Here is a 57671-nt window from a genome sequence, read left to right on the forward strand (position 1 = left end):
ATCGTATGATTAATTTTGTGTATTTCGTAATTTTCGTGGACTGACTGCCGGATTTAGGATTAAACGAAGTAGTGTCCTCCCTTTTTTCCGGAATGTTAAGGCTAAATATCGTGCGAGTTATTTATTCCGCCGTTTTTTATTTATTATTGCCGCTGATTTTTGGGCGATTGCTTTGGCGCAGCATTAAGGCGCCCGAATACCGTAATCGTTACTGGGAGAGACTTGGGCTGTATCGGCGCCGTTTCGAAGGTCCGTTTATCTGGTTTCATGCCGTATCGGTCGGAGAGGTCGAGGCAGCTTTTCCGTTAATCAAGCGCCTTCAGCAAGATTATCCCGCAAAAAAGATTCTGATTACCACGACAACGCCGACCGGTTCCGCGCGTGTTCAGGCTGTATTGGCCGATTCTGTCACTCATGTTTACCTTCCTTACGATACGCCCGGTTCGGTCGCGCGGTTTATTGCCGCATTCAAGCCCGAGCTTGGCGTTGTCATGGAAACCGAAATTTGGCCCAATCTATTTGCAGCCTGTGCGGCAAAGGATATTCCGTTATGCATTGTCAATGCTCGATTGTCCGATAGATCCGCGCGCGGTTACGCCAAAATTCCGAGCCTGATTAAGCCGGCGCTTGCTTGCGTGAGTCAAATTGCCGCTCAAACGCAGGAGGATGCCGAACGATTCGTGTCGATCGGCGCGGAACTAGAGCGTGTTCAAGCGGTTGGCAATTTGAAGTTCGATATCGATATCGATCCGCAATTCCTGGATCGAGGTAAGCAGCTGAAGCAGGAATACTTCGCCGGACGTTTTGTTTGGATTATCGCCAGCACGCATAAAAACGAAGAAGCGATTTTTTTAAGCCTTTATCCGAAGCTCAAAGCCTCTATACCTGAGTTGCTGCTATTGCTTGTGCCTCGTCACCCTGAAAGGTTTTCCGAAGTCGAGCGTCTGGTTGCCGGCAATGATTTAAAACCGATAAGCCGTTCGTCCGGGTTGAAATGTGCGGATGAAACCGATGTATTTTTGTTGGACAGCATGGGCGAATTGAAGCTGTTTTATGCTGCTGCCGATTTGGCTTTTGTCGGCGGCAGTATGGTGCCGGTCGGAGGGCACAATATTTTAGAGCCGGCGGCGCTTGGAGTTCCGGTGATGTTCGGTCCTTACATGGATAATTTCAGAGAAATTCAATCCAATGTCTTAGCCGCTGAAGCAGCGGTTCAATGTTACAACGAAGCGGAAATCCTGTTTAATGTAGGTAATATCTATCAAAATCGAGCGGCGCGTGATGCATTGGCCCAAAAGGGATTGCAATTTGTTGCAGACAACAGAGGGGCTTTGGAGAAAGTTGTGGCCTTGATCGGTTCGTTAAGCGGATGTAATAGAGGTGAAAGGTGAAAGGTGAAAGGTGAAAGGTGAAAGGTGAAAGGTGAAAGGTGAAAGGTGAAAGGTGAAAGGTGAAAGGTGAAAGGTGAAAGGTGAAAGGTGAAAGGTGAAAGGTGAAAGGTGAATCGGCGCTTGACAAGCGATTTAAATACTGCATCATTTTACCGCTTACCGCTTACCGCTTACCGCTTACCGCTTACCGCTTACCGCTTACCGCTTACCGCTTATTCTGTGGTCTAATGATATTAATAATAAATGGAGAACATACATGCTCAAACAAGAATTAGTGGACGAACTCAATATTTTGCTGCATTACAATCTGACGACGACACTCGAGGGAATCAAAATTCATAAGGATGCGGATGCCTCTGTAATTGATGCAGTAGCGCGTTTGTACCAAAAAGGCTTGGTAACGCAAGCGGATGGCGGATATTTGACCGATCTCGGCCGAACGGCAGCCGAGCATGCGCAAGCTTGTCATATTATTCTTACCTCCGGTTGAGGATGTTGCTTACGGGTTTTCGGGAGGCTTAAACGATGAAAGTATTTTTATTATTCTCCGGTAGCGGCACGATGGTCGTGTTGACGGATCGTTCGCAAGTCGACGATCAGTCGTTTTTAGCAGTGCTGGCAGGTAAGGGCGTAGAAAAGTTTGTCGCCTATGAAATTCCTGTGCCGTTGGCCAGAGAGCGCTATGGACATCATTTCGAAAAGGCCGAACAAGAATTAAGTGCGGATCGCCCTTTGCGAGTGCTCGATTATAACGGCGAACGCGCAATGCGTTTGTTTCAATTCGCCGAATTGGGCGCTGTGGTCATGCATGAGCCGGAGGGTTATACCGAACAAAAAAGTTTCTAAGGGTGATTGTGGGGCGGTCTCGCTTTTTCAAGTGCGCTTGTCGCTTATGCATATCCTACAAGGCTAATTTTTCACTCCGATTGACTCGAGGTCTGGTGATTTGATTGCGGTTCTTGTATAGTTCGCCGCTTTTTCCGGATATCAACTATGGTGGAAACCGATGTCGTCGTAATCGGTGCGGGCGCTTCCGGGTTAATATGTGCCATCGAAGCAGGTAAGCGCAAGCGCAATGTGAAAGTGTTGGAATTAGCCGCAAAGCCCGGTAAAAAAATTCTGATGTCTGGAGGCGGGCGCTGTAACTTCACCAATTATTCGGTTGAACCGGACAATTATATTTCCCATAATCCGCATTTTTGTAAATCGGCCTTGAGTCGATTTACACAATGGGATTTTCTGGATTGGGTTCAGCGTTATCGCATTCCTTATCACGAGCGAGAATTCGGTCGTCTGTTTTGTAATGACAGCGCCAAGGATATTCTTAATATGCTTTTGACCGAGTGCGATTCGGTGGGTGTCGACATTAACTTGAATACCCGCATCGAAGCCATTGAGCATCGTTCCGATCGACAATTCCTGATTAAAACCAAGCTGCAAAATTATTTATGCCGCTCGCTGGTGATCGCTACCGGCGGTCTGTCGATTCCTAAAATGGGCGCGTCGCCCTTCGGCTATAAAGTCGCTGAACAATTCGGTATTAAAGTTTGGCCGACTTCGGCGGGCCTGGTTCCATTTACGCTACAACCGGATGACAAGCAGCGATTGTCCGAACTTTCCGGTATCGCACTGTTATGCCGGGTGAGTTGTTACGAGCAAAGTTTTACCGAGAATTTGTTGTTTACCCATCGGGGACTAAGCGGGCCGGCGATGCTGCAGATTTCGAATTACTGGCGTCCCGGACAGTCGTTGACGATCGATTTATTACCCGAGACCGATCTTGCCGAGCATCTTTGGCAGCTTAAAACGACAAAGTCAAAAGCTGCGTTAAAGACCATGCTGGCCGAATTATTGCCGAAACGTTTGCTCGCCTGTCTAATCGAGGAAAAGTTGCTGAATAGTAATATGGCGGATTTATCGGCCGCTCAAATCGATGCTATTACCGACTGTATCAGCCATTGGACGATCAAACCGAACGCGACGGAAGGCTACCGCACCGCCGAAGTGACACTGGGCGGCGTCGATTGTAACGCGATTTCATCGAAAACGATGGGCTGTCATGATGTGCCGGGTTTGTATTTCATCGGCGAAGTGCTCGATGTGACCGGTTGGCTCGGCGGTTATAACTTTCAATGGGCTTGGTCGTCGGGTTGGTGTGCCGGGCAATATGTTTAAACGGCTTGAAACCGATGATATCGTCCCCATACTCCCGGATACTGCGTCCGTTGAAAAGATTATTATTGTTTAAATCATCATGAAAAAGTTATTCAACAAAAGTTTAATCACGAACTTGCTGGCGGTTTTGATCGTTGTTACCGGCTATGTGTGCCCGGTACAACAAGATTTAACGAAGGCGGTCGGTTTTTTTGCATTGTCGGGTGCGATTACCAATTGGTTGGCCGTGCATATGTTGTTTGAAAAAGTGCCGTTGTTATATGGCTCCGGTGTCATACCTAATCGCTTCGAGGAGTTTAAATCGTCGATCAAGTTGCTGATGATGCAACAGTTTTTTACCGTCGAAAATATCGAGCAATTTATCGAAAAAGAAGAGCGGGAGGGCGGCAAGGTATTGAATTTAGAGCCGATACTGAATGCAGTCGATTATGAACGGGTTTACGAGGGTCTTGTTGCTTCGATTATGAACTCTTCGTTCGGCGGCATGCTGATGATGATGGGTGGAGAAGAGGCGCTGAAGCCGCTCAAAGAGCCTTTTACCGAGAAAATGAAGCTCATTTTGACCGAAACGGTCGATTCGGAGCGCTTCAAGGAGGCTTTACATCATAGTTTGGACGCCCATAAGATTGGCGAGGATATTGTCGATAAAATCGAGACAGTTATCGATAAACGCTTGAATCAATTAACGCCTCAGTTAGTCAAGGAGATCGTGCGGACCATTATCCGTCAACACTTGGGCTGGCTTGTGGTTTGGGGAGGCGTTTTCGGCGGCTTGATCGGTGCCGCATTCAGTTTTATATAATCATGAGCGATATTCAGTTACATTACGAAGCATTCGGCGATGAGCGCGCGCCGCCATTGGTCATCTTGCACGGCTTCTTAGCTTCGTCACGCAATTGGAGGCAAATTGCCAAGCGTTTGTCCGAGCGTTTCCGCGTTTATGTGCCGGATCAGCGTAATCATGGCGCATCGCCGCATGCCGAGCAGATGGATTATCCGCTGATGGCCTCCGACCTGGCGGCATTCATGGATTGTTTGGATTTGGAATCGGCTACCTTGCTTGGGCATAGTATGGGCGGCAAGACCGCGATGTGGTTTGCGCTCAACAATCCCGAGCGGGTGTCGCGTTTGTTAGTCGCGGATATTGCGCCGGTCGCTTATAGGCACAATTTCGATCGTATTATCGAGGCGCTTGACCGCTTGCCTTTGGCATCGCTTTCGAATCGTAAGCAGGCTGACGATTTTTTGTCTGAGGCGATTCCCGATATTGGCTTCAGGCAGTTTTTATTGCAAAACTTAATACTGCGGGATGGGCAGTATACTTGGCGAATCAATCTGGATTATTGTCAACAGTCGGCCGATTATATCGTCGGCTTTCCTTCGGTCGAGGGGGTGGCGGGTTTTACCGGAGATGCGTTGTTTATCGCCGGAGAAAATTCCGCTTATTTTCGACCCGAAGCCATTTCGGGACTGTTCCCTAACGCGGCTGTCGCAACGATTGCGAATGCCGGGCATTGGTTGCATGCCGAACAGCCCGAGTGTTTCGTCAAGGTAGTCGAGGATTTTGTCATGGATCAGTTTAAATAATCCGCCTAGTTTGCCGATACCATCCGTATATGGACAAAACGACCGGGTTATGAATATGAAACTTTATAGTGGGTTGATTGTATTATTATTGATTGTTTCGACTGCAAAGGCTTATGCCGAGTATTATGAAGTACCTATGATGGAGGCTAAATGGGATGTGGAAAGCGGTCAATCGGAATGCCGTCTTAAACAAACCATTCCCAATTATGGCTCGGCGGTGTTTAGTCATCGAGCCGGGTCTGAGTTAGCATTCTCATTGCAGGAAAGACGAGTTAAGGCCGATATCATTAAGGCGAATGTCACCGAAGCAACGGCGCCTTGGATACATAACGAGCTAGCGTCACCTAATCATGCGGTTTATTTAGATGGTGCCGCGCATGGCCGAGATTTTGATCGTCTCAGTGTGTATGGCGACGCGGCGGAAGATATGCTCGATGCATTATTGCGAGGCAACGCACCGACCTTTGTCTATGTGCGGGCATCGACGGTCTTAGATATGCGCGAAATTAGGGTATCGGTATCACCGATTAAGTTTTTGGAAAGCTATGATGACTTTGTTAAGTGCCGGGAAAAATTGTTACATAGTCGTTCAAAAGTTGTTTATTGAAAATTTTCCCTATAGGATTATTTTTGATTAAACAATCATCAGTGTTGAATCTAGCCGGCATTTGACAATAAAAAAACTCCAGGCAGGCTTGATTGCTGAGGGCGATCTGTGTGCCATTGGTTAATAATTGTCCAAGAGTATTAAAAACCGGTTAAAATGGTCTATGAATTAAGTTAGACTTACTGAAAAGTATTGGTATAGTGTATTCATAGTTTATTTAGGCTAGCTGAAAATAATAAGGAGAAAGCGGATGTCGAAAGGGCAAAATTTGCAGGATAATTTTTTAAATACACTCAGAAAAGAGCATACCCCTGTATCGATTTTTTTAGTGAACGGAATCAAACTGCAAGGTCGCGTCGATTCGTTCGATCAATATGTCATTATGTTAAAGAACACGGTCAGCCAAATGGTTTATAAGCATGCCATTTCAACGATCGTGCCAGGAAAACCCGTCAAAATCACCCGTGAAAACGAACTCATTGAAGATTAACGATACAAGGAGCGCTTGATTGTTTGAGCGTCCTAATGCCGGTGAACGGGCCGTGCTCGTTCACCTCACTTTACATACTTCACCCGAAGACCTTTCGGAATTGAAAGAGTTGGCTAAGTCGGCCGGAGCCGATCCGGTTTATGTGTTGACCGGTAGCCGGCAAAGTCCCGATTCGAAATATTTTATCGGTACCGGAAAGCTTGAGGAGCTCAAGCAGGCCATTAGCGATTATTCGGCCGATATTGTCTTATTTAATCACCCTTTGTCACCGAGCCAAGAGCGCAACCTCGAAAAAGCGTTGGAAGTTCGTGTGGTCGATCGCAACGGTTTAATCTTGGATATTTTTGCGCAGCGCGCACAAACCTTCGAGGGCAAACTTCAAGTCGAATTGGCTCAATTACGGCACTTATCCACGCGCCTGATTCGCGGTTGGACGCATCTGGAACGGCAAAAAGGGGGCATCGGCTTAAGGGGGCCCGGCGAAACGCAGCTCGAGACCGACCGTAGGCTTTTGGGGATTCGAATCAAGCAAATTCAACGCCGCTTGGAGAAAGTCGCCAAACAGCGTCATCAAGGGCGAAGCAAGCGTAAGAAAGCCGAAATTCCGTCGGTTTCGTTGGTCGGATATACCAATGCGGGAAAGTCGACGCTATTTAATACGATGACCGGTGCGGCAATTTATGCGGCCGATCAGTTATTCGCGACCCTCGATCCAACGTTACGTCAATGCGCATTGCCTAATAACGCTGAAATTGTCTTGGCCGATACCGTCGGATTCATTCGGCATTTGCCTCATGAGTTGGTTGCCGCTTTCAGATCGACGTTACAAGAGGCCAGCGAGGCAAATTTGCTGCTGCATGTGATCGATGCCAATGCCGAAGACCGTGATGAAACCATCGCACAAGTTAACCAGGTTTTAGAGGATATCGAAGCGAATGAAATTAGGCAGCTGCAAGTGTTTAATAAAATTGACCTGTTGCCGGATATTGAGCCGCATGTCGATAGGGATGATGAAGGCAATGCCTTGAGAGTCTGGTTATCGGCCGAAACCGGTGTCGGTGTCGATTTGCTTTACCAGGTGTTAGCCGAAATTTTTGCTTCCAGCAAAGTGCGACGACAGATCAATCTTTCGCCTACTCAAGGCGATGTTCGAGCGAAGCTTTTTCGTTTAGGAACGGTCCTCGAGGAAGAAGTGAGCGCTACCGGAGGATGGGAGCTACTGGTCGAAATCGATAAAAAGCATTTGGGTGTTTTGAAATCGGTTGATAAGTTGGAGGCTTAGAATGAATATTCTAATCTCGATAAGCAGGTTTGTATAATAGTGGTTTTTTTAGGATAATCCCCGAATTAATGATTATCTGTAAACTAAGCGTTTATTGTTCTCTTCGTAATGGCCTTTTTTATCGGAATCGGTCATCAAGAACAAGCTCAAAACGTGAGAATTAAAATAAATTTGTTTAATTTTATAGGTTTATTGAGTAATTAAATCGGTTACGAATGATGATTTTTCGTATCACCGGTTTATTATTTTACTGTGATAGACATCTTTTAATGTTTAATTTAAGAAAATCCAAACGGAGCATAGCTATGTCCTGGAATGAGCCTGGCGGCGGTAAAAAAGATCCTTGGAGCGGTCGTGGAGGAGACGATAAAGGCCCTCCGGATCTGGATGAAGCGATCAGAGCGCTTCAGGAAAAGATCGGCGGAATTTTTGGCGGCGGTGGCGGTGGCGGCGGCAGTTCGCCTGGCGCATCAATGAAAGGCTTCGGGTTTCTCATCGGAGGTGCTGTCGTTCTATGGGGGTTAAGCGGCTTTTATATCGTCGATGAAGGTAATCACGGTGTCGTGACGCGTTTTGGTAAATATACCGAAACGACGCAGGCCGGTTTGAATTGGCACATTCCCGTACCGATCGAAAGCGTTGAATTAGTCAATGTCAGACGGCAACGTTTTATCGAAGTCGGTTATCGTAGCGGAGGTGCTCAGCAAACGTTGGGGTCGGTCCCAAAAGAAGCATTGATGTTGACTAAAGATGAAAACATCGTCGATGTTCGTTTGGCTGTGCAATATCAAGTCAAGGATGCGAAGGATTTCCTGTTCAACGTTGTTAGCCCTGAGATCACATTAAAACAGGTGACCGAAGCGGCTCAGCGTGGTGTGGTCGGCTCAAGTAAAATGGATTTTGTCTTGACCGAAGGACGTACCGAAATCGTGGCGCAAATCCGGGAGGAAATTCAGGACGTCATGGATTCTTATAAGTCCGGCGTGCAAATAACCAGTGTTAACTTGCAGGATGCCCAGCCGCCTGAGCAAGTTCAGGGGGCGTTTGAAGATGCGATCAAGGCTCGTGAAGATCAGCAGCGTTTAATCAATGAAGCGGAAGCTTATTCGAACGATGTGATTCCGAAAGCGCGTGGTGCCGCGGCAAGAAAAATGCAGGAAGCCGAAGGTTATAAACAACAGGTGATAGCTCGAGCGGAAGGTGAGGCGAGTCGTTTCTTGGCTTTGCTAGGCGAGTATAAAAAGGCTCCCGAAGTGACGCGTAAGCGCTTGTACATCGAATCGGTGCAAAGCGTATTGACCCATTCCAATACCGTTTTCCTCGATGTTAAAAGCGGTAATAACTTGATGTATTTACCATTGGATAAAATAATTAAACAATCTCCAACGGATGAAACCGCGCAAAAATCTCAAGCCGGCAGCGTGACGCAAACTAGGCCGATCGATCCGGTTTTTCGAACCACTACTCGCGGACGTGAAGGAAGGGGACGCTAATGACTTTGAATAAAATTTTAATCGGTGTCGCTGCAATCTTGTTCGTTGGGTTGATGTGCGTTTTTACCGTATCGGAAACCGAAAAAGCGATTAAATTCAAATTAGGTGAAATTGTCAGAAACGATTACGAGCCTGGAATTCATTTCAAATGGCCAATCATCAACAATGTCAAAAAGTTCGATAGTCGTATTCAAACGATGGATACATCGCCGGAGCGTTTTTTGACCGCTGAAAAGAAAAACGTAATCGTCGACTCTTTTGTTAAATGGCGAATCGGTGATGTCAAGGCCTTTTATACCGTAGTTGGCGGTGATATCAATCAGGCTAATTTAAGACTGGATCAGATTATCAAGGATGCCTTCCGCAGCGAATTCGGTAGACGGGATATCACGCAGTTAGTTGCGACCGACCGAAAAGCGATACGGCAAATCTTGATTGATAGAACCACGCAGATAGCAGCGGATTTAGGTCTCGAAATCCTTGACGTTCAAGTCAAGCGTATCGATTTACCGCCTGATGTCAGTAGCTCTGTATTTAGAAGGATGGAAGCCGAGCGTGAACGGGTAGCTAGGGAGTTTCGCTCTCAAGGTTCCGAGGCGGCTGAACGCATTCGATCCGACGCCGATAGACAACGCGTCGTAATTCTTGCCGAAGCCTTTAGAGAAGCCGAGAAACTACGAGGCGAAGGCGATGCGATTTCGGCCGATACTTATGCTAAAGCGTTTTCAAGAGATGCTGAATTCTATAGCTTTTACCGTAGTATCAATGCTTATAAAGAGACATTTAGCGATCCTGATCGCTTGATGGTCATTGACCCGGAATCGGAATTCTTTAAGTACTTCAAGTCTCAGAAATAAAGACTGGCTAATATAACGTTCAATCACTTCGATTGGACAATTGACAATGCTAACGCTCCGTCTTTACGGGGCGTTTTGTTTGAGTGGATACGTAAAAAATGCAACAAAAAAATACTTGGCTTTTACCCGACGGTATCGAAGAGGTCTTGCCGGCTGAAGCCAAGCATCTGGAAAACCTCAGACGGAAGTTATTGGATGTTTTTTCGTGTTGGGGTTATTCGCTGGTCATTACGCCAATGATCGATTATTTGGATTCTCTGTTGACCGGGTCCGGCCATGATTTGGATCTCCAAACTTTTAAATTAACCGATCAACTGAGTGGTGAAATGTTGGGTATTCGTGCCGATATGACGCCGCAAGTTGCACGTATCGATGCACACAACCTTAATAATTGTGCGCCGGCCCGCTTATGCTATGTCGGTACTGTATTGCATACGCTCGGCGACCCGTTGGAAAAAACCCGGAGCCCGATGCAGATCGGTGCAGAATTATACGGCCACGAAGGCCGTGAGAGCGATGTCGAAGTGATTTCGTTGATGTTGGAAATGTTGGCGATGTCCGGCTTGAAAAACGTTCATCTCGACTTAGGGCATGTCGGTATTTATCGAGCCTTATCGGAACAGGCTGAATTGACCGATGCCGACGAAGCCGCATTGTTCGACGCGTTGCAGCGAAAAGCGCGGCCGGAAATCCGAGAACTCATCGAAGGATTAGCTCTCGATGAACAACTGAAAACAATGTTGCTCAGGTTGCCGGAACTTAATGGTGGTTACGAAACACTCGAGCAAGCACGAGTCGTGTTTGCCGATGCCGGCGATGCCGTAAAACGGGCCTTGGCAGATTTGCAAGCGATTGCCGATCAATTGGCGGCAGCTTTTCCTGATTTGCCGTTGAGTTTCGATTTGGCCGAACTCCGAGGATATCGCTATCATACCGGCGTTGTGTTTGCGGCCTTCGTGCCGAGCGTAGGGCGCGAGATAGCTAGAGGCGGACGTTATGACAATATCGGTGAAGTATTCGGACGGGCTAGGCCCGCTACCGGATTTAGCGCCGATTTAAAATTATTGTCGGTTTTGAGTAAGGATATTATTCCGCTTGAGCGGCCGGAAATTATTTTTGCTCCTGCTACCGATAACCGCGAGTTGGCCGAAAAAATCCGGGATTTACGCGCCGAGGGCAGGACCGTCATCCGTGAATTGCCCGGACAGACCGGAAACTACAAAGAACTTGGGTACACCTCGATTTTGGAAAAAAAAAATACCGACTGGGTTGTTAAAGCTATCGCTTAATTTGGAATCATCATGGGAAAAAATGTTGTAGTCATCGGCACTCAATGGGGTGACGAAGGAAAGGGTAAACTGGTCGATTTGCTGACCGATCAGGCGGATGCGGTTGTCCGTTTTCAAGGCGGCCACAATGCGGGTCATACCTTGGTCATTCAAGGGCAAAAGACAGTCTTGCATCTGATACCGTCCGGTATTCTGCGAAAAGACGTGCAATGCATGATCGGTAACGGTGTGGTATTGGCCCCGAATGCCTTACTCGAAGAAATTGAGATTCTCGAAAAGGCCGGTATTTCGGTCAAGAATCGACTGCTGATTAGCGAGGCATGCGCATTAATCTTACCGATTCATGTCGCGATCGATCAGGCTCGCGAACTGGCGCGCGGTAACAAAGCCATCGGTACTACCGGGCGCGGCATTGGTCCGGCTTATGAAGACAAAGTCGCACGTAGAGGTTTGCGCGCCGGCGACCTATTCGATGTCGGCAGCTTCAGTGACAAGTTGAACGAATTGCTCGATTATCACAACTTTATGCTGACCAATTATTATAAAGTCGACGCGGTCGATTTCAACCAAGCACTCGACGAAGTTCTGGCTCAAGGCGAGCAAATAAAGCCGATGTTAGCCGATGTCGGCGACGTACTCTCAAAGTATCAAAACGCCGGTAAAAAAATATTGTTCGAAGGCGCACAAGGCGCATTACTCGACATTGATCACGGGACCTATCCTTATGTGACATCATCCAATACGACGGCCGGAGGCGCCTCAACTGGTACCGGTGTGGGTCCGTTGAATCTCGATTATGTGTTGGGTATTACCAAGGCTTATTCGACCCGGGTCGGCAACGGTCCATTTCCGACCGAATTGATGAACGACATCGGCGAGCATCTCGGGGTGAAAGGTCATGAGTTCGGTGCGACGACCGGTCGAAAACGCCGGACCGGCTGGTTCGACGCGGTATCGATGCGCAAATCCGCCCAATTGAACAGCTTAACCGGCATTTGCCTGACCAAACTCGACGTGCTCGACGGTCTCGAAAAAATCGGCATTTGTACTGCTTACAAACTGGATGGCGAAGTCACCGAAACCGCTCCGTTAGGCGCCGATCGTTATCAGGCTTGTGAAGCGATCATCGAAGAAATGCCGGGTTGGAGCGATAGCACCGAAGGTGTGACCGAATACGACAAATTGCCGGAAAACGCGAAAGCCTATATCAAACGTATCGAAGAATTGGTCGGCGTCAAAGTAGCGATCCTATCCACGGGTCCCGACCGTGACGAAACCATCATGCTGGAACATCCGTTCAACTGCGATTGACAAAAGCTCCACACGGAAACGCCCGGTTTATGCCGGGCGGTTTCTGTGATTCCACCGGCACGACTAAGCGCCCGGTTCATTTATTATTTCCCATATACTCAAAATTTAGCTATACCCCTCGTAGATCAAAATTCTGCGCAGGGGTTGCCCGTCAAAGGACGCCGTGAATACGTCCCTGTAGGCTCTAGCCAGCTCCATGCTGGCAAAGCCTTTGCCGAGCACCTCGGCGCCTTCTCAGGGACTGCCGAAGTTTGAAGCACGAAAGGCATAACTTTATCCAAAAAAAGCGTTTTGTCCACGAAATACACAAAAATCACGATAATATTTAAATAGTTATGCTTTCTAAACTGTTCATCCGATGGGTGATTCAAGGGAATAAAGTATGTCGCTGATTACTTTCGTGTATTTCGTGGCTTTAGTGGACTAACTGCTGCAGTTAAGTTAAGGCTTGTCGATAGTAAAAAAATCAAAAAATGACTTGACCGCTACCGGCTTATACACACCAGGCGAAATTAGCGATTTTCGGGCCGAAATTCATAAATCAAGGACTTACGGAAACCGGTGTTGCTTCGTAAGTTATTGATTTAATGAAAATATGAGGCCTGTATAAAAAATGATCAATTTAACAAAACCGTAATAATTACGCGGCATAGAAGCTTTCATTATCAAGATATGCACAGAGTTATCCACAGGTTTTGTGGGTAACTGGAATTAACTAATCAACAGTGAGACTTAGCCGATTTTCGTGAAATGATTTTAAGAATCGCACGTAATTCATCATTATTCGTTTAAGTGATTGTTGGCGGGTTGATTTATATGGATGATTTCGCGGATCAATCGTTCGGCTTCTTCCAGTTCGTTGTCGTAGATCGTGGTGCGATAAAACTCGGTTCGGGTGCCGGCGTTCGAGGTCAAGAGCGGCTCGCCCGTTTCGCTAATGTTGATACGGGTTAGTGTCGATAGTCCCGGTTGCAGCGGGTGTTCTTGTATTTCTTTCGGGTCAAGGCCGATGCGGACCGGCACGCGCTCGGCGATATGAATGAAATTTCCGGTGGCGTTGTTGGTCGGCAGTACCGCGAATACGCTGCCGGTTCCGGGGTTTAGGCCTTGCACGGTGCCATGGTATAGTCTTTCGCCGCCGTGAGCGTCGATCTTGATTTCCGCGGATTGGCCGGGGCGGATAGAAGCGATTTGGGTTTCGAGAAAATTGGCCTCTATCCAGACTTCGTCGAGCGGCACAATGGCCATTAACGGCATACCGGACTTGATATGATCGCCGACATGCGCGCGGCGATTGGAAACATAACCCGACACCGGCGCGAAGATGTTGCTGCGCCGGTAATCCAAGTAGGCTTTTTTGACACGGCTTTTGGCTTTTTCGACGGACGGATGGCTGTCGATGTCGGTTTCGAGCAGTTGTGCTTGAATGCCCGATTTTTCCGCTTCGGCTTCGCTAATTGCCGCTTCCAGTTCGCGTAGCCGGTCGCGGGCGTTTTGCACTTGCTGTTCGGATACTGCGCCTTCGAAGAGGGCGCTTTCGTAACGTTTCAGATCGTGGCGAACTGTTGCCAACGAAGCTTGCCGAGCAATGACGCGATGATTGAGCGTGTCTATTTGGGCTTTCAGCGTGACGATGTTTCTAACCGTTTCGGCCAATTCGGCCTTGGCTTGTTGCAGGGCGACTTCGGCATGGTTGCCGTCGAGGCGAACCAATAAGTCGCCGGCTTGCACGGCCTGGGTGTTTTCGGCCGCGACTTCGACGATGATGCCTTCGGTCAATGCCTTGACCGTGATCAGATGTCCCGCGACGAAGGCGTCGTCGGTGCTAACCCAATCCCGGTTCATATACCACCAATAGGCGAAATAGCTCAAGCCGGCCAGCAATATCGCCAGTGTTACGCCTTTCAATCGGCGGTTACGCTTGCGGAGGATTTCTCTCGGACGGATTTTTTGGGGTACGGCTGTCGTCATAGTTTGTCGTTTTCGGTATAGCCGCCGCCCAGGGCTTTAAAGAGTTGCACGGCGGTTTTGAAGCGTTCGTTTTCGAGCGTCGCCAAGTGGTAGCGTTGATCCAAAACCTGAATTCGAGCTTCCAGCAAATCGCTACGATTGTTGAGTCCGGCTCGATTGAGGGTTTGCGCGAGACTTTCATTGCTTTGTGCCGCCTCCAGCGAACGTTGCTGCTCGGTGAGTCTGGCTTCGGCCTCCTGCCGGCGCGTCAAGGCATCGGCGACTTCTTGTACGGCATGTAGCAAACTGGCGTTATAGCGTTCCACCGCCGCATCGTAGGTGGCTTCTTGATAAGTCAAATTAGCGCGCAGACGGCCGCCTTCGAATATCGGAAACTCGATCGAGGGTCCGACGGCATAGGCCAGACTTGCGCCTTGCAGTATCACGTCGGTCATGCTAACGCTATGCAGGCCGGTAAATGCGATTAGATTGACGTCCGGATAAAATGCGGTTTCGGCGACTTTGATTTCTTCGGCGGCGGCTTCGGCGTGCAGTCTGGCCGCGGCGATATCGGGACGGTGCGCTAGCAGGCTCAACGGCAGGTCGGCCGGTAGGTTCAAGCGTTTCGGAAACAAGCTGGGATCGACCGCGATGCTTTGTCCCCAGTCGGGGCCACGCCCTGCGAGCGCCGCAAGCAAATGGCGCTGTACGTCGACCTTGGCGCGAAGAGCGGCTTCGATTTCCCGGACCGCATTCAATTCGATTCCGGTATTCAGCGGGACGGAGCGTTCGATCAAACCGAGCTCGAGCCGGGTCTGTTCGAGCTTTAACAATGCTTCCTTGTGTTGCACGATTTGTTGTACCAGTTTCAGTTTTTCGGCGCTTTCGCTCAGGTCAAAATAGGCTTGCGCGACGGTGGCCGACAACAATAATTTGGCGTCGGCCAGTTCGTTTTCGACGGCAACGGCGCGGCCGACCGAGGCTTGCAACGCGGCTTTGTCGCGTCCCCAAAAGTCCAGGTGATAACGCAAGATCAACGGGTTGATCAGCATGTGCCGGAAGTTTTCTCCGGCGAATTTGACTTGCACGCTGTTCGCGGAAAATCGTTGGGCATTGAATGTGATGTTCGCATGGACGGTCGGATACAATTCGGCGGCTTGCGCATCGACCATAGACTGAGCCTGGCTTAGCCGAGCCGTGGCGGTTTTCAGATCCGGGTTGTCTTCGAGCGAGGCTTCGATCAGTGTTTGTAATTGCGGATTGTTGAAGATGTCCCACCAAGCCGGGTCCGGCCATCGATCGGTCGCCGGTAGCCTCCGCTGCGCCTCGCTAAGCGTTTGGTCGATCTCGGGTAACGGATTCATCTTGGCGCGTTGGGTGCTTTCGGGAAACCACGCGCAGCCGGCTATCACTAGCGTACAACTCAGTAGACAGGCGCTAGCGGTGCGGTGTTTGACCGGTTTGCCGTTCATGGGCCCTCCGATAAGGCTTCTTGCGCCTTGCGCCTTAGCGCGCGAGCGGTCGTCGGTTTGGCCGGTTGCCGGGTCGGATAGGCGAGCCAAACCAAGATCGACAAGCCGACGAACAGGCAGCCGGCCAGCCAATAAGCGTCATTCATGGCGTTCAGCACCGATTCGCGTTCTGCGATTTTAGCCAATTTAATGAAGGCCTGCCGTTCGGACAGCCCTGTCGCAAGCAAGGGCTCCATGGCTTGATCGTAGCGAGGGGAGAGCGGCGTCAGGACTTCCGCTATTCGGGTCATATGCTGCGGCTTGCGTTGATAGATGATGATGGTTTGCAGCGTGATTCCGAACGCGCCTGCGGCAATCCGCATCAGTCCGGCCAATTCGACGGCTCGCCATTGTCGTTCCGGCGGCAGGCCGTGCAGCATCAGCGCGGTCAATGGCACGAAAAAACTGCCTAGACAAATGCCTTCCAATAGTTTGGGCCAGAATAGCTCAGCATAGGCATCGACCGCATCGAAGCGGCTGAGCCAGAAATAGGTCGCCGCGAAGCCGAGTAAATTAAATGAGGCCAGTAAGCGGGCATCGAAGCGCTTGATGATTTCATGGAACAGGCCGCCCATCGGTTTCGCGAAAATCGCCATCGGCAGAAACACCAGTCCCGCCAACCATGACGAGTAGCCCAGGGTGACTTGCAGTTGCACGATCAGCATCGACAACAGGCCTTGAAAGCACAGAAAGCCCAGAAACAGCGATAGGGCGCCGATCGTGAAGTTGCGATGCGCGAACAGTCCGATATCCAAAAACGGGTAACGCGCACCGAGCTCCCAAACGATCCAATAGGCGAGACTAATCGCCATGACGATGATCAAGACATCGATCAACGGCGAGTTAGTCCAATCCCAGTCGTTTCCGAGATTTAGAATCGTTTGCAGGCAACCCAGAATTACGGCTATTAAGATAAAGCCGGTGAAGTCGAAGCGCCGCCAGATCGGTTTGTAGCCGCGCTGATAGAGCAGCGCGCCGACTATTCCGGCAATCGTGAGCGCGACCGGAATGTTGATCCAAAACAGCCAGCGCCAGCCCAAGGTGTCGGCGATCCAGCCGCCAAAGGGGGGCGCGAAAGTGAATGGCGTCAAGGTAAATAGGCTCCAGACGCCGATGCCCATTGACTTGCGTTTATCCGGAAATTCCTTGATCAGCAACGATTGCCCGAGCGGCAGCGTTAGTCCGCCGGCAAAACCCATGACGATACGCCCCGCCAAATAAACATAGAACGACGTGCTGTAGGCGCAAACGAGTGAGGCCAATGCAAAAACCGTAAAGGCCGCGACAAAGGGGCGGTATTCGCCGATGCGCCGCGACAGCCAGCCGCCGACCGGAAAGGCTAGCGCCAAACCGATCATATAGTCGGTTTGCGTCCAAGTGGCATAGCTCAACGGAATGCCGAGTCCGCCGGCGACGCGGGGCAGCATCGCGATGTAGGCGCCGGCATTGAATAGGACCAATGCATGGCTCAAGCCCAGGCAGCCGTTGAACAAAACAAAGCGCCATCCTTTCAGGCGTTTCGCGTAAATGATGCTCATTGCCGCTTAGGATTTCGTAATAAATAACGTCCTGGAACTATGAGCCTTGTTGAGGGTTCGGTCACTCGCTTGGCAGGACGCCGTGAATACGTCCGTGTAGGCTTGACGGCGGCTTTCCCTGCCGCCGACACCTGCCAATCGAGCAACCGAACCCTCCTTAAAATAGGGAAGTTATTTACGGCCAAATCCTTAAAGCATGGAGGGGGCGAATCTATCAACATATTGAGGCAAGGCTAATAAAATTGTGTATTGACCGGCGGGGCTTCGACGAAGGGTATTTTAGATGGGTTTAGAGCCGTTTTCCGAAGCGGCAACCCGATGTTGCCGAGCCCGCGGTCGACGAGTCGCATGCCCATATCGGTAATCAGTTGTTTGAAACGTTGGCCTTCGTTGCCGAGTAGGGATTGCGACGAGCCGGAAACCGTATAGGTTTCTGCGCTGGTTCTGGCGTAAACCGTGCCGTCGGCCGGATCGACCAAGCGCATGAGAATTTGTAGCGCTGTTTGACCTTCGAAGATTCGGTAATGTCCGATGCCGATTTCGAGAACCGCATCAAAACCGGCCGATTCCTTTAGCGAGCGGTAGTCGATCGAGGATTGCGTTTGTTCGTACCACTGCGCAACCGATTTGCGCCAGTCGGCCGGGTCGCTACTGAACCGAGCTGTGGGGCTAGGTAGCCGGTAATAATGGCTACTCAATTGGGATTTGATATTGTTAAAGGTCAATTGCGTCACTAGGTTTTCAGCCAAAGCCTGGCTCGGTAGCCAATAGTCTTGACCGAGGGGCGAGAGTGACGGGCGATGCGCGTCTTGTTCTATGTCGGGGGCGAACTCGGTAACGACATCTTCGTTGCTGATTAATCCCGAGACTAGCAGCTTGCCCGGATTGAGATAGATCTTTTTGGTCAAGGGTGTTGCGATCTCCATGTTCCGAAAGTGACGCTGCACCGGTAGGCGGTTGTCGATGGGATCGGGAATGACTTCGAGCGGCGGCGTTTCGATTGGGACGACGAGGATCTGGCGTAATTGTGCGGTTTTGTATGCAGGCGCCTTGATCGGCGGCGCTTGGCAACCCGATAATACTAAGGGAAGGAGTAATATGAATATACCGGTCATGATACTGCCGATTCGATTGCGCCGCGGTTTGCCGAAACGAGTAAGGAGCGCGCGGTAATCGAAGTCATGGCTATTGTTTGTGTTGGGGCTTAGCGCCGTGTTCAAAATTGATTTTGACATCGGTGATTTCCTGTCTTGAATTATTCGGTTGCTATAAATATCGGTGCCGGTGAATGATTTCGGTATGGGGAGAACAGTTGATCGCGTCGACTGGGGTATTCCGGCATGACTTGATGGATATGGAAGCAATTACTAGGCCAAATTTCAGGCTATTGAATAATAAGGTATTTTTTGTGGTGTGTTAGTGATTGTTGTCATAATGACACTTGTCGATGGAGTGAGGTTTGACGTATACCAAAAAGATTTACTGAACAGTCTTGCATAGGCTGTAGATGATCGTTGTAGAATAGGGATGTGTCGTATTGACTCGAAACGAGTCTAAATAACACGGTATTTTATCGGATCAGCCTGGGATTATTGAAATGGATAATGCTATACGTGAAGTAGTGCTCACCTTGACCGCTAATTTGTCGATGAATGAGCGTTATACCGAATTTTTGAACGTGTTTGCCAGAATTACCGGTAATCATGCGTGCGCCCTGTTGCGTTATCAAGACGGGCTATTGATCCCTGTCGCGACACGCGGCTTGGTACCCAAGGTCCTCGATATGCAGTTTCAACCGGAGCTTCATCCGCGCTTATCGGTCATCATGCAATCACGGGCCCCGGTTAGGTTCCCGGTCAACGACCCGAGGCCCGATCCTTATGATGGTCTGCTAAGTAACGATGCCAATGGGACGATTGGGGTTCATGCCTGTGTCGGTTGCGCCTTATATAATGAAAACACTCTATTTGGAGTGCTGTCCGCGGATTCGTTGGAGGCCGGTGCCTTCGATCATATCGAAGACAGCGTGTTTCGTATTTTTGCGGCCTTGGCGACGGTGTCGCTGCGATATGAATCGTATATCAATCGCTTGGAACAGTTGGCGAAGCACCGTGAATTGGTCGCTAGCGAGCTGGTCAATGAGAGCTTACAGCGCAGTAATCAAACCTTGGGTGAAAGCCCGGCAATGCGGAAATTGAGCGGCGAGATCGATATCGTCGCCGGTTCCGATTTGACCGTTCTGCTGCTAGGCGAAACGGGGGTCGGTAAGGAAGTCATCGCGCGTATCATTCATGCCCGTTCGCCGCGAGCCGATCAGCCCTTGGTTTATGTCAATTGCGCGGCTTTGCCTGAAGCCTTGGCCGAAAGCGAATTATTCGGCCATGTGAAGGGGGCCTTCAGCGGCGCGAATAATGACCGCGCAGGTAAATTCGAATTAGCTAATGGCGGCACGCTGTTTTTGGACGAAGTCGGCGAATTGCCGTTGACGATACAGGCGAAATTGTTGCGCGCGGTGCAATTCGGCGAAATCCAGCGCATCGGTTCCGACAAGAGTCATCGAGCCGATGTGCGGATCATTGCCGCCACGAACCGAATGTTGGCCGAGGAAGTCAAGGCAGGCCGTTTTCGCGCCGATTTGTATCACAGACTGAGCGTCTATCCACTGCATGTCGCCCCGCTGCGTGAACGTATCGTCGATATTGCTGTGCTGGCCCGGTATTTTCTTAATCAGGCCAGGGTACGTTTAGGTTTGGTTCGCGCAGGACTGGCCGCTGAAACAGTCGAAGTTCTACAAAGTTACCGTTGGCCGGGCAATGTTCGAGAATTGGAGCATGTGATCTTGCGAGCGGTGCTCAGGGCCTCGTCGATAAGGGGGCGTTCGGTGATACTTGAGCCTAACGATTTGGATCTCGCAGAGAAGCATGAGGCAACTATACAAGTCGAGACGGTCATGCCTGATGTCAAAAACGTTTCGTTGTCGCAGGCGGTCGATGATTTTCAACGGCAATTGATAAGGACTGCTTATCTCGAAGAGGGATCGAATTGGGCGAAAACGGCCCGTCGTCTTGGGGTCGATCGAGGCAACTTGCATCGCTTGGCCAAGCGTTTGGAAATTAAATAGATTTCATTTTTACCGAGGAATTTATACAGATCGCACTTCAAATTTCGGCATTGACGCATGGAGGTGCCGGGGTGTTCGGTCGATTTTTGCTCCTGCAAAATCGACATTCACGCCATCCATGGCGCTCGCAAAGGCTTTGACAGCAGGGATGTTGTCGCAGAGCCTACATGGACGTATTCACGGCGTCCTTTGACGGACACTCCGGCGCCGAAATTTGACCAGCAAAGGGTATAAATGGGGATTTGCGGACGCTTGTCTCATGAAAACGGATATTGTCATTGGCAGCGGGCCATTGCTCATTTCGGTGCTAGGCTGTATTTGAAAGACTCGCCAAACTCGAGGCATTCGCTTCCCAGTTTTTACCGTCGAAAGGCTCAACTGTCATTTTAGTGATTGTGCCTTCGTCAAGACATCGAACATTAATGCTGTAGCCGTCCGGATTCGATCTCGGCACGTAAAAGGATTTGATTCCGCAGGTTTTGCAGAACCAATGTTTGGCGATACCGCTGCCGAAGGCATAGCATGCGAGATTGTTTCGATCCGTCAGTAGCCGGAACCGTGAGGCGGGAACGATCAGGTGTAGAAATCCGGATTTTGAACAGATTGAACAATTGCAATCGTGCGCCACAATTTCCGGCGGCGCTTCGATTTCGAATCGTACTTTGCCGCAGTGGCATCCGCCTCTATGAATGACCGACTCTATGATTTCGTGTGATTTCATCGACCCATACCTCGACAAAGCGAACCGGAAAATCTGAAAAACCAGGGATAAATGCTCCGTAGATCGAAAATTCAACCAAACCGCCGAGGAACCAATACAGCGCGATTTTTCCGTGAATCGGATAAAGAATGAATTGATTCAGATCCACGAGTAGTCCCGCCAGCAGCGCAAAGTAGAGCCCGTAAACGACGCCCTCCGATACCGAACCGGTTCGGTTGAAACGGCCGTAGCCGCAGCAATTCCCAGTTTGAGCATTTTCGCCGATCTTAGGGTGTGGGGTATGCCTGTCGAGGAACGCCGTAAACCCATCCATGGGGGCTTGGCGGCAGCTAAGCACCAAGGATGGTGTGAATGCAGATTTTGCAGGAGCAAAAATCTGCCCCTGCTGCCGACATCCTCGCCAAGCACACCCCACACCCTTTTTGATCCCCAAATTGGGAATTGCTGCCGTAGCCGTAGGCGAACAACAATGCCAAGGCCCAAGACTGGATCAGCGACAACACCACGAACCCGGGGCTTTCGGCGCGCCTCAACGGCGCAACCAAGGCGTTTTCCTCGGCCAGAACGACGTGGCAGATCAGGGCGATGATAGAAATTACGAAGGCCGCGCAAATCGTTTGTCCGAAGCGCATTGGCGGTACTCCTTGGGATTCTAAAAACGCGAACCGGTCAGTTTGACATCGGCTTCCGCCCAAACGTGTCGGAACTGAGTATCGATTTCATCGGCTTCCCGGTTTTTTTGCTGATCGCGTAAGCTTTGCGCCAGCCCGAACAATGACCAACCGTTTTGAGGATGATGCCGCAAATCCTCGCGATAAGCGAGTTCGGCCTCTTGCTGCCGGCCCGCTTCGAGTAAAATCGCCCCCAAAACCTGCCTCGGCGGCAAATACCAGTCCTTGGGTTCGGTATAATTGAGGCCGTCTTCGAGTTCAATTGCGTGCTTGAGATGGGCGGCGGCTTTGTCGTAGTCCTGGGTTTCGGCAGCCAGTTCGCCGCTCAGAATATCCGATCCGATTCGCAACAGCGATGCGACCGGATTTAAATCGAACACTTTCAATTCGGCAATAGCTGGATCGTTCGTGATTTTTTCAAGCTGAGCCAGTTCCTGACGGGCCGGTTCGGCTTGACCTGTTCTGAGTAAAGCCAATCCGCGCGCATAATGCCATATGCCTTTCGGATAAAGCAGGTCGGGAGCCGGGGCAGTTTCTTGCAGTATCGCCTCCCAATCACCGAACAAGGCTTGAGTGTAAAGCGGGATCAAGGAAAAATGTTGCAAGGTGCCGTCGAGTCCCGGCTCACGCAGCAATTCCGGTTTGACCTTGGCTGCGGTATCGGCGGCCGCCTGGGTTGCCAATGCCTTGCGTCCGGTTTTGATCGCGGCAGCCCATAAAAAATGATAATTGTGCGGGACATAGGCGAGGGTATAGATGCTTTCGGTATGGTTGTGACTCAGATAGCCGTGATCGGATTTAACAGCCTGCTGATTGGCCAAAATCGCATCGCGGTAGCGCCCGGTGCGGATATAGATATGCGCCGGCATATGTACCAAATGGCCGGAAGCCGGTACCAAGAACGGCAGGCGCTGAGCGCTCGGAAGCGCTTTTTCGGGGAACGGTGAGGCTTCGAGAGCGTGAATATACAGATGATTGGCGAGCGGATTATTGGCATCGATAGCCAGGGCCTGTTCTAAGGTCGATACGATTTCCGCTGTCCACGGTTTGGCCTCGCCTTGTTTGGTCCAGAAGTCCCATGGATGTAAATCCATCAAAGCTTCGGCAAATAGAGAGAGGATGACGGCGTCGTCAGGAAAGCGTTGAGCCACTTCGCGCATAGCCGCCGCATAGGCTTCATCGAGCGATACCCGGTCCGTCGGCGCCTCTTGTACATAACGTTTGGTTAAGGCCTGAATCAGGGCTTTTTCTTTGTCGGAGACCGAATCGGCGAGTGTCATCGCTTTTTGTGCCGAATCATAGGCTTGTGGGGCAGTGCTTGGGTCCATCGGCGTATTAATATTCGGTCCAAGTGCTATCGCTTCGCCCCAATAGCACATGGCGCAGTTCGGGTCCAAGCGATAGGCTTGACGGAATGAGCGTGCCGCTTCGGCATGGTTGAAACCGTAGGTTAGAATCAATCCTTGGTCGAAATAGCGTTGTGCCGCAGTCGATGATGTAATGATCGGATAGCGGTGGTCGCCCAAATCGTCGAACAACGGTACGGTGTCGACTTGCAGGTTATGGCAGCCATGGAGCAGCAGCGCTGAAAACAAGAGCTTTGTTAAATCATGCATACGTTTTTTCTTTAGTTTGTGTTGCGAAAATCGGGCGATGACGATTTGTGGAGTGTCATTGCTCATGAATCATTATGTTAGTTTCGTTGTTTATCATAACGTTTATCCTATAAAAAAAGCATTTCACCATGCAGATTATGAAGAATAAGAAGTTAATTCAATAACTTGTTATGCGTTTGTATGGAATTTTCGCTCACCAAAAAGGTTTGCGAGAATATTTAGATAATTTCTTCAAGTCCTTCACGAGCTTTATGTACTTTATGGTTAAACTGTCGAATTTAAGATAAATGGTTTTAAAAAAAGGTTTGTATATTAGCGTATATCGAATATAATGCCGCGTTCATTTGATGTGCGAATGTGGCGGAACTGGTAGACGCGCTGGATTTAGGTTCCAGTAGGGTAGCCTGTGAGAGTTCGAGTCTCTCCATTCGCACCAATTAAATTCTAAATACATACATTTCAAGTTAGCGTTCTCAACGTTAACTTTTCCAAGTCTTAAGCCTTTGTCAGGCGTCTTAATCCAATCGTATCAAAATAGCTGAGGTAAAAAATGCAGGTTTCTGTCGAAAAAACATCGGAATTAAGCAGAAAAATGACCGTGAGCGTGCCAGAAGAAATTGTTAAGGAGAAAATGGAAAATCGTTTTAAATCCTTGGCGCGTGAAGTCAAATTGGATGGTTTTCGGCCGGGAAAAGTACCTCAGCATGTCGTTAAAAAAATGTTCAAAGATAGAGTTCGAGAAGAAATCGCCGGTGATTTGATTCAGTCGACTTATTTTGAAGCTCTGCAAGAACAAAATTTAAGACCGGCAGGATACCCGCATATTCAACCTATCGATGAGTCGGAAGGTTTTCAATACACGGCGGAGTTCGAGGTGTATCCCGAGATCTCTTTACAAGGAATTGACGGTATCGAAGTGGTCCGGAAGGTTGCGTCTGTCGAGGAAGCCGATCTTGACGCCATGATCGAGCAAATCAAAAATCAAAACAAAACTTGGACCCCTGTAGAGCGTCCAGCTCAAACTAATGATCAAGTTTGGATTAGCTTTTCAGGTGTTTGCGAAGGCGAAAATTTTACCGATGGCAAAGTAGACGACTATCCTGTCGAGATAGGCGCCAACAAAATGATACCCGGATTCGAAGACAATCTGATTGGTTTGAGTGCGGGCGACGTCAAAACTTTTACCGTGACATTCCCCGAACAATACGGCAACGCCAAGTTGGCCGGAAAGCCCGCAGAATTTGAAGTTTCTGTAGCCAAGGTTGAAGAGTCTGTTGTTCCTGAAATAGACGCCGATTTTCTGAAAAATTACGGAGTTCTAGAAGGCGACCTGGCGACCTTCAAAAATGATGTCAAGGCGAACATGGAGCGGGAATTGAGACAATCGCTGCGTAATAATCTTAAGACTGCCGTAATGGATAGTTTGTATGCCAATATTTCGGTTTCATTACCGAAAACGCTTGTCGATCAGGAAGTCGAGGAAATAATCAAGCCTTACGCTGAAAACGCTAAAAAGCAAAACCGCAAGTTAGACGAATCTGAATTACCGAGGGATGTTTTTGAGGAGCAAGCGCGTCGAAGGGTTGCTTTAGGCTTGATTCTGAGCGAGGTTATTCAGGCCAACAATATTAAAGTCGATGAAGCGAAAGTGCGGTCGACGATTGAAGATATGGCGCAAAGTTACGAACGTTCTCAGGATGTTATTAATTGGTATTATTCCGATGAAAATCGTCTGAATGAAATACGACAATTGGTTTTGGAAGACCAAACAGTTGAGTGGATTGTCGAAAGAGCGAAAGTCACCGATGAAAAAGTCAGTTTCGATGCTATCATGGGCAAGAAGTAACAGATCTTAGGAATGCAAATGCACTATCGAAATGAGTTGAATAATAACATGCAGCCACAGGCGGCCGGCGGTTTGGTCCCTATCGTCATTGAACAGACAGCTCGGGGCGAACGTTCGTTCGATATTTATTCCCGATTGCTCAAAGAGCGCGTGATTTTTTTGGTAGGCCAAGTCGAAGATTACATGGCCAATCTAGTTGTTGCGCAGTTATTATTTCTCGAATCGGAAAATCCGGATAAAGATATTCATCTTTATATTAACTCTCCGGGCGGTTCGGTGACCGCGGGTATGTCGATATACGACACGATGCAGTTTATCAAGCCGGATGTCAGCACGATGTGCATTGGTCAAGCCGCCAGTATGGGGGCATTATTGTTAACCGGCGGTGCGAAAGGTAAACGCTTTTGTTTGCCTCACTCGCGAATGATGATTCATCAACCTTTAGGCGGTTTTCAAGGGCAGGCTTCCGATATCGATATTCATGCTCGTGAGATTCTGTCAATCAGGGAGAAGCTCAATAAAGTTTTGGCTTTACATACCGGGCAGCCCATCGAAAAGATTCAGTTGGATACCGATAGAGATAACTTCTTGAGTGCTCACGATGCGGTCGAATATGGGTTGATCGATAAGGTGTTGACCAGTCGTGTCGGCGAAACGATCAAATAACAATTTGCTAATGTTCGGGATATCCTTTTTACTGAATCGATTGATGCGAATACTTCAGTCTTGGGGTATGTGGGAGTCTATTTATGAGTAATGACAAAAGCGGTAAAGATGACGACAAGCTTCTTTATTGTTCTTTTTGCGGTAAAAGTCAGCATGAAGTCAGAAAACTGATTGCAGGCCCTTCGGTATACATTTGCGACGAATGCGTCGAGTTGTGTAACGATATCATTAGGGATGAATTGTTGGATGATTCTTCAGAAGGCGATGGTTCTCTTCCGAAACCGTTAGAAATTAAAACCGTGCTGGATGAATATGTCATCGGTCAGGAACGGGCTAAAAAAACTTTGGCTGTTGCGGTTTATAATCACTATAAGCGTTTACGCAGCAAATCCAGAAAAGATGAAGTTGAATTGGCGAAGAGTAACATTCTGCTAATCGGTCCGACCGGGTCCGGAAAGACACTGCTGGCTGAAACGTTGGCTAGATTGCTGGATGTTCCGTTCACGATTGCCGATGCGACCACATTAACCGAAGCCGGTTATGTCGGCGAAGATGTCGAAAACATCATTCAAAAAATTCTGCAGAAGTGCGATTACGATGTCGAAAAAGCGGAATCGGGTATCGTATATATTGATGAGATCGATAAGATTTCTCGAAAGGCCGATAATCCTTCGATCACTCGTGATGTTTCCGGTGAAGGTGTACAGCAAGCGTTATTGAAACTGATCGAAGGTACCGTAGCTTCAGTGCCTCCGCAAGGCGGTCGCAAGCATCCTCAGCAGGAGTTTTTGCAAGTCAATACTGCGAATATTCTTTTTATCGTAGGCGGAGCATTCGCAGGATTAGATCGCGTGATCAAGGCCCGTTCCGAGAAAGGCGGTATCGGTTTTTCCGCCGAGGTCAAGGCCAAAGATAACGACAAGAATGTCGGTGAAATCTTTGCCCAAGTCGAAGCGGAGGATTTGATCAAGTATGGTTTGATTCCCGAGTTTGTCGGTCGTCTGCCGGTAATTGCAACGCTTGAAGAATTGGATGAGGAAGCGTTAGTCAAGATCTTAACCGAACCGAAGAATGCGCTCATTAAGCAATATCAGCATTTATTTGAAATGGAAGGGGCGGAACTGGAATTTAGAGAAGATTCCCTACATGCCATCGCTCGCAAGTCTATGGAAAGAAAAACCGGTGCAAGAGGGTTGCGAACCATCGTTGAAAACGTTCTGTTGGATACAATGTATGAGCTGCCGTCAGCGGAAAATATCACAAAGGTTGTTGTGGATGAGGGCGTGATATCTGGCGAGTCCAAGCCGATTTTGGTTTATGAATCCGAGATAAAAAAAGCGGCTTCGGATTCCTGATCTCTCTTTTGCTAGTTAAACTTCGGTGCAGGACTTCTATTCATGCCATCCATGGCAATCAGTCGCCGCCGTCAAGCCTACAAGGACGTATTCACGGCGTCTTTTGACGGACCCCCGGCGCCGAAATTTGACCAGCAAAGGGTATAGCATATTTCTCAGAATAAGAAAGGGCTTTATATGTAACATATAAAGCCTTTTTTTTGCTTAATTGCGATGGTTATTCGCTCAGAACTTGCTATTTTAATAAGTGGCCTTATATTAGCTGTATAGAGAAATAATAAATGACCCATTTTGCGGAAGCTTATTGAAATGACAGTTATACATCAAACAAAAATGATCGTACCGGTTTTGCCGTTAAGAGATGTCGTGGTTTATCCGCACATGGTAATTCCATTATTTGTGGGAAGGGAAAAATCGATTGTCGCGCTCGATTCGGCAATGAAGGATAACAAGCAAGTGCTTTTAGTCGCACAAAAGGAAGCCGAAGTCGATGATCCGGATTTCACCGATTTATATCAGGTGGGGACATTGGCGAATATTCTCCAATTGCTTAAATTGCCTGACGGAACCGTAAAAGTGCTAGTGGAGGGAAGTCAGCGCTGCCAAGTGGATAAATACGAATTTTCCGGCGGTTATTTTTCGGCCTCGGTATCCGAGATTAATGACATTATTACGATGTCCGAGCAAGAGCAGGAAGTATTGCAGCGTACTGCAATGGGATCTTTCGATCAATATGTCAAGCTGAACAACAAGATCCCTCCCGAGGTGTTGAATGCGTTGGCCGGTATCGACGATCCGGGGCGTTTCGCCGATACTGTGGCGGCTCACATGACGCTGAAAGTTTCCGATAAACAAACGATCTTGGAATTGTCCGATATTCAGCAGCGTTTGGAAGCATTGATGACGCTGATGGAGGGCGAGGTAGATTTACTCGAAATGGAGAAAAGTATTCGCGGGCGCGTCAAGCAACAAATGGAGAAAAACCAAAGGGAGTACTATCTGAATGAGCAGATGAAGGCGATACAAAAGGAATTGGGCGAAATGGACGATGCGCCTTACGAAATAGAAGAGCTCGAAAAGAAAATCAATGCGGCAGGCATGACGGCGGAAGCGAAAGAGAAGGCGACCGCTGAGCTCAATAAGTTGAAAATGATGTCGCCTATGTCGGCCGAAGCGACTGTGGTGCGTAACTATATCGATTGGATGGTTAATGTGCCATGGAAAAAGAAAACCAAAGTCAGGCATGATTTAAAAATAGCGGAAGAGGTATTGGAAGCCGAGCATTACGGACTTGAAAAAGTTAAAGAAAGGATTCTTGAGTATTTGGCCGTGCAACAAAGAGTTAAACGCTTAAAGGGGCCTATCTTATGCCTAGTGGGCCCTCCAGGCGTCGGTAAGACTTCGTTGGGCGAATCGATTGCGCGCGCAACCAACCGCAAATATGTACGCATGGCCTTGGGCGGGGTCAGGGATGAGGCTGAAATTCGTGGGCACCGGCGTACTTATATCGGTTCCATGCCCGGCAAGATTCTGCAGAATTTGGCTAAGGTGAAGACGCGTAATCCCATGTTTCTGTTGGATGAAATCGACAAAATGGCTGCCGATTTTCGTGGCGATCCGGCATCGGCATTGTTAGAGGTTCTCGATCCCGAGCAAAATCACACTTTTTCGGATCATTATCTGGAAGTGGATTTCGATCTGTCCGATGTGATGTTTGTAGCGACGGCCAATACGATGAATATTCCGGCGGCGTTACTTGATCGCATGGAGGTTATTCGTCTCGCCGGCTACACTGAAGATGAAAAAATCAACATCGCGATGCGTTATTTGATTCCCAAGCAAATCAAAAATAACGGTTTGAAAGAGAAAGAAATCGATATTGCCGAATCGGCAGTTAGGGATATTATTCGTTACTATACACGAGAGGCCGGTGTCAGAAGCTTGGAGCGAGAGATTTCTAAAATTTGCCGTAAGGTTGTTAAGGATTTGTTGCTTCAACAAGAAGATGCTAGGGTATTAGTTGATTCGACTAACCTGGATAAATATTTGGGCGTTAGGCGTTTCAATTACGGATTGGCGGAAGAACATGATCAAATCGGCCAAGTGACCGGTTTGGCGTGGACCGAGGTTGGCGGAGAATTGCTGACGATTGAGACGGCTGTTATTCCGGGTAAAGGCAAGCAAACTGCAACAGGAAAGCTCGGCGATGTGATGAAAGAGTCTATCGAGGCGGCGATGACGGTGGTTCGAAGTCGTGCGGCTGTGCTAGATATCGATAATGAAGTTTTTCAAAAAAACGATATTCATATTCATGTCCCTGAAGGCGCGACTCCGAAGGACGGGCCCAGTGCCGGTATCGGCATGTGTACCGCGATTATTTCCGCGTTGACCAAAATACCTGTCAAGGCTAGTGTAGCAATGACGGGGGAGATCACATTAAGAGGTGAAGTGTTGCCTATCGGCGGCTTGAAAGAAAAGCTGCTGGCTGCTCATCGCGGAGGCATTACTACGGTGTTGATTCCGGCGGAAAATGAAAAAGATTTAGCCGAGATTCCGGCGAATATCAAGGAAAAGCTAGCGATTAAATGTGTACACTGGATCGATGAGGTCTTAGTCGAAGCGTTGCAGTACATGCCGGTTCCGGGCGGTAAGAAAAAGTCGGTTGAACATGCTAAAAAAACCGAAGCAGCCGCTAAAGCAAAAAAACAGAATGTAACTGCGCATTAATAAGCATTTATTTTGTTAAAGTGTGCTTGAAACCAGAAAATACTTGGTCTGTAGAGTTTAAAGCTTGACACTTTATGAGTCGTGTTGATATAAATGTTCGCTTTCTTATGCAGCGGGGGGCTACATAAGAAAATAAGCGCTTTGCTTATGCAATTAACTTTAATAATTTCCTAGGGGGAATAATGAACAAATCTGAACTTATTGATGCTATCGCGGATTCATCAGGATTAACGAAAGCGGATGCCGGTCGTGCCTTAGATGGTTTTTTAAGTGCGGTAACAACAGCTTTAAGCAAAGGCGATTCTTTAGCGTTGGTTGGTTTCGGTACGTTTTCTGTCAAGGAAAGAGCAGAGCGCAAAGGACGTAATCCGCAAACGGGTGAAGAAATTACCATTAGTGCTGCAAAAATTCCTACATTTAAAGCTGGCAAATCTTTAAAAGATGCTGTAAACTAGTGCTTCTTTAGTCGGGTGCTTAGCTCAGCTGGGAGAGCATCGCCCTTACAAGGCGAGGGTCGGGGGTTCGATCCCCTCAGCACCCACCACAGACTTAGGAGCGGTAGTTCAGTTGGTTAGAATACCGGCCTGTCACGCCGGGGGTCGCGGGTTCGAGCCCCGTCCGCTCCGCCAAATATAAAACCCCGGGCCGTTTCACGGTTCGGGGTTTTTTTTTGCTTTGATTGAAGGTAGCTATTACTCCGATCTGATCGAAAAAGCGGCTAATTTCTTGGAGGTGCTGGGTCATGGCGTTCAGACTGCCGCCAAGTTCCTATGAATGGGTTCGCCAGCTCCTAAATTCCAAACGTTTTAGTTGTGGGACCGAATTTCGATAATTTAGGTGCAGGATCCTCGAAAGTCACCCGCATCTTTAAAGAAGTTGAGCGATTTTTCAGTAGATACTTTACGCACTTCAAATTTCGGCAGTACCTGAAGAACATGCGCTCCCTCACCTAACGCTAACTGAGGGAGCATAGGGTCTAAACCCAGTACCTAAATTCAATAGTTCATTGGCTATAGTTAATTTAGGTGCTGGGCCTTTGACGGGGGTATCCGGTGCTGAATTTTGATCTACCATGTGTTTAAGGATTCGGTCGTATACCCATCGTAGATCAAGATTCGGCACCGGAGCGCTCGTCAAAGGACGCAGTAAATACATTCATGTAGGCTCTAGCCAGCTCCATGCTGGCAAAGCCTTTGCCGGACGCCCCGGCGCCTTCTCGGGCGCTGCCGAAATTTGAAGTGCGAAAGGTATAAATAAATTCCCTATTTTAGGGAGGGTTCGGTAACTCGATTGATAGGTGTCGGCGGCAGGGAAAGCCGCCGTCAAGCCTATAAGGACGTATTTACGGCATCCTGCCAAGCGAGTGACCGAACCCTCAACAAAGCTCATAGTTCCAGGACGTTATTAATCACCAAATCCTAAAAGGGGTCGAGTGGGAGTTTGGCGGTAGCCTAAAAATCAATGTACATGAGTGTTCATACAAATCAAGTTACTTTTATTTAAGGATTTAGCATATGCTGACAAAGATAAGAGAAAAAGCGCAGGGCGTGTTCTCGTGGGTCATTCTGATCGCAATCACAGTACCCTTTGCTTTATGGGGAATTCAAAACTATCTCGATGTTGGAAAAGAAACTCCGGTTGCATCGGTCGGCGATAGAGATTTTTTTCAACGCGATGTGTCTAAAGCCTATGCTCAATTCAGTCAAAGTTTGCAAGGTTTGGATATCGACGAGGAAACGCTTAAGCAGCAAGCGCTGCAAAAATTGATTCAAGATGAAGTGCTTTTGCAGCATGTGCAATCGCAAGGCCTGGTGATAACGGATAAAACGGCTAGAGATTTTATTCAATCTTTGGACTACTTTCAGGTTGACGGCAAGTTTGATAAAAACCAATACCAAGCATTGCTGGGTTCCCAGGGCATGTCTTCGATCGAATTTGTAGGCAGAATCAAGAATGCATTGATGATGGAGCAGTTTCAGCATGCGGTCGTTGATAGCAGTTTTGCCACGCCGTACGATGTTGAAAGTTTTTTTAAAATTCAAAATCAACTACGGGATATTGAATATCTGACGGTTTCGGTCAAACCGATTGACGAACAGCCCGGCGAAGAAGAAATTGAAGCTTTTTACCGGCAATATCAAGATAATTATCGTACTCCCGAGCAAGTTTCGGTCGATTATATCGAGTTATCGCTAAATGAGCTTGCCGATGCAGTCGAAGTTGTTGACGATAAATTGCGTGCCTTTTATGAAGAGCAAAAGGAAACTTTCAGCACTAAAGAGCGCCGAAAAATCAGCCATATACTCTTTGCAGTGACTAGCGAAACCGATGATGCAGCAGCGTTGGCAAAGGCTCAGGCAGCGAAACAGCAACTGCAAGCCGAGTCGTTTGCTAAAGTTGCCGAAGCCTTGTCCGATGATAAATTAACGGCAAAATCCGGCGGTGATTTAGGATTGTTCGAAGCCGGCGTGATGGAAAAAGCCTTTGAGGATGCGGCGAGCGCGCTGCAGTTGGGTGAGGTTTCCGAGCCTGTTAGGTCGGCTTTCGGTTATCACCTGATTAAAGTGACTGAACTGATTCCCGGAGAAACTAAGTCTTTCGAGGACGTTAAGGATGAAGTGAAGCAATCCTATCAAAAAACGGAAGCCGAAAATAAATATTATGAGCTCGGGCAAACACTGACGGAGTTCAGCTACGAGCATTCCGAAGATTTACTCGGAGTAGCGGACGCTTTAGGGTTGACGGTTAAAACGACAAAATTGTTTACCCGTGAACAAGGCGAAGGAATCGCCGCGGAACACTTGGTTCGTAATGCAGCATTTTCCGAAGATGTCTTGAAAGGCAATAACAGCGAGCCGCTCGAGCTGGAAGGCGATCGATTGGTCGTATTGCATGTCAAGGATCATCAGCCTGCTACTGTGCGCGAACTCGCTGAAGTAAGGGATGACGTCATCGAAGCGTTGTTGTTGTCGAAGTCTAGGCGGCAGACTGAAGAGCGCGTCTTCGATCTTAAAAACCGTGCAATGGCCGGCGAGAACTTAAAAAAATTAGCCGAAGAAGCAAGCGATGTTAGTCACAAATCGATAACAGGCTTGTCGCGCACCAGTACTGAAGTTCCTGTCGAGCTTTTGCAGGCTGTTTTTAAAGCAGCCAAACCTGTTGCCGATCAGCCGAATCTTTTTGTCGCGCCGTTGAGAAACGGCGATCAAGTGTTGGTGAGTCTGCAGAGTGTTACCGATGGCATGATGACTGAAGAAGACAAAAAACGAATGGAATTGGCAACCAAAAATATTGCTAATGCGTTAGGTCAGTCGTTATTTAGTGCGGTAATGGCTAGTTTGCAAGAAAAGGCCGACGTGACTATCCGGTCAAAATGATTGAAACCGGATATTGAGGCAGCGTTTTAGCAAAAGCGTTGCCTTATCGGATTTTAAAACGGCATAAAAAAAGGGAGCTTAAAGCTCCCTTTTTTGACTGCGTTATCCTTGGAAAGGATTAGGATGCAGCTAAACCGGCTATGTTATAGCCGGCGTCAACGTAGGTGATTTCTCCGGTGATTCCGGAAGCCAAGTCCGAGCATAAAAATGCCGCAGCGTTGCCGACTTCTTCAATGGTGACATTCTTTTTCAATGGCGAGGTATCAGCCGCTTTACTCAGCATCGCCTTAAAATTGTTGATGCCGGAAGCTGCCAGCGTTCTAATGGGGCCGGCTGAAACCGCATTGACACGGGTGCCTTCGGCGCCTAAGGCGACGGCCATATAACGTACATTGGCTTCCAGGCTGGCTTTGGCGACCCCCATGACATTATAATTCGGGATCGCGCGTTCCGCGCCTAGATAGCTTAGCGTCAACAAGGCGCCGTTGCGTCCTTTCATCATCGGCCGCCCTGCTTTAGCCAGTGCGGTAAAGCTGTAAGAGCTGATATCGTGAGCGATTTGGAAATTCTCTCGGGTCGTGGCTTCGACATAATCGCCGTCCAGCGCTTCTCTAGGCGCATAAGCCACCGAGTGCACGATGCAGTCCAGTCCATCCCAGTGCTTGCCTAGTTCCTTGAATACGCCTTCGATATGGTCGTCATTGCTGACATCGCATTCGACAGTAATATTGGAGCCGCACTCGGCGGCCATTTTGACGACACGTTCTTGCAATTTGTCGTTTTGGAACGTAAATGCCAGTTCGGCACCTTCACGGTGCATTGCCTTGGCAATACCCCAAGCGATTGAGCGGTTGCTGGCCAAGCCGACAATCAAGACACGTTTGCCTTGCATGAAACCCATATTATCTCTCCATTGGTTTATTGTTAGAATAACGCAAAGTATCTCTAACCGTTAATTTGATGTCCAGCCTTTTGTGGATGAATACGCTGCTGATGAACATAAAATCTAAAACTATTGGTGTAAAAGCAGTTTTGTCGGCATTTGCCATATTCTCAGCAACTCCCAATTTAGGGATCAAAAAGGGTGTGGGGTGTGCTTGGCGAGGATGTCGGCAGCGGGACAGATTTTTGCTCCTGCAAAATCTGCATTCACGCCATCCTTGGCGCTTAGCTGCCGCCAAGCCCCCATGGATGGGTTTACGGCGTTCCTCGACAGGCATACCCCTCACCCTAAGATCGGCGAAAATGCTCAAACTGGGAATTGCTGCCATATTCTTAAGTGCTTGCGATATCTCGCAATTAAATAATCCTTATTCCAAAAAAGACGCTGATTTGGCGGTGCTTTATTCTGCATTTACCGAGCGGCCGAAGCATCTGGACCCGGCGATTTCCTATAGCGCTAACGAATATACGTTTCTCGGACAGATATATGAGCCGCCATTTCAATATCACTACCTCAAAAGGCCTTATGAATTGGTACCGTTGACCGCGATGCACATGCCGGAAGTAGTCTATCTTGATGTCGAAGGCAATCCATTACCTGAAAATGCTGCGGAAGCGCATATTGCCTTTACCGATTATCTTATTGAAATCAAACCGGGACTTCGCTATCAGCCGCATCCGGCGTTTGCCAAAAACAGTGACGGAACGTATCGATATCATGCATTGAGCGATACGGAGATAGCGCACATCACTGCGTTGGCTGATTTCCATCAGTCAGGGACTAGAGAGTTGGTGGCTGAAGATTATGTTTATCAAATCAAGCGCCTGGCTTATTCGAAAATTCAATCGCCGATCGCTGAATTAATGAAGCAGTATATTGTCGGATTCGATGAGTTTTACGAGGCTACCCGGGATGTCGAAGTCGGTGAATTAATGAAGCGAAAACTTTCCGGCGTGAAAGCGTTGGGCAAGTACCGTTATAAAATTCGAATCAACGGCAAGTATCCGCAATTCAGTTATTGGTTGGCGATGCCGTTTTTCGCGCCGATGCCTTGGGAAGCCGATGTTTTTTATCATCAGGATGGTTTGATCGAAAAAAACATCACGCTCGATTGGTACCCGGTCGGTACCGGACCTTTTCTATTGGCGGAAAACAATCCGAATCGGCGCATGGTACTGGAAAAAAACCCCAATTTTCGTTTCGAAGCCTATCCCGACGAAGGTGAGCCGGAAGACCGCGAGCAAGGTTTGCTCGAAGATGCCGGCAAGGCTTTACCTTTTATCGATAAAGTCGTATTTACGCTGGAAAAGGAAACGATTCCCTACTGGCAAAAATTCTTGCAAGGTTACTATGATGCATCCGGTATCGCCTCCGATAGTTTCGACCAAGCCGTGCAATTTTCCGGCAGCGGCGAAGTGGGTTTGACCCGCTCGATGGAAGAAAAAGGCATTCAATTGAAAACATCGACGGTGACCGCAATTTATTATATGGGCTTCAATATGCTGGATAGCCTAGTCGGTGGGTTGTCCGATGAGGCTAGAAAGTTACGCCAAGCGATCGCTATCGCGGTCGACTATGAGGAATTTATTTCGATATTCATGAATGGTCGCGGCGAAGCCGCGCAGGGCGTTTTGCCGCCGGGTATATTCGGCTATGCCGAAGGGCAGGAAGGGCTCAATCGCTATGTTTACGATTGGGTGGACGGCAGGCCAAAGCGAAAGAATATTGAGGCGGCTCGTCAATTAATGGTTGAGGCCGGATACCCCGGGGGGATCGACCCCAAAACCGGCCAACCCTTGATTATGTATTTCGATACGACCTCGTCGGGTATCGATGATCGGTCCAGATTGAACTGGTTTCGCAAACAATTTAGACAATTAGGAATTAAATTGGTCATACGCGGGACCGATTACAATCGTTTTCAACAAAAAATGCGTGCCGGCAATGCGCAAATTTATATGTGGGGTTGGAATGCCGATTACCCTGACCCGGAAAATTTCTTTTTTCTGCTTTATGGACCAAACGGAAAGGTGCAATTCGGCGGGGAAAATACCGGTAATTACCAAAATCCGGAGTTCGATCGCATATTCGAAAAAATGCGCAATATGGATAACACGGACGAGCGCTTTCGCTTGATTCAGCAATTACAAGAACAAGTTCGTTATGATGTGCCGTGGTTATTCGGCTTTTATCCGAAAGATTTCATTCTTTATCACCAGTGGTATAAAAATGTGAAGCCGAATTTAATGGCGAATAATCGCTTAAAGTACGTTCGCATCGATACAGTTACCCGGACCGAAAAAAGACAGCAATGGAATCAGCCGGTTTTCTGGCCTATTGTGCTGGTTTTATTGTTGTTAGCGGTACTGATTGTACCGGCGGTGATTGCTTATCGCCGTAAAATCAGAGCAACCGCTCATTAGTTTTCAATAATCTACAAGGTTTTGGAGGCCTAGCGATGATTCAATATATCATCCGACGAGTTTTATATGCATTTCCGCTATTGCTGGGCGTTAACATTCTGACGTTTGTGTTGTTTTTCGTCGTGAATAGCCCCGAAGATATGGCGCGTATGCAACTCGGGCACAAACATGTCACCGAGCAAGCCGTCGAAAACTGGAAGCAGCAGCGAGGTTATCATTTACCGCTGTTATGGAACGCTGAGGCCGGAGGGGCAGGCAAGGTCACTGAAACGATTTTTTTTCAAAAATCGGCCGGTTTGTTTTGGTTCGATTTCGGAATTTCCGACAGCGATCGTCGTAATATCGGTGCTGATATCAAACAGCGGATGTGGCCCAGTTTGGCTGTGGCGTTGCCGACTTTAGTGCTGGGTTTGATCACGAATATTTGTGTAGCCTTGTTAATGGTTTTGTTTCGCCGATCTTATCTTGAATTCGGCGGTATTGTGCTTTGTGTCGTACTGATGTCGGTATCGTCATTGTTTTATATCATCGGCGGACAGTTTTTTATCGGCAAGGTGCTGAAGCTGGTGCCGATTTCCGGCTACGATGGAGGCTTGCAAGCGTTGAAATTCATAGTGCTGCCGATAGTCATCGGTGTGCTCTCCGGCATCGGTTCCGGCGCGAGATGGTACAGAACGCTGTTTTTGGAGGAGGTCGAAAAGGACTATGTACGAACCGCCAGAGCCAAAGGCTTGTCCGAGACCCAAGTGTTATTTCGGCATGTGTTAAAAAACGCAATGATACCTATTTTGACCGGCGTGGTCGTGGTGCTGCCGTTGTTATTTATGGGAAGTTTGATCATGGAATCGTTTTTCAGTATTCCTGGCCTGGGTAGTTATACGATCGATGCGATCAACAGTCAGGATTTTGCGATTGTCCGGTCGATGGTCTTTCTTGGCTCGGTGCTTTATATCTTTGGGCTGTTATTGACCGATATTTCTTATACTTTAGTAGACCCTAGAGTCAGGTTGTCATAATGGTTGTTTTATGGACCGATGCGCTTATTTTTGTGTTGCTGATCGGCATGATCGTATTGTCGGTTTATATGCTGCGCAACCCTCGAATGACAAGGCCGTTAAGGCAAATAGGCACGAGTAAGACCGGCATGGTATCGTTGACCGTGCTGCTATTTTTCGTGGCGGTGGGTTTGCTTGACTCGATGCATTTTCATTCGAAAGATTCCAATGAAATCGTCAGTGTTTTGGATCAATGGCTGTCGCCGATTCGTTTGCATGGAGAAAAAACCTACTCGGCACCATTTGCGGCCCATCTTTTCGGCAAAGAGTTAATGGTGCTCGAAGATGGCGGTCCGGTATGGGCCTATCCGCGATTGCAATACGGCGGGGCTCATTTGGATGATCCGGAATCCGAGTTGTTCTACGATGTTTTAATGAAGGCGTCTTTCGGCTTTATTAAAAGTGCAATTCCAGCGGCTATCGTGCTTGTCTTATTGGTGCAAAAGTTTCGGCATCGGCAAAATGCATTAATAAGTCAAGCTTCAGCCAAGGCCGTTGCTTGGACCATTTTTTGGATCGTGACGTTGTGCGCTACATTGCTTGAGTTGTCGTCCTATTATCATGTTTTAGGTACCGATAAGGTCGGTGAGGATGTGTTGTACCAGGCGATTAAAAGCATTAGAACAGGGCTCGTTATTGGGACGCTAACGACGCTGATTATGCTGCCGCTGGCAATCGTGTTCGGTATTCTTGCGGGTTTTTTTCGCGGTTGGGTCGATGATACGATTCAATATTTGTACACGACTCTCAATTCGATTCCGAGTGTGTTGTTGATTGCCGCCTCGATTCTGGTCGTGCAGGTCTATATGGCGAAAAATGAAGAACAGTTCACCAGCTTGATCGTTCGCGCCGATATGAGGCTACTGTTTTTATGCATAATTTTGGGTGTGACCAGTTGGACAGGACTATGCCGTATGCTGCGCGCCGAAACGCTGAAATTACGCGAGATGGAATATGTGCAGGCGGCTTCGGCGCTTGGTGTCAGACGAAGAATTATATTATTTCGGCATATTTTGCCGAACGTGATGCATATCGTATTGATTTCGGTCGTGCTCGACTTTAGTTCTTTGGTGTTGGCCGAAGCGGTGTTGTCATATATCAATATCGGCGTCGATCCGACCACGCATAGTTGGGGGAATATGATTAATGGTGCCCGGCTTGAAATGGCGCGCGAGCCGGTGGTTTGGTGGTCGTTGACGGCATCGTTCTTATTTATGTTTACGCTAGTACTCGCTGCCAATTTATTTGCCGATTCGGTCAGGGATGCATTCGATCCGAGGCGCATGGGATGAACCGAAGCCCCGTTCTTGAAGTTAAAAATCTAACAGTCAAATTCGGCTCCGATAATCCGGTGGTCGATGCTATCGGCTTCGAGGTGCATGCCGGCGAAACGTTTGCAATCGTTGGCGAATCGGGTTCCGGTAAGTCGATTACCGCGTTATCGATATTGCGGTTATTGCCGGTCAATGCAAGCGTCGTGGCGGATGAAGTCAACCTGAATGGCGTCGATCTATTGCGCAAGGCCGAATATGAATTGTGCAAAATTCGCGGTCGGCGGGTTGCATTGATCTTTCAAGATCCGATGTCATCGCTTAACCCGGTGATGACGGTCGGCGAACAAATTGCCGAAGTGCTTAAATTGCATTTCTCGATGACGAAAAAAGCGATTCGGCAACGCGTCATCGAATTATTGACTCGGGTTGAAATTCCGGAACCCGAAAAGCGGGCCGGCGAATATCCGCATCAATTATCGGGTGGGCAGCGGCAACGGGTCATGATCGCGATTGCCTTAGCGGGCGAACCCGATTTATTGATCGCCGACGAACCGACGACCGCACTGGATGTGACGATTCAGGCGCAAATATTGGCGTTGCTTAAGGCGATTCAACATAAGACCGGCATGGCGTTATGGTTGATCAGTCATGATTTGGCATTGGTTTCGACGATGGCCGATCGCATTGCCGTGATGCAAAAAGGCAAAATCGTCGAGACTGGGCGGAGCGCTTCGATATTTCAAAATCCCACGCACCCTTATACGCGAAAATTGCTCGATGCCTTGCCGTCGATGGATAGTTGTCTCGGTCATAAGAGAGAGGAAAAGCCATCGCTACTGAAGATCGATGAATTTAAGGTCTATTATCCCATTAGAAAAGGGATCTTTAAGCGAGTCGTCGGCCATGTTCGGGCCGTCGATGGCGTTAGCTTCGAAATTGAACATGGCAAGACCTTGGCCTTGGTCGGCGAGTCGGGTTGCGGCAAGACGACGCTCGGCAAGTCGCTATTGAATTTGATTCCTGCGTATTCCGGGCAGGTGATCATGGACGGCATAGCATTGAATAAGCTGACCGGTGAGGCTTTGCGGCGCAAGCGGGCCGATATTCAAATCGTGTTTCAAGATCCGTTTTCGTCGATGAACCCTAGAATGTTGGTTAGTGAGATTATCGATGAAGGAATTAGAGCCTTGTATCCCGAGGTTGATGCAGTCGATAGACATGCGAGAGTGATTGACTTGCTCGAGCGGGTTGATTTGCCGCCGGATAGCGCGCATCGCTATCCGCATGAATTTTCAGGCGGTCAACGCCAGCGGATTTGTATTGCCAGAGCACTAGCCGTGCAGCCGAAAATGATTGTTTGCGATGAGCCGACTAGCGCGTTGGATGTTTCGGTTCAGGCGCAAATAATCGAGTTGTTGAAGGATTTACAGAAAGAACAAGGCGTGAGTTATTTATTTATTACGCATGATCTTGGTGTCGTTGCGGAAATTGCCGACGAAGTAGCGGTGATGTATCGCGGCAAGATCGTCGAGCACGGTGAAGTCGAGCAGGTGCTGCTGAATCCAAAAAATGCCTATACCCGCGAATTATTGGCGGCGGTTCCGCGCTTGCAAAACAAGGATGTATAAAAAAGGCAAGGGCAATACCGTTGTTCTTGCCTTTATTCTCTAAATTGGGCCAAATCCTAAGTCGATTTGTCGGCTAATACTTTCAGTTGCTGACCCGGCTTCAAAATCTTGTCGACGCTGGTCGAATTCCATTTCAACAAATCGCTAACCGGGACTTTAAATTTTCGCGAGATTTGCATCAAAGAATCACCGGGTTGGACGGTATAGTTAATCGGTTGTGAAGAGGGATTGGCTTTAGCAACGATTTGTGAGCCTTTATTGATCGTCAATTTTTGCCCGGCTTTTAAATTCGAGTTTGCGTTCAACTTATTCCACTGATAAATTTCTTGAGTGCTAACCGAAAATTGCCGGGAAATTTTCCAGAAAGTATCGCCGGATTTGACCGTGTAAATGACTGGTTTTGCAGTGGTTGGCGCTGACTTGGCGGCAACGGTCGATTTTCCGCTTGTCGGTATGATTAGTGATTTTCCCGACTGGATATGATCGGCTTTGCCAAGACGGTTAGCCGTGCGGATAGCGCCGACTGAGGTCTGGTATTTTCGAGCGATTAAGCCTAATGATTCGCCGGGGCGGATTGTATGCTTAATTTTTTGATTAGTGACGGCTTTGACGCGAGCGTTGTCCGGTACTACCGGTGCGGGTGCTTGAGTATAGCGTTCCGCAACCGGAAGCTTGGCTAGGTTCTCTTTAAAGATCGACACTTGATCGACCGGTATCAATAAACGATGCGGACCGTTTGGTGCGGTAGCGTTGCGTTTGAAGGCCGGGTTCAAGCGCTTAATTTCGTCGACGCTGGTTTGGGCGAGTTCGGCGGCTTTTTGTAAGTCGAGTTGGGTGTCCAGGTCGACGACTTCGAAATAAGGCTGATCGGGAATCTCATACAACGGAATGTTGTATTGATCCGGGTTAGCAAAAATCTTCGCAACAGCCAAAAGTCGCGGCACATAGTTAAATGTTTCATTGGGCATTTTTAGCGACCAGTAATCGGTAGGCAAATCCTGAGCCAGATTTCTGTCTATCGATTTTTGCACGTTGCCTCGGCCCCAGTTATAGGAGGCCAGCGCGAGTAACCAGTCGCCTTCGAAATTATCGCTGAGGTCTTTTAAAAATTTAGTTGCCGCCTGAGTGGAGGCATAAACATCGCGGCGTCCGTCATACCAGTTATTTTGTTTCAGACCATATAAACGACCGGTTTCCGGAATGAATTGCCAAAGTCCGGAGGCGTGTGCCGGAGAGTAAGCGTCGGGCCGGAATGCGCTTTCGACGACCGGTAACAGAGCCAGTTCGCCGGGAATGTTTTTTGATTCGATTTCTTCTAAAATCAAATGCAAGTAAGGTTCGGCGCGTTTTTGTACGCGCATCAAGTATTCCGGATTTTTAAGAAACCAATTAATTTCCTTATCGATCCTTTCATTTTCGACTTCCGGCAATGCGTAAAGCGAGACCAAACGTTCCCAAATACTATGGTTGCCAGATTTAAATAAGGATTCTTTTTTAGACTTGGCGAACTTAAGCTTATTTAGACGTGGTTTGTAATCATCTCGTTTGACGAGCGGCGGTTTTTGGCTAATGCTAAGTGAACTTTTGGTCGGTTGTTGAGTACAACCAGCTGAGAGCGTCAAAATCAAAAACGAAAAAAGCGTCAATGACCTGTTAGAATTAGTCTTAGGCATATCTATATCTTAAATTCATTGCACGAAATGAGTAGTATAGCCCGTTTTTATCATAATTCACTGTAATTAAATTTTTTTGAGCCGATTTTATGAAGCGCGATTTTTTATTCTCTTGGTATGAAACGCCGAGAGGAAAAATGCTGCAAGAGGTTGAAGCCGAATATATTCGGCGTTCGATTACGGTCAGTTGCAAACAAAAAGTGCTGCAAATAGGCGGTTTGGGTTGGGAGGATCAATTTATTGACTGCACGCTTTATAACGGTTTTACGATTTTAGATGCCAATAATCTAGGATGCGATGGTGCGCTTAAAATTAAGGCTAAAGCTTATTGCTTGCCTATACTGAGTGATAGCGTCGATCTGATTTTATTGCCTCACTTGCTGGAATTCGATGCGAACCGTTTTCAAACGATGCGTGAAATCGAACGAGTGCTAAAAGCGGAAGGTCATGTGTTGATTATTAATTTTAATCCGTGGAGCTTTTGGGTTCGCTATCAATATCTTTGGGAAAAGAAAATGGCGGATTCGTGGGCCGGACATTTTATCAGTAAGAGAAGAGTGCTGGATTGGTTAAAGCTGCTTAATTTCGAAGCAAAATCGGTTGCCGATTTAAGTATCGATTCGGTTCGTTCCAATCCTGCAAATGCTAAATCTGAAAGATCCTCGTTGCGGGCCACTGCCTACGCAATCAGGGCCATCAAACGTCGATACACACTTATTCCACTAGATTCCAAAGCCTTAAAGCAGCCTCGCATGGCTATTTTGAACGGGTTTGAATCGTCGCAGCGTTTAACGAAAGATGACTGAGTCCGTTGTAATTTATACCGATGGTGCGTGTCGCGGTAATCCCGGCCCTGGCGGTTGGGGGGTCCTTCTAAGCTATAAAGGGTCGGCCAAGGAATTATTCGGCGGCGAAGCGCAAACGACGAATAATCGAATGGAGCTTATGGCTGCGATTCAAGCGTTTGAAGCGTTAACACGTCCTTGTTCCGTCAAGATATATACCGATTCGAAATATGTACTACAAGGCATCACCGAATGGATGCCGAATTGGAAAATAAGAGGTTGGTTGACGGCTGCCAAAAAACCGGTAAAGAATGACGATTTATGGCGGCGTCTCGATGCATCGATGGCTAAGCATCGGGTCGAGTGGATTTGGGTCAAGGGGCATTCCGGCGATCAAGGCAACGAGACGGCAGACCGGTTGGCTAATCAAGGCATCGATTCTTTAAAGAGAGCATGAATTTGTTTCAGCGTGTCGACTCTTCTCATATCGTTTCCGGTGAAAGTTTTTTTAATGGAAAAAATTTTGTTCTCAATGCGGTTGCCGCGCTCAGTTATATTGCCGGAGGTTGTCTTGGTACCCTGTTGGCGATCCCGCCGAGCGGCGTCAGTCCTGTGTGGCCGGCTTCGGGTATCGCACTAGCATTGATATTGGTCTACCGGGTAAGAGTGCTGGCAGGTGTTTTTTTCGGCGCTTTGTTTGTGCAGGTGTATGCTTTTCTCGATCATTCCTCAGCCGAAATGATTCTTGGCTCCATGGTGATCGGGAGTGTCGTCAGTGTGGCTTGCTGCGTTCAAGCTCTGGTCGGAGCTACGTTAATCGAGCGGTGGGTCGGCATCGGCGATCCGTTAACGGAAGATCGAAGCATCTTGCGCTTCATGCTATTGGGCGGGCCGTTAGCTTGTTTGGTCGCGGCGACTGTCGGCGTTACAGCTCTGTGGGCGCGCGGCGTGATTACCGGTGATGATATTTGGTTGAGCTGGGGAACTTGGTGGATTGGCGATACGATAGGAGTGTTGATTTTTACTCCATTTGTGCTGACTTTGATTGGGGAGCCAAGATCTTCATGGAGGGTGCGTCGCAACTATGTGGCTTATCCGTTGGGGTTGCTGTTTCTGTTGGTCGTTAGCGTTTTTCAATACGCCAATAGGCAGGAGTCTCAAAAAATCAAGTCGTTCTTTGATCGACAGGCGATGTTGTTTCATCATGCTTTCAGTGTCTTGATTCAAGATCATATAGGTACCAATGAGATCCTAAAAGGGTTATTCGATAGCGCCGGTCCCATTTCCAAAGAGAGTTTTAAAATATTTACCGTTCCCCTTTTAGATAAGCACCCAGGTCTAGTAGCGTTGGAGTGGATGGCTCATGTGCCGGCAACGGAGCGGGAACGATTCGAAAATTCGCAAAATGAAGGCTTTGCAATACGCGAACCTGAGGAATCCGGGCAAATGGTTTCGGCAGGTCCCCGCGCCAGCTATTTGCCGGTTACTTTTCTTGAACCGCTAGACGGTAACGAGAAGGCTTTGGGTTATGATATTTTAGTTAACCCCATAGCATTAAGCGCGGTCGAGAGTGCAAGGGATCGCGGGGCGACCGCCGTTACCGGGAAGCTCAAGTTGGTGCAGGACGGTCATGCCGACAAAAGCGGGATTGTAATTTATTCCCCGGTTTATGAGCGCTTTCAACCGGTGGATACCGTAGAATCCAGGCGGCTACATTTTAAGGGCGTTGCCGCGACGGTGTTTCGCATCGACGATCTCGTGTCGATAGTTTTGAGCAACCTTCCGGATATGCAGTTGTTGATTCGAATATCCGATCATAACTCAATGTTGTTTAGCAATTTTCCAGAGAGACCGGTTCATAAAGTCATCGATATTCCTTTAAGGGTTGCGGAGAGAATAACAGTCGGAGACCGCGGTTGGTATATTATTTACGAGCCTTCCGGGCAATTTTTTCATAGACATTTATCGTGGAGTGTCTGGTGGTTATTGCTCGGTGGGTTTTCGTTCACAGGGTTGACCGGTATCGGTTTATTGATGTTGTCCGGACGGACCTTAAGGATGGAGGAAGAAGTTAAAAAGCGGACCTTGGAACTGAAGCGGAGTAATGCCAGTCTCGCGGAGAGCGAAAGCCAGTTAAGGTTGGCGGCGACGACATTTGAAACTCATGAGGGTATTTTAATTACGGATAGTGCCGGCAATATCTTACGCGTCAACCATGCCTTTTCTGAAATTACCGGTTTTAGTTCCGATGAAGTGATCGGGCGGAATCCACGGATTTTACAGTCTGACCGTCATGATAATGATTTTTATGACGAGCTTTGGCGATATTTACTTACAGTTGGCAAATTCGAAGGTGAAATTTGGAATCGGCGCAAGAATGGAGAAAATGTTCCGACATGGCAAACGATCACGGCCGTTAAGAATGAACAAGGCGATACGACGCATTTTGTCGCAATTTTTTATGATATTACCGAGAAAAAGAAAGCGGAAAATGAGATTCATGATCTTGCTTTTTATGACCCGCTGACAGCTCTGGCCAATCGCCGTTTACTGGTCAATCAGCTTTCCAACGAATTGGCTGTGAGTAAACGCCAAGGGACTTTCGGGTCTATTATTTTTCTCGATTTGGATCGATTCAAAGTGTTGAACGATTCGTTGGGGCATCATGTCGGGGATGAATTGTTGATTCAAGTTGCGAACCGTTTGAAGGATTCGCTCAGGGAAGAAGACATACCGTCAAGACTAGGCGGAGACGAATTCGTCATATTGATTCATGCCAATAAACGCAGTCTCGAAGCTGCCAGCGATGAGGCATTACATGTTGCCGAAAAAATAAGGCGCGCATTAAACCGAACATATTTTTTCGACGATTTCGAGCACCATTGCTCGCCGAGTATCGGTATTGCTTTGTTTCCGGATAGCGGTCAAACGGCCAATCAGATTTTGCAACAGGCCGATAAGGCGATGTATCAATCCAAGGCTAAAGGGCGTAATACGATAAGCTTTTTTCATCAAAGCATACAAGAAGCGGCCGATGCCCGAATGTTTTTAGAAAAAGAGTTACGTTCGGCAATCGAAAATCAGGATTTTGTTTTGTATTACCAGCCGCAAACCGATCGTTTAGGACGGCTATCCGGATCGGAAGCCTTGATTCGCTGGGAGCATAAAGAAAAAGGTTTAATCTCCCCCGATCAATTTATTCCGGTTGCCGAAGAAGCGGGCTTGATCGTGCCACTGGGTATCTGGGTTTTTCGCGAGTCTTGCATGCAAATGCGAAAGTGGCTCGATAACGGCTTGGATATTCAACACATCTCGATTAATGTCAGCTCCAAGCAATTTCGTCAGCAAGACTTCGTCGATCAAATTGCCGAAGCGATCAGTCAATATGAGGTTCCGGCTTCACGTTTCGTTATCGAATTAACCGAGGGCGTTGTGATCGATAATATCGATGACACGGTCAAAAAAATGCGTGCCTTGAAACAATTGGGTGTGAAAATTTCGATAGACGATTTTGGGACGGGGTATTCGTCGTTGACCTATCTCAAGCAATTGCCGCTGGACGAATTAAAAATCGACAAGAGTTTTGTCAGAGATATTACTACCGACTTCAACGATGCCGTCATTATCGAGACTATCATCAATATGGCGCATAATCTCGGAATCGATGTTATTGCCGAGGGGGTCGAAACCGAGGCGCAAAGAGACTTTCTGTACAACAAGGGATGTCGAGTGTTTCAAGGTTATTATTTTTCTCGGCCGATGACGAGTGCGGATTTTGAGGTTTGGGTAAGGAAAGGGGAAAGATGAAAGGTGAAAGGGGAAAGGGGAAAGGGGAAAGGGGAAAGGTGAATGGTGAATGGTGAATGGTGAAGGGGATTTGAAAGTATGATGGATGAGATTGATTGGGTCGAAATTGCTCCTAGAGCACCGCATCGGTATACGGTTATTTGGATGCATGGCTTGGGGGCCGATGGGCATGACTTTGAGGGCATTGTTCCGGAATTGGGGCTGCCCGATGATTTGGGGATTCGATTTTGCTTTCCTAATGCGCCGGTGCGCCCGGTTACGATCAATGGAGGAATGGCCATGCGGGCTTGGTATGACATTGTGGATATGTCATTGGAACGGCAAGTTGACAAGGCCGGTATTGCCGAGTCGTCGGCGTCGATCTTGAAATTGATAGACAGGGAAATTGCAGATGGCGTGCCTTCCGAAAATATTTTGCTGGCCGGGTTTTCGCAAGGCGGCGTGATTGCACTTGATGCCGGCTTGAAATGTCTGCATCGGTTGGCGGGTATCTTAGCGCTTTCTTGCTATTTACCGACATGGCCTGAAGTTGTTCCGGCGCTTTTCGAGGTAAATCGATCGCTTCCGATAATGATGGCGCACGGCTCGTTCGATAACGTCGTTGCCCGTGAATCGGGCAGAGCGGCTTTCGAGGCATTGACATCGATCGGCTATTCTGTAGTCTGGAAAGAATATCCGATGGCGCATTCTGTTTGTTTTGAAGAGGTCGGGGATATCGCCGACTTCATCCGGCAATGTTTTCACATCGGGGAGGATGTGTGATGAGTAAGCCGACCATAAGGCAAATCGTGCTGGATACCGAAACGACAGGGCTTAATCCGCAAGAAGGGCATCGTGTTATCGAGATAGGTTGTGTTGAATTATTGAATCGTCGCCTAAGCGGTCGACATTTTCATGTCTACATTAATCCGGAGCGGGAAATCGATGCCGGTGCGGTCGAGGTCCATGGAATCACCAATGAGTTTTTGGCCGATAAGCCGTTGTTTTCCTCGATAGTCGAAGACTTCATCAATTTTATTCGCGATGCCGAATTGATCATTCACAACGCCCCATTCGATGTTGGGTTTTTAAATCATGAATTCGGCTTATTGAATAATGGGACCGGAATTGTCGAGAATTACAGCTCGGTATTCGATACCTTGACGTTTGCCAGAAAAAAACATCCCGGGCAGCGCAACAGTTTGGATGCCTTATGCAAGCGCTACGGCATCGATAACAGTCATCGCGATCTTCACGGCGCGCTTTTGGATGCGGAAATCCTGGCGGATGTCTACCTATTGATGACCGGCGGACAGGCTTCATTGTTGGATGAAGAAAACCCGAGGGAAGAGTCGGCTGGAGGCGCATCGATCATTGTTCGCCTGTCTTCCGATCGCCCCAGGCTAAAAGTGATTCATTGTGATGTTGTCGAAGCTGCCGAGCATCAAAAGCGTTTGGATGCGATTGAAAAAGCGGGCGGGGGGTGTCTGTGGAAAAATTAACTTACTCCCTTTTGATCGAAAAACCGTCTAAGAATAAAAAGTATGGGATGTGTCTATCGAGGCCCGCCGTGAACCCATCCATGGGGGCTTGACGGCAGCAATCCCTGCTGCCGACATCCTCGCTAGCCACACCCCATACCTTCATAAAGTTAGGAATATGCACAAAATAACTGCTACAAGTAGTAGGCTTTGCGGCGGTTCTGTGACTCGCTTGACAGGCCCGGCACCACTGCCATTAAGTTAAGGGAACTCCGTCATTCCGCCATGGACTGGCGAAATCCAGTGCCATGGATGGCAAGCTTTTAAGGTGCCTTAGAACTTGAATGCAAAAATTACTCATTTCTATCACGGCTTAACTTAATGGCAGTGAGGCGCCGACACCTGCCAACCGAACAGCCGAATCCTTAGCTATCGGACTTAGTTTTTTTTCGTTTGCTATCGGAACCGTCTCGTTTTTTGGCCTTGAAAGATTTTTTCAGCGGTTCGCCCATCCTGGAAATATTCAATTGCTGGCCGGCAACTCTGACTTTTTTCAATTCTTGGAAAATATCCTTGGGCATACCTGCAGGTAACTCTACGGTGCTGTAATTTTCCTCGATTTTGATACGCGCGATATGATCCCCATCGAGCCCTGTTTCATTAGCGATAGCGCCGACGATATTGCCCGGCTTTACGCCATGAGCCTTGCCGACTTCGATACGGTAGGTTTGCATTTCAATGTCGGGTGTCGGTTTGCGTTTGCTCTTCCTTTCATTGCCCGAGTCATTTTCTCTATGATCTTTGTGTTCGCGGCGTTCCGATTCTTTCTTGGGTGGGTTTTTCATCAGCAGCGGCGTTTCGCCTTGCACTTGTTTTGCCAAGGCTGCGGCTATTTCGATCGCCGAAACGTTATGTTCGATTTGGTACTGTTCCATCAATTGAATGAAAAAACTCAATTCTTCTGCGGCCAGTGTATCGGTAATGCGTTGTTTGAAACGAGCAATTCTTTTGTTGTTAATAATCTCAGTCGAAGGCAGGCCCATTTCTTCGACTTTTTGTCGGGTAGCTTTCTCGATATTGCTGAGCAACCTTCTTTCGCGCGGCGCGACAAACAATATCGCGTCGCCGGTGCGCCCTGCGCGTCCGGTTCTGCCGATACGGTGAATATAGGCCTCGGTATCGTAAGGGATATCGTAGTTGATGACATGGCTGACCCGTTCGACATCAAGGCCGCGCGCTGCCACGTCGGTTGCGATTAGAATATCCAGTTTACCGTTTTTCAAATGCGCGATTGTTCTTTCGCGCAGTACTTGCGACATATCGCCATTGATTGCCGCGGCCGAATAGCCTCGCGCTTCGAGTTTTTCGGCCAGTTCGACCGTCGCGGTTTTGGTGCGTACAAAGATAATGATGCCGTCAAAGGTTTCCGATTCCAAAATGCGGGTTAGTGCGTCGAGTTTATGAACTCCGCTGACTAGCCAGTAGCGTTGGCGTATCGTTTCGGCGGTCGACGTGCGGACCTTGACCGTGATTTCCTCGGGGTCATGTAAATACGTTTGCGCGATTTTGCGAATGGGTGCCGGCATCGTTGCCGAAAACAGCGCGATTTGGCGTTGTTTAGGGGTTTGTTCCAAAATCCATTCGACATCGTCTATAAAGCCCATGCGTAGCATTTCGTCGGCTTCATCGAGTACCAAACAGCTTAATTCACCCAGTCTTAGCGTGCCTTTACGCATATGATCCATGACCCGTCCCGGAGTCCCGACGATAACATGCGGGCCGCGTTTGAGCTGGCGAAGTTGCGTCGTGTAGTCTTGCCCGCCGTAGATCGGCAATACATGAAAACCTTTTAAATGCGCGGCATAGCGCTGGAATGCCTCGGCAACTTGTATGGCTAATTCGCGGGTGGGAGCTAGAACTAAAACTTGCGGTTCGGTTTTTTTTAGGTCGAGGCGGGATAATATCGGTAAAGCAAAAGCTGCGGTCTTACCGGTGCCGGTTTGTGCCTGGCCTAGAACATCCTTGCCTTGCATTAAGTGAGGAATGGTTTGAGCCTGAATCGGGGAAGGCGATTCGTAGCCGACATCATCCAATGCTTTAAGCACCGGTTCGATTAGAGCTAATTCACGAAAAGTTGGAAAAGAGGAAACATCGTTGGACATGCAAAGCCTGTGGGTAAATTTAAGACGCGTGGTGCGGAGGGGAGTTAAGCTCGCAATTATACCTCATATTAATCAATCTGGTAAAAATAGATTGACAAGAACGGCTTTTTTTTGATTTTGACTATACCGATGAAAACTATCGGTGGCTTTAGCCTTAGCTAAGTATTTCGTGATATACCCATGTATGGACTCCTCGTTTACTGCAAGCCAAGTTTTCAAAAATTGATGTCAAAACAGAGATCAAGATTGCCGTCATATATCCGGTCTCATACAGAGGCATTATTGCCTCAGGACTCCTGATGAATCTATCCGCGCGCTTATTCCTCAATCATCGTAACGGTTTCTTAAGAACCTATGGGTATAACGGGTTGTAAAAACACCGGTCTGACCTGTTGTTGTCATCAATGATTATTTAATTGCCTCCGCAATCTTGTGCACTCGGTTAAATCAATCTCACTTATCAGGGTTATCCACGCTCTGTCCACGGGCTCCGAGCTCTCCTCTCTAGCCATAAGTATCTACACAAGTTTTCCAGAAAAATGGCATGATATCGTATGATTTTAAAAAACACTGACGGGTATAGACCCACGCCTCGCCAATCGCCATCAGTAATTGGTACTTGAACACATAAACTCAAGCGAACGCCTGAGCGCAGGCTTGAAGGCGTTGCCGAATAAGATCAGCAGTTTCGCCAGCACTCAAGCCGCTTGGCGATTTTATCAGAATGAATCGGTTTGCTTGTCGAAATTACAGGAGCCGCTGATTTCAGCAATGCATGAAGGCATCGCCGAGCATTGCAGCCAGTAGGCCTTATGTGAGCATGATTGGTCACACCTGAACTACAAACATACTATACCTATCGCACTTCAAATTTCGGCATTGACGGACACCCCGGCGCCGAAATTTGACCAGCAAAGGGTATAACAAAACCGATACGTATGCTATTACGCATGAGACGGATGTCGACTATGACTTGCAAACCAGTCTGATTGTCAGCGATCAGAACGGGCAACCGCTGGCGCCGGTGGCGCAGCGATTAGTGAGTGCTGACGGGAGTTATGCCACCTACGGCGATCCCGAGCCCGGCTTGCCCGTCAAGCATCATCTGGATGAAGTTAGCGACTGCATCCAGTTTTTGGACGAACAAGGTTTTGCCAAGCCATTAGTACACCTAATTGACCGAGAAGGGGATTCTGTGGGTCATATCCGCCGCTGGGAAGCGGCGGATAGCCACTGGCTAGTACGCGTCAAGGATAATCCTAATGTGGACTACCAGGGCAAGCCCATGGCTTGTAAAGCCGTGGCGCAAGAACTGGCGTTCAGCAAGACTCGGCAAGTCAGTTATCATGGTCAGACTTATTGGCAGTGGGTGGCGGAAACAGACGTGACGCTAACCCGTCCCGCCAAACCGAGTCAGAAGAAAGGCAAAAAGCCGGCTGTGCCTGGCATTCCTGTAGCGGCTAGGCTGGTGGTTAGTCGCGTCTTGTCCGACGAGGGTGATGTGTTGGCGGAATGGTTGCTATTGACCAATGTGAAAGACGTTGATGCTTCGACCCTTGCGCTATGGTACTACTGGCGCTGGCAAATCGAGTGTTTCTTCAAACTGGTCAAGTCGGCAGGCCACCACCTCGAATCGTGGCAACAGGAATCAGCCCTGGCCATTGCCAAACGCCTCTTGGTCGCTAGCATGGCCTGTGTTACGGTTTGGGCCATAGCTGCCGACAAAAGCAAGGAAGCGGCTGAATTAAGACTATTTCTGATCAAACTCAGCGGCAGGCAAATGCGCCACAAAAAGGAGTTTACCAATCCAGCACTGTTGTCGGGGCTGTGGGTCTTCCTCTCCATGCTTGAAATCATGCAAGCGCGCCAAGATTTTTCGCGACAGCTGAAATGGGGTCCGTCCGATTTCAGCAGCGAAAAATGACTTGGCGATTATTGCCTTCGGCGGCCCCGATTCGCCCTGCGTCCGTGCCACTACGCCACATCATCGTATACTCGATGCGGCTCCGTAGCACTCCCACAAATGGCTTTACGCCGTGTCGCGATGCCTTGTATTTTGCCTCCGCCTGCGCTATTCGCGCAGACTCCGGCAAAACACCCGGCGCTACGGCTATCGGGGACTAAAAATCTTCACTTCGCTAACGCTCCGTTTCCAAGATTTTCAGCGGATGCCTACTCTCAAGAAGAATTGGATATACCCATCGTAGATCAAAATTCGGCACCGGGGTGTCCGTCAAAGGACGCCGTGAATACGTCCATGTAGGCTCTATGCCAGCTCCATGCTGGCAAAGCCTTTGTCGGACACCCCGGCGCCTCCTCGGGCACTGCCGAAATTTGAAGTGCGAAAGGTATAGCTTGAAAGCAACCGTTCAGAAATTTTTAGGAAAAGTTGTGTAGATACTTATGATGCAGAGCAGGGAAATTCAAAAATGCTGAGGCTATTGAATAAGCGGCGCTATTCGATGGCCGAAGGGGGTTTAATCGTTACCGACGATTTCAATCCGCTTGAAAATCTGCAAGTCAGCAAGGCCGAAGCGTATCTTAAGGTACTGCTGGAGCGGGTCGGCATGGATGTCTTTTTGCGTTGACGATTTCATTTTCCGTAAACCACATCTGACAAAAGTTCGATCATTTGTAGGGCGCCGCATCGCGCGCCATTTCTCGGTTATTCTGTTTGTTTCAGCGTCTTGAAAAGGTGCGCGATGCGCACCTTTCTTGGCGTCTTTGATCAGTTCCACTCAAGCAATTTCCATTGATTGATTCGCGTGCCGCGATGTAAATCGCTTTCTCTGACGTCCATGGTGCCGTCGCCGTCAGTGTCGATCAAATAATAAGCCGGGCCGATATCGGGAACGATTTTGATCATGTACAACTCTCCGTTGATCCGATATTCCTGTATTTGTTCTTTACCTCGCCGAATGATGGTGATATCGGGTTCCATGGGTTCGCCGCTTTCGACAGGCATCGGTGCATCCGGTATATCGGGAATGGCTTCGGTGGTTTCCGTACTTCTGCGTATTACCGTTTGGTCAGGATCCATCACTTGGCCGCTTTGCACCGGTGCCGGCATATCCGGTACGTCGGGAATATTCATTAAAATGGGCGGCGGAGCCGATAATGCGAGTGCCGGAATAATTAGCAAGCTGTAAGTTAAAGTTAAACGCATCATAATTTCTATATCTAATCGGTTATTGAGCCTATTATGACAGCTTGGGGGCTCTGCGTAATGAAAAAAGTTCTGACAAACCATTAAAGAACTCGCGGCGAGGGAGTTTGTCATCCTAGTCGATTTTGAATCGTGTATCGGCCGTCTAGTAAATATTAGACCACCCCCTCCTCAGGGTAAATTTGTTTTATTAAAAAAACTCATCTAAATAAAAAGGTTACAGCCGATCCTGAACACAGCCGTCGATTTCGGTTATAAAAGCGCCTATGAACTTCCAACTTAAGTATACCTTTCGTACTTCAAAATTCGGCAGGTGACTAAGGAGGCACCGGGGGCCAGTCAAAGGACGCCGTGAATACATCCATGTACAAGGCTCTATGCCAGCATTCATGCTGGCAAAGCCTTTGCCGAGCACCCCGGCGCCTCCTTAGGGATTGCCGAAAATTGAAGTGCGAAAGGTATAATTGTGCAAAAAGTAGCGACCGAGCGCTAAATGGTTGTGTTGTCCGGAAAGGCTATTGGTGTTTGAGCGTTACTGGCTTCGATAGTCGCGACGAAGGTGTCGCTCCCACAGAGAGCGGTGGACGCTCTGTGGGAGCGATCCCCTGATCGCGATTTCGAGGCCGAAAGTGTTAAGTCACAATAAATGGTATCGAGGTCTCATTGGTTAAGGTTGCAAAAGGGTAATTTTTGACTTATGTATACCCTTTGCTGGTCAAATTTCGGCGCAGGGGTGTCCGCCAAAGGACGCCGTGAATACGTCCATGTAGCCTCTATGCCAGCTCCATGCTGGCAAAGCCTTTGCCGCACACCCCGGCGCCACCTCGGGCACAGCCGAAATTTGAAGTGCGAAAGGTATATAACGATGAGAGCTTCAGCCAGGGAAAGAGCGGGATGCGGGTTGGCCGTTTTTAGCTTGATGCGTATGGGTTTGTAACCCCGGTCTAAGCGTTTCGACTTTGGTCAAAGTAAGCCGAAATTTTTAAGGCAAGTCGAAACGTTAAGAGCGGGTTAAATAACCCGTCCCGCAGAAGTGGCTGCGGCTAAGGCTGGCTTGGTTTTTGAGCTTTAGCTGAAGAAACTTGCTAATCAAGCAACAACAAGCTTCAAACCGTTTTAAAGCTTAATTCTATTCAGGCTGAGCTAGAAAGTCGGCTATGGTTTTTTGCAACAACATAGCAGTCGGTGTGTCTTGAAAATCCTGATCAATAGGCGTATGGATATCGGAGACGTAAAATAATGTGATCGGTTTTCTCGGGCTTATCAGCAGTTTCAATGACTCTTGAATCTGATGCAGAATCGGGTTATCGATAAAGCGGTCTTGGTAATGTAATGCATAAGCAACTAGCCCTTTTCCGCTTCTGCTTCGAAGAATCCTAACCGGAATGCGAGGTTCTCCCGGAAGAATGATTACTCCTTGGTTTTCGAAGTCGCCTCCATAGGACAGCGCCAGTTCGGGATGATGATAGAGGCGTTTATGATCGAAGGCTCGTGCGGCAAATAGGCGTACCGGATGGCTTACGCCGTCTTGGTAACTGCGTTCGATCCACTCGCTGGCACCGAAGGTCAGCTCCCCCCAGTTCGGATTTCTTTTGGTCGGATGCGAACTGAACCGGCCTAGCTCCTGTTCTATGGCTTGTACCGAGCGGTTGTCTAGATCCGTTGAGCCAAAATAGTTGTGTATGACAGTCGGTATTAAGGCAATTGAAAGGATCAACGAGACAGGCAATGCATAACGGGCGGATAGCATGTTAATTTTCTGCCAGCGGAGTTTCAGGAGGGTTTTGGCCGATTATGAAAATAATCGGTAGTGCAATCATAAAGGTCATTAAACCGGAAATTTCATGTGCCGAGGTTTTTAATACATCCAAGCCGAACCAGTTGACTAGCAGAGTTAGTACAAGCACTCTAACGATATTAACGCCAACGGCCAGCGGTGCGGCAATGAGTAGCAGTACGATTCGTCGGCGAATGCTGTTGCAGAAATACGCCGTTAAAATCGCGATCGTGATTGCCGCATATAGCGTAGAAAAGCCGCTACAGGCGTCGGCGACTTGCAGTACGCCGTTTTCAACTTGCAGAACAGTTCCGTACGAATAAACCGGAATGCCGAATAATTTGAGTAACCACGCCACACTTTTCGTGGCGATGATTCTCAACGTCATGTGTATCGATTCGGTGAATACCAATGGTATCGGCAGAGTGAGGAAGAGCGTAGCCAATGGAAAAATAATGGCTTTGCTGCGTTCGGTGCCCAGAAACAACAGTGCAAGTCCCGGTAGTGCCAAAAAAAGTGCGGCGGCGGACAATAGTTGGGTATGCATGCCGGTATCCAGCATATGCGCAGCTAGCGCCGGAAGTAGTATCGCAAACCCCCAAGGATTAGCGCTTCTCGGTAAGTTCTTACGTTTTTTTAATTCTCCCCAGACTAGATAAATAACCAGTAAGGCGACCAGGATGCCGTGTCCGTTATGCCATACGCTCATCGTCCAGCGTTCGATAAGCCAAAATATTGTCGGAGCAAAAACCAAAATCAACAAGCCGGCGCATAACCAAAGCATTGATGTTTCTCTCAGCGCGAGGGTCTCGGTTGAATGAGCCGATTTAGATAAATGAGGAGGATAACTGATCATATTTTTTAACCGAGTCGATAGAGGGTTCCGATTATGACGATCCAAGCGTTGCACATGCTAGCAGAATAATCGTAGTGCTACCAAGCTTCGGGTAATTTGATTATCGTTTCTGTTCATAAGTTCGATTTTTTAGTAGACGTTTGTGATTGCGCTGTTAGTATTCTAGCAGTTAGCAGTTAGCAGTTAGCAGTGAAAGGTGAATAGTGAATAGGGCTGCTTTTGGATATGGGCGAAAATGATAGATTGGGCATTGAGTTGAATTGGAGAATTGATTTGAATAGTCGGCGTCGAAATTATGGTTTTTTTGGGGTTGTTGTAGCGGTGTTTTTCGGTGTGATGTGGTCGGCTTTAAGTTTAGCATCCGATTCATTACCTGCCACGATTGAAAAAATTAAGCCCGGCATTGTCGTCGTCGGGACGTTTCAGCGAACGCGTAGTCCTAGAGGGCTTTTTTTAGGTACCGGTTTTGCCGTTGGCGATGGAAGTTTAGTTGTTACCAACGCACATGTGGTAGCAAAGGAATTGGATGAAGGGCATTTGGAGTCCTTAGCGGTTTTTATTCGTCGTGGCGGTAAGGATCAAATGGTTCAAGCAAGACAGGTTGCGATCGCCCCGGAACATGACTTGGCTATACTGAAGCTGTCCGGTAATGCTCGTTTACCCGCGATGAGGCTTGGCGATTCCGGTCGAGTGAAGGAAGGGGAGTTGTATGCCTTTACCGGCTATCCGATAGGTATGGTGCTTGGGCTTTTTCCGGTGACGCATCGAGGAATCGTGTCGGCTATTACGCCGATGGCGATTCCGGTTATCCAGTCCAGGCAATTGAACACAAAAATGCTTAAGCGTTTACGTAATCCTTACAATGTTTTTCAACTCGATGCAACGGCTTATCCGGGGAATAGCGGCAGCCCATTATACGACCCTGAAACCGGCGAAGTGGTCGGTATTATCAACAAGGTTTTCGTCAAGGAAAGCAAAGAGCAGGTCCTTTCCCAGCCTAGCGGTATTACTTATGCGATACCTTCGGTTTATTTGAGGCAATTGTTGAATAAGGTTGAAAAGTAGGGAAAAAGGTGAAAGG

Annotated in this window: 48 protein-coding genes and 3 tRNA genes; 36 read left to right on the top strand and 15 right to left on the bottom strand. The window is 48.3% G+C overall.

Going from position 1 to position 57671, the window contains the following annotated elements; genetic code table 11:
- Positions 1 to 110 precede the first annotated feature (110 nt).
- The 13 genes from waaA to METBU_RS0100070 all read left to right on the top strand — a co-directional run bounded on the left by waaA (position 111) and on the right by METBU_RS0100070 (position 12482).
- Positions 111 to 1391 (top strand): lipid IV(A) 3-deoxy-D-manno-octulosonic acid transferase, encoded by a 1281-nt coding sequence (gene waaA, locus METBU_RS0100005; protein WP_040575383.1) that lies wholly within the window; start codon positions 111 to 113, stop codon positions 1389 to 1391.
- A 256-nt stretch (positions 1392 to 1647) separates the two neighbouring features.
- A complete protein-coding gene (locus METBU_RS0100010; RefSeq protein ID WP_017838678.1) occupies positions 1648 to 1881 on the top strand; it encodes a TIGR02647 family protein in 234 nt (77 codons plus the stop codon).
- Between the two features lie 35 nt (positions 1882 to 1916).
- Complete coding sequence (locus METBU_RS0100015; protein ID WP_017838679.1) at positions 1917 to 2237, top strand: hypothetical protein; 321 nt, start codon at positions 1917 to 1919, stop codon at positions 2235 to 2237.
- Between the two features lie 147 nt (positions 2238 to 2384).
- A complete protein-coding gene (locus tag METBU_RS0100020; protein WP_017838680.1) occupies positions 2385 to 3566 on the top strand; it encodes a BaiN/RdsA family NAD(P)/FAD-dependent oxidoreductase in 1182 nt (393 codons plus the stop codon).
- A 79-nt stretch (positions 3567 to 3645) separates the two neighbouring features.
- A complete protein-coding gene (locus tag METBU_RS0100025) occupies positions 3646 to 4368 on the top strand; it encodes a DUF445 domain-containing protein (RefSeq protein WP_017838681.1) in 723 nt (240 codons plus the stop codon).
- Between the two features lie 2 nt (positions 4369 to 4370).
- Positions 4371 to 5153 (top strand): alpha/beta fold hydrolase, encoded by a 783-nt coding sequence (locus tag METBU_RS0100030; RefSeq protein WP_017838682.1) that lies wholly within the window; start codon positions 4371 to 4373, stop codon positions 5151 to 5153.
- 55 nt (positions 5154 to 5208) lie between these two features.
- Positions 5209 to 5760: a hypothetical protein gene (locus METBU_RS0100035; RefSeq protein ID WP_138767188.1), complete on the top strand. Its 552-nt coding sequence runs from the start codon at positions 5209 to 5211 to the stop codon at positions 5758 to 5760.
- Between the two features lie 250 nt (positions 5761 to 6010).
- The gene (gene hfq / locus METBU_RS0100040) at positions 6011 to 6250 is read left to right on the top strand and encodes an RNA chaperone Hfq (protein ID WP_014149491.1); all 240 of its coding nucleotides are present in this window, start codon (positions 6011 to 6013) and stop codon (positions 6248 to 6250) included.
- Positions 6251 to 6269: 19 nt separating this feature from the next.
- A complete protein-coding gene (hflX, locus tag METBU_RS0100045) occupies positions 6270 to 7532 on the top strand; it encodes a ribosome rescue GTPase HflX (RefSeq protein ID WP_017838684.1) in 1263 nt (420 codons plus the stop codon).
- 305 nt (positions 7533 to 7837) lie between these two features.
- Entirely contained in the window at positions 7838 to 9025 is a 1188-nt protein-coding gene (gene hflK, locus METBU_RS0100055; RefSeq protein ID WP_017838686.1) for an FtsH protease activity modulator HflK, read from the top strand.
- Positions 9025 to 9882 carry a protease modulator HflC gene (hflC, locus tag METBU_RS0100060; RefSeq protein ID WP_017838687.1) on the top strand — a complete coding sequence of 286 codons (858 nt, stop codon included), beginning with the start codon at positions 9025 to 9027 and terminating at the stop codon, positions 9880 to 9882. The genes hflK and hflC overlap by 1 nt, the downstream gene beginning before the upstream one ends.
- Positions 9883 to 9980: 98 nt before the next feature.
- A complete protein-coding gene (locus tag METBU_RS0100065) occupies positions 9981 to 11171 on the top strand; it encodes an ATP phosphoribosyltransferase regulatory subunit (RefSeq protein WP_017838688.1) in 1191 nt (396 codons plus the stop codon).
- Positions 11172 to 11183: 12 nt separating this feature from the next.
- Positions 11184 to 12482, top strand: a complete 1299-nt coding sequence (locus tag METBU_RS0100070) for an adenylosuccinate synthase (RefSeq protein ID WP_017838689.1) — start codon at positions 11184 to 11186, stop codon at positions 12480 to 12482.
- A 780-nt stretch (positions 12483 to 13262) separates the two neighbouring features.
- Here METBU_RS0100070 and METBU_RS0100080 read toward each other — a convergent pair.
- The 4 genes from METBU_RS0100080 to METBU_RS0100095 all read right to left on the bottom strand — a co-directional run bounded on the left by METBU_RS0100080 (position 13263) and on the right by METBU_RS0100095 (position 18716).
- Entirely contained in the window at positions 13263 to 14453 is a 1191-nt protein-coding gene (locus METBU_RS0100080; protein WP_017838690.1) for an HlyD family efflux transporter periplasmic adaptor subunit, read from the bottom strand.
- Positions 14450 to 15904, bottom strand: a complete 1455-nt coding sequence (locus METBU_RS0100085; protein ID WP_017838691.1) for an efflux transporter outer membrane subunit — start codon at positions 15902 to 15904, stop codon at positions 14450 to 14452. Before METBU_RS0100085 ends, METBU_RS0100080 begins: the two co-directional genes overlap by 4 nt.
- Positions 15901 to 17481 (bottom strand): DHA2 family efflux MFS transporter permease subunit, encoded by a 1581-nt coding sequence (locus METBU_RS0100090; RefSeq protein WP_017838692.1) that lies wholly within the window; start codon positions 17479 to 17481, stop codon positions 15901 to 15903. Before METBU_RS0100090 ends, METBU_RS0100085 begins: the two co-directional genes overlap by 4 nt.
- Before the next feature lie 233 nt (positions 17482 to 17714).
- Positions 17715 to 18716 carry a hypothetical protein gene (locus tag METBU_RS0100095; RefSeq protein ID WP_017838693.1) on the bottom strand — a complete coding sequence of 334 codons (1002 nt, stop codon included), beginning with the start codon at positions 18714 to 18716 and terminating at the stop codon, positions 17715 to 17717.
- 362 nt (positions 18717 to 19078) lie between these two features.
- Here METBU_RS0100095 and norR point away from each other — a divergent pair, with 362 nt between their 5' ends.
- Positions 19079 to 20602 (top strand): nitric oxide reductase transcriptional regulator NorR, encoded by a 1524-nt coding sequence (gene norR, locus METBU_RS0100100; protein ID WP_017838694.1) that lies wholly within the window; start codon positions 19079 to 19081, stop codon positions 20600 to 20602.
- A gap of 307 nt (positions 20603 to 20909) precedes the next feature.
- On the opposite strand, the gene METBU_RS0100105 is transcribed toward norR, so the two are convergent.
- Genes METBU_RS0100105 through METBU_RS0100120 form a run of 4 tightly spaced genes read right to left on the bottom strand, consistent with a single transcriptional unit; the run spans position 20910 to position 23676 of the window.
- A complete protein-coding gene (locus tag METBU_RS0100105; RefSeq protein ID WP_017838695.1) occupies positions 20910 to 21323 on the bottom strand; it encodes a GFA family protein in 414 nt (137 codons plus the stop codon).
- Entirely contained in the window at positions 21286 to 21636 is a 351-nt protein-coding gene (locus tag METBU_RS27845; protein WP_017838696.1) for a hypothetical protein, read from the bottom strand. The genes METBU_RS0100105 and METBU_RS27845 overlap by 38 nt, the downstream gene beginning before the upstream one ends.
- A 16-nt stretch (positions 21637 to 21652) precedes the next feature.
- Entirely contained in the window at positions 21653 to 21955 is a 303-nt protein-coding gene (locus METBU_RS27850; protein WP_175421690.1) for a hypothetical protein, read from the bottom strand.
- Positions 21956 to 21975: 20 nt separating this feature from the next.
- Positions 21976 to 23676, bottom strand: a complete 1701-nt coding sequence (locus METBU_RS0100120) for a tetratricopeptide repeat protein (RefSeq protein ID WP_017838698.1) — start codon at positions 23674 to 23676, stop codon at positions 21976 to 21978.
- Between the two features lie 285 nt (positions 23677 to 23961).
- Here METBU_RS0100120 and METBU_RS0100130 point away from each other — a divergent pair.
- The 9 genes from METBU_RS0100130 to METBU_RS0100170 all read left to right on the top strand — a co-directional run bounded on the left by METBU_RS0100130 (position 23962) and on the right by METBU_RS0100170 (position 33581).
- Positions 23962 to 24046: transfer RNA gene (locus METBU_RS0100130), tRNA-Leu, on the top strand.
- Between the two features lie 114 nt (positions 24047 to 24160).
- The gene (tig, locus tag METBU_RS0100135) at positions 24161 to 25456 is read left to right on the top strand and encodes a trigger factor (RefSeq protein WP_017838699.1); all 1296 of its coding nucleotides are present in this window, start codon (positions 24161 to 24163) and stop codon (positions 25454 to 25456) included.
- 18 nt (positions 25457 to 25474) lie between these two features.
- On the top strand, positions 25475 to 26122 hold the full coding sequence (gene clpP, locus METBU_RS0100140; RefSeq protein WP_017838700.1) for an ATP-dependent Clp endopeptidase proteolytic subunit ClpP: 648 nt from the start codon (positions 25475 to 25477) through the stop codon (positions 26120 to 26122).
- Between the two features lie 83 nt (positions 26123 to 26205).
- Complete coding sequence (gene clpX, locus METBU_RS0100145) at positions 26206 to 27477, top strand: ATP-dependent Clp protease ATP-binding subunit ClpX (RefSeq protein ID WP_017838701.1); 1272 nt, start codon at positions 26206 to 26208, stop codon at positions 27475 to 27477.
- Positions 27478 to 27786: 309 nt separating this feature from the next.
- A complete protein-coding gene (lon, locus tag METBU_RS0100150) occupies positions 27787 to 30204 on the top strand; it encodes an endopeptidase La (protein ID WP_017838702.1) in 2418 nt (805 codons plus the stop codon).
- 182 nt (positions 30205 to 30386) lie between these two features.
- Positions 30387 to 30659: an HU family DNA-binding protein gene (locus METBU_RS0100155; protein WP_014149474.1), complete on the top strand. Its 273-nt coding sequence runs from the start codon at positions 30387 to 30389 to the stop codon at positions 30657 to 30659.
- Positions 30660 to 30672: 13 nt separating this feature from the next.
- Positions 30673 to 30748 (top strand) — tRNA-Val (locus tag METBU_RS0100160).
- A gap of 8 nt (positions 30749 to 30756) precedes the next feature.
- Positions 30757 to 30833: transfer RNA gene (locus tag METBU_RS0100165), tRNA-Asp, on the top strand.
- An 885-nt stretch (positions 30834 to 31718) separates the two neighbouring features.
- Entirely contained in the window at positions 31719 to 33581 is a 1863-nt protein-coding gene (locus METBU_RS0100170) for a SurA N-terminal domain-containing protein (RefSeq protein ID WP_017838703.1), read from the top strand.
- A gap of 118 nt (positions 33582 to 33699) precedes the next feature.
- Here METBU_RS0100170 and METBU_RS0100175 read toward each other — a convergent pair whose 3' ends face one another.
- Together METBU_RS0100175 and METBU_RS27855 are read right to left on the bottom strand one after the other, a co-directional pair.
- Positions 33700 to 34482 (bottom strand): enoyl-ACP reductase FabI, encoded by a 783-nt coding sequence (locus METBU_RS0100175; protein WP_014149471.1) that lies wholly within the window; start codon positions 34480 to 34482, stop codon positions 33700 to 33702.
- Position 34483: 1 nt separating this feature from the next.
- Entirely contained in the window at positions 34484 to 34801 is a 318-nt protein-coding gene (locus tag METBU_RS27855; RefSeq protein WP_040575252.1) for a hypothetical protein, read from the bottom strand.
- 25 nt (positions 34802 to 34826) lie between these two features.
- On the opposite strand from METBU_RS27855, the gene METBU_RS0100180 reads away from it, so the two are divergent.
- Genes METBU_RS0100180 through METBU_RS0100195 form a run of 4 tightly spaced genes read left to right on the top strand, consistent with a single transcriptional unit; the run spans position 34827 to position 40904 of the window.
- Positions 34827 to 36947 (top strand): ABC transporter substrate-binding protein, encoded by a 2121-nt coding sequence (locus METBU_RS0100180; RefSeq protein WP_017838704.1) that lies wholly within the window; start codon positions 34827 to 34829, stop codon positions 36945 to 36947.
- Positions 36948 to 36982: 35 nt separating this feature from the next.
- Positions 36983 to 37963 (top strand): ABC transporter permease, encoded by a 981-nt coding sequence (locus METBU_RS0100185; RefSeq protein ID WP_017838705.1) that lies wholly within the window; start codon positions 36983 to 36985, stop codon positions 37961 to 37963.
- Positions 37963 to 39294, top strand: coding sequence for an ABC transporter permease (locus tag METBU_RS0100190; protein ID WP_017838706.1), 1332 nt, complete (start codon positions 37963 to 37965; stop codon positions 39292 to 39294). Before METBU_RS0100185 ends, METBU_RS0100190 begins: the two co-directional genes overlap by 1 nt.
- Positions 39291 to 40904 carry an ABC transporter ATP-binding protein gene (locus METBU_RS0100195; protein ID WP_017838707.1) on the top strand — a complete coding sequence of 538 codons (1614 nt, stop codon included), beginning with the start codon at positions 39291 to 39293 and terminating at the stop codon, positions 40902 to 40904. The genes METBU_RS0100190 and METBU_RS0100195 overlap by 4 nt, the downstream gene beginning before the upstream one ends.
- Positions 40905 to 40960: 56 nt before the next feature.
- On the opposite strand, the gene METBU_RS0100200 is transcribed toward METBU_RS0100195, so the two are convergent.
- The gene (locus METBU_RS0100200) at positions 40961 to 42577 is read right to left on the bottom strand and encodes a LysM peptidoglycan-binding domain-containing protein (protein WP_017838708.1); all 1617 of its coding nucleotides are present in this window, start codon (positions 42575 to 42577) and stop codon (positions 40961 to 40963) included.
- 89 nt (positions 42578 to 42666) lie between these two features.
- Here METBU_RS0100200 and METBU_RS0100205 point away from each other — a divergent pair, with 89 nt between their 5' ends.
- The 5 genes from METBU_RS0100205 to dnaQ all read left to right on the top strand — a co-directional run bounded on the left by METBU_RS0100205 (position 42667) and on the right by dnaQ (position 48650).
- On the top strand, positions 42667 to 43383 hold the full coding sequence (locus tag METBU_RS0100205) for a class I SAM-dependent methyltransferase (protein WP_014149465.1): 717 nt from the start codon (positions 42667 to 42669) through the stop codon (positions 43381 to 43383).
- A complete protein-coding gene (gene rnhA / locus METBU_RS0100210) occupies positions 43376 to 43819 on the top strand; it encodes a ribonuclease HI (protein ID WP_017838709.1) in 444 nt (147 codons plus the stop codon). The genes METBU_RS0100205 and rnhA overlap by 8 nt, the downstream gene beginning before the upstream one ends.
- On the top strand, positions 43816 to 47169 hold the full coding sequence (locus METBU_RS0100215) for an EAL domain-containing protein (RefSeq protein WP_017838710.1): 3354 nt from the start codon (positions 43816 to 43818) through the stop codon (positions 47167 to 47169). Before rnhA ends, METBU_RS0100215 begins: the two co-directional genes overlap by 4 nt.
- 78 nt (positions 47170 to 47247) lie before the next feature.
- Entirely contained in the window at positions 47248 to 47931 is a 684-nt protein-coding gene (locus METBU_RS0100220; protein ID WP_017838711.1) for an alpha/beta hydrolase, read from the top strand.
- On the top strand, positions 47931 to 48650 hold the full coding sequence (gene dnaQ, locus METBU_RS0100225; RefSeq protein WP_017838712.1) for a DNA polymerase III subunit epsilon: 720 nt from the start codon (positions 47931 to 47933) through the stop codon (positions 48648 to 48650). The genes METBU_RS0100220 and dnaQ overlap by 1 nt, the downstream gene beginning before the upstream one ends.
- A 404-nt stretch (positions 48651 to 49054) precedes the next feature.
- Here dnaQ and METBU_RS0100230 read toward each other — a convergent pair whose 3' ends face one another.
- Complete coding sequence (locus METBU_RS0100230) at positions 49055 to 50791, bottom strand: DEAD/DEAH box helicase (RefSeq protein WP_017838713.1); 1737 nt, start codon at positions 50789 to 50791, stop codon at positions 49055 to 49057.
- Positions 50792 to 51457: 666 nt separating this feature from the next.
- On the opposite strand from METBU_RS0100230, the gene METBU_RS27130 reads away from it, so the two are divergent.
- From METBU_RS27130 to METBU_RS27860, 3 genes are all read left to right on the top strand, one after another.
- Positions 51458 to 51598 (top strand): hypothetical protein, encoded by a 141-nt coding sequence (locus METBU_RS27130; protein ID WP_208976552.1) that lies wholly within the window; start codon positions 51458 to 51460, stop codon positions 51596 to 51598.
- A 97-nt stretch (positions 51599 to 51695) separates the two neighbouring features.
- The gene (locus METBU_RS0100240) at positions 51696 to 52715 is read left to right on the top strand and encodes a transposase (RefSeq protein ID WP_017838715.1); all 1020 of its coding nucleotides are present in this window, start codon (positions 51696 to 51698) and stop codon (positions 52713 to 52715) included.
- Positions 52716 to 53220: 505 nt separating this feature from the next.
- On the top strand, positions 53221 to 53379 hold the full coding sequence (locus METBU_RS27860) for a hypothetical protein (protein WP_017838716.1): 159 nt from the start codon (positions 53221 to 53223) through the stop codon (positions 53377 to 53379).
- Positions 53380 to 53519: 140 nt separating this feature from the next.
- Here METBU_RS27860 and METBU_RS0100250 read toward each other — a convergent pair whose 3' ends face one another.
- From METBU_RS0100250 to METBU_RS0100260, 3 genes are all read right to left on the bottom strand, one after another.
- Positions 53520 to 53957 carry a DUF2782 domain-containing protein gene (locus tag METBU_RS0100250; protein WP_017838717.1) on the bottom strand — a complete coding sequence of 146 codons (438 nt, stop codon included), beginning with the start codon at positions 53955 to 53957 and terminating at the stop codon, positions 53520 to 53522.
- Between the two features lie 1129 nt (positions 53958 to 55086).
- On the bottom strand, positions 55087 to 55707 hold the full coding sequence (locus tag METBU_RS0100255; RefSeq protein ID WP_017838718.1) for a hypothetical protein: 621 nt from the start codon (positions 55705 to 55707) through the stop codon (positions 55087 to 55089).
- Between the two features lies 1 nt (position 55708).
- The gene (locus METBU_RS0100260; protein ID WP_017838719.1) at positions 55709 to 56518 is read right to left on the bottom strand and encodes an exosortase/archaeosortase family protein; all 810 of its coding nucleotides are present in this window, start codon (positions 56516 to 56518) and stop codon (positions 55709 to 55711) included.
- Positions 56519 to 56863: 345 nt separating this feature from the next.
- Between METBU_RS0100260 and METBU_RS0100265 the strand changes: the two genes are divergently transcribed.
- Positions 56864 to 57655, top strand: a complete 792-nt coding sequence (locus tag METBU_RS0100265) for a S1 family peptidase (protein WP_235726359.1) — start codon at positions 56864 to 56866, stop codon at positions 57653 to 57655.
- Positions 57656 to 57671 lie beyond the last annotated feature (16 nt).

The organism is Methylotuvimicrobium buryatense 5G (assembly GCF_000341735.1).
Taxonomy (GTDB): Bacteria; Pseudomonadota; Gammaproteobacteria; order Methylococcales; family Methylomonadaceae; genus Methylotuvimicrobium; species Methylotuvimicrobium buryatense.

What these genes read in the sequence shown, in the direction of transcription:
- METBU_RS0100120 (WP_017838698.1), bottom strand. Translation starts at nt 23,676, where the DNA reads ATGAGCAATGACACTCCACAAATCGTCATCGCCCGATTTTCGCAACAC.
- hflK (WP_017838686.1), top strand. Translation starts at nt 7,838, where the DNA reads ATGTCCTGGAATGAGCCTGGCGGCGGTAAAAAAGATCCTTGGAGCGGT.
- clpP (WP_017838700.1), top strand. Translation starts at nt 25,475, where the DNA reads ATGCACTATCGAAATGAGTTGAATAATAACATGCAGCCACAGGCGGCC.
- METBU_RS0100185 (WP_017838705.1), top strand. Translation starts at nt 36,983, where the DNA reads ATGATTCAATATATCATCCGACGAGTTTTATATGCATTTCCGCTATTG.
- METBU_RS0100025 (WP_017838681.1), top strand. Translation starts at nt 3,646, where the DNA reads ATGAAAAAGTTATTCAACAAAAGTTTAATCACGAACTTGCTGGCGGTT.
- METBU_RS0100015 (WP_017838679.1), top strand. Translation starts at nt 1,917, where the DNA reads ATGAAAGTATTTTTATTATTCTCCGGTAGCGGCACGATGGTCGTGTTG.
- dnaQ (WP_017838712.1), top strand. Translation starts at nt 47,931, where the DNA reads ATGAGTAAGCCGACCATAAGGCAAATCGTGCTGGATACCGAAACGACA.
- tig (WP_017838699.1), top strand. Translation starts at nt 24,161, where the DNA reads ATGCAGGTTTCTGTCGAAAAAACATCGGAATTAAGCAGAAAAATGACC.
- norR (WP_017838694.1), top strand. Translation starts at nt 19,079, where the DNA reads ATGGATAATGCTATACGTGAAGTAGTGCTCACCTTGACCGCTAATTTG.
- METBU_RS0100085 (WP_017838691.1), bottom strand. Translation starts at nt 15,904, where the DNA reads ATGAACGGCAAACCGGTCAAACACCGCACCGCTAGCGCCTGTCTACTG.
- METBU_RS0100035 (WP_138767188.1), top strand. Translation starts at nt 5,209, where the DNA reads ATGAAACTTTATAGTGGGTTGATTGTATTATTATTGATTGTTTCGACT.
- METBU_RS0100260 (WP_017838719.1), bottom strand. Translation starts at nt 56,518, where the DNA reads ATGCTTTGGTTATGCGCCGGCTTGTTGATTTTGGTTTTTGCTCCGACA.
- METBU_RS0100170 (WP_017838703.1), top strand. Translation starts at nt 31,719, where the DNA reads ATGCTGACAAAGATAAGAGAAAAAGCGCAGGGCGTGTTCTCGTGGGTC.
- METBU_RS0100020 (WP_017838680.1), top strand. Translation starts at nt 2,385, where the DNA reads ATGGTGGAAACCGATGTCGTCGTAATCGGTGCGGGCGCTTCCGGGTTA.
- METBU_RS0100175 (WP_014149471.1), bottom strand. Translation starts at nt 34,482, where the DNA reads ATGGGTTTCATGCAAGGCAAACGTGTCTTGATTGTCGGCTTGGCCAGC.
- METBU_RS0100030 (WP_017838682.1), top strand. Translation starts at nt 4,371, where the DNA reads ATGAGCGATATTCAGTTACATTACGAAGCATTCGGCGATGAGCGCGCG.
- hfq (WP_014149491.1), top strand. Translation starts at nt 6,011, where the DNA reads ATGTCGAAAGGGCAAAATTTGCAGGATAATTTTTTAAATACACTCAGA.
- METBU_RS0100190 (WP_017838706.1), top strand. Translation starts at nt 37,963, where the DNA reads ATGGTTGTTTTATGGACCGATGCGCTTATTTTTGTGTTGCTGATCGGC.
- METBU_RS0100070 (WP_017838689.1), top strand. Translation starts at nt 11,184, where the DNA reads ATGGGAAAAAATGTTGTAGTCATCGGCACTCAATGGGGTGACGAAGGA.
- METBU_RS0100155 (WP_014149474.1), top strand. Translation starts at nt 30,387, where the DNA reads ATGAACAAATCTGAACTTATTGATGCTATCGCGGATTCATCAGGATTA.
- lon (WP_017838702.1), top strand. Translation starts at nt 27,787, where the DNA reads ATGACAGTTATACATCAAACAAAAATGATCGTACCGGTTTTGCCGTTA.
- METBU_RS0100095 (WP_017838693.1), bottom strand. Translation starts at nt 18,716, where the DNA reads ATGTCAAAATCAATTTTGAACACGGCGCTAAGCCCCAACACAAACAAT.
- METBU_RS27860 (WP_017838716.1), top strand. Translation starts at nt 53,221, where the DNA reads ATGCTGAGGCTATTGAATAAGCGGCGCTATTCGATGGCCGAAGGGGGT.
- METBU_RS0100195 (WP_017838707.1), top strand. Translation starts at nt 39,291, where the DNA reads ATGAACCGAAGCCCCGTTCTTGAAGTTAAAAATCTAACAGTCAAATTC.
- METBU_RS27845 (WP_017838696.1), bottom strand. Translation starts at nt 21,636, where the DNA reads ATGGATGGGTTTACGGCGTTCCTCGACAGGCATACCCCACACCCTAAG.
- rnhA (WP_017838709.1), top strand. Translation starts at nt 43,376, where the DNA reads ATGACTGAGTCCGTTGTAATTTATACCGATGGTGCGTGTCGCGGTAAT.
- METBU_RS0100010 (WP_017838678.1), top strand. Translation starts at nt 1,648, where the DNA reads ATGCTCAAACAAGAATTAGTGGACGAACTCAATATTTTGCTGCATTAC.
- METBU_RS0100220 (WP_017838711.1), top strand. Translation starts at nt 47,248, where the DNA reads ATGATGGATGAGATTGATTGGGTCGAAATTGCTCCTAGAGCACCGCAT.
- METBU_RS0100215 (WP_017838710.1), top strand. Translation starts at nt 43,816, where the DNA reads ATGAATTTGTTTCAGCGTGTCGACTCTTCTCATATCGTTTCCGGTGAA.
- METBU_RS27850 (WP_175421690.1), bottom strand. Translation starts at nt 21,955, where the DNA reads ATGCGCTTCGGACAAACGATTTGCGCGGCCTTCGTAATTTCTATCATC.
- hflC (WP_017838687.1), top strand. Translation starts at nt 9,025, where the DNA reads ATGACTTTGAATAAAATTTTAATCGGTGTCGCTGCAATCTTGTTCGTT.
- METBU_RS0100065 (WP_017838688.1), top strand. Translation starts at nt 9,981, where the DNA reads ATGCAACAAAAAAATACTTGGCTTTTACCCGACGGTATCGAAGAGGTC.
- METBU_RS0100205 (WP_014149465.1), top strand. Translation starts at nt 42,667, where the DNA reads ATGAAGCGCGATTTTTTATTCTCTTGGTATGAAACGCCGAGAGGAAAA.
- METBU_RS0100105 (WP_017838695.1), bottom strand. Translation starts at nt 21,323, where the DNA reads ATGAAATCACACGAAATCATAGAGTCGGTCATTCATAGAGGCGGATGC.
- METBU_RS0100255 (WP_017838718.1), bottom strand. Translation starts at nt 55,707, where the DNA reads ATGCTATCCGCCCGTTATGCATTGCCTGTCTCGTTGATCCTTTCAATT.
- clpX (WP_017838701.1), top strand. Translation starts at nt 26,206, where the DNA reads ATGAGTAATGACAAAAGCGGTAAAGATGACGACAAGCTTCTTTATTGT.
- METBU_RS0100080 (WP_017838690.1), bottom strand. Translation starts at nt 14,453, where the DNA reads ATGACGACAGCCGTACCCCAAAAAATCCGTCCGAGAGAAATCCTCCGC.
- METBU_RS0100230 (WP_017838713.1), bottom strand. Translation starts at nt 50,791, where the DNA reads ATGTCCAACGATGTTTCCTCTTTTCCAACTTTTCGTGAATTAGCTCTA.
- METBU_RS0100180 (WP_017838704.1), top strand. Translation starts at nt 34,827, where the DNA reads ATGCTCAAACTGGGAATTGCTGCCATATTCTTAAGTGCTTGCGATATC.
- METBU_RS0100090 (WP_017838692.1), bottom strand. Translation starts at nt 17,481, where the DNA reads ATGAGCATCATTTACGCGAAACGCCTGAAAGGATGGCGCTTTGTTTTG.
- METBU_RS0100200 (WP_017838708.1), bottom strand. Translation starts at nt 42,577, where the DNA reads ATGCCTAAGACTAATTCTAACAGGTCATTGACGCTTTTTTCGTTTTTG.
- METBU_RS0100250 (WP_017838717.1), bottom strand. Translation starts at nt 53,957, where the DNA reads ATGCGTTTAACTTTAACTTACAGCTTGCTAATTATTCCGGCACTCGCA.
- METBU_RS27855 (WP_040575252.1), bottom strand. Translation starts at nt 34,801, where the DNA reads ATGCCTGTCGAGGAACGCCGTAAACCCATCCATGGGGGCTTGGCGGCA.